The sequence below is a fragment of the Mangrovimonas aestuarii genome, assembly GCF_028767185.1.
Taxonomy (GTDB): Bacteria; Bacteroidota; Bacteroidia; order Flavobacteriales; family Flavobacteriaceae; genus Mangrovimonas_B; species Mangrovimonas_B aestuarii.
On sequence record NZ_JARACK010000002.1, the window covers coordinates 113,356 to 171,026 of the forward strand.

General features: G+C 35.8%; 56 protein-coding genes (2 of these 56 only partly in view). 23 read left to right on the forward strand and 33 right to left on the reverse strand.

The genetic code is table 11. The annotated features are described in order from the left end of the window. Window positions 1–121: the 5' portion of a cold-shock protein gene (locus PWU04_RS03260; RefSeq protein ID WP_274474380.1), read on the reverse strand. It extends 74 nt beyond the left edge of the window; the window shows 121 of its 195 coding nt (coding positions 1–121); the start codon lies at window positions 119–121; its stop codon lies off the left edge, out of view. Window positions 122–527: 406 nt separating this feature from the next. Here PWU04_RS03260 and PWU04_RS03265 point away from each other — a divergent pair, with 406 nt between their 5' ends. The 4 genes from PWU04_RS03265 (at window position 528) to PWU04_RS03280 (ending at window position 2,802) form a co-directional block, all read left to right on the forward strand. Next, window positions 528–1,088, forward strand: a complete 561-nt coding sequence (locus PWU04_RS03265) for a helix-turn-helix domain-containing protein (protein ID WP_274474381.1) — start codon at window positions 528–530, stop codon at window positions 1,086–1,088. Window positions 1,089–1,184: 96 nt separating this feature from the next. After that, window positions 1,185–1,427, forward strand: coding sequence for a hypothetical protein (locus PWU04_RS03270; RefSeq protein WP_274474382.1), 243 nt, complete (start codon window positions 1,185–1,187; stop codon window positions 1,425–1,427). A gap of 179 nt (window positions 1,428–1,606) precedes the next feature. Further along, window positions 1,607–1,948: a cupin domain-containing protein gene (locus PWU04_RS03275; protein ID WP_274474383.1), complete on the forward strand. Its 342-nt coding sequence runs from the start codon at window positions 1,607–1,609 to the stop codon at window positions 1,946–1,948. A gap of 425 nt (window positions 1,949–2,373) precedes the next feature. Further along, the gene (locus PWU04_RS03280; protein ID WP_274474384.1) at window positions 2,374–2,802 is read left to right on the forward strand and encodes an FKBP-type peptidyl-prolyl cis-trans isomerase; all 429 of its coding nucleotides are present in this window, start codon (window positions 2,374–2,376) and stop codon (window positions 2,800–2,802) included. 69 nt (window positions 2,803–2,871) lie between these two features. On the opposite strand, the gene PWU04_RS03285 is transcribed toward PWU04_RS03280, so the two are convergent. Beyond that, window positions 2,872–3,351, reverse strand: coding sequence for a hypothetical protein (locus tag PWU04_RS03285; RefSeq protein ID WP_274474385.1), 480 nt, complete (start codon window positions 3,349–3,351; stop codon window positions 2,872–2,874). 271 nt (window positions 3,352–3,622) lie between these two features. Between PWU04_RS03285 and PWU04_RS03290 the strand changes: the two genes are divergently transcribed. From PWU04_RS03290 to trxB, 4 genes are all read left to right on the forward strand, one after another. Then, window positions 3,623–3,952, forward strand: a complete 330-nt coding sequence (locus PWU04_RS03290) for a YtxH domain-containing protein (protein ID WP_274474386.1) — start codon at window positions 3,623–3,625, stop codon at window positions 3,950–3,952. A 3-nt stretch (window positions 3,953–3,955) separates the two neighbouring features. Next, on the forward strand, window positions 3,956–4,303 hold the full coding sequence (locus PWU04_RS03295; protein ID WP_274474387.1) for a hypothetical protein: 348 nt from the start codon (window positions 3,956–3,958) through the stop codon (window positions 4,301–4,303). A 3-nt stretch (window positions 4,304–4,306) separates the two neighbouring features. Then, window positions 4,307–4,507 carry a hypothetical protein gene (locus tag PWU04_RS03300; RefSeq protein ID WP_274474388.1) on the forward strand — a complete coding sequence of 67 codons (201 nt, stop codon included), beginning with the start codon at window positions 4,307–4,309 and terminating at the stop codon, window positions 4,505–4,507. Window positions 4,508–4,630: 123 nt separating this feature from the next. Next, on the forward strand, window positions 4,631–5,596 hold the full coding sequence (trxB, locus tag PWU04_RS03305) for a thioredoxin-disulfide reductase (RefSeq protein ID WP_274474389.1): 966 nt from the start codon (window positions 4,631–4,633) through the stop codon (window positions 5,594–5,596). Between the two features lie 71 nt (window positions 5,597–5,667). Here trxB and PWU04_RS03310 read toward each other — a convergent pair whose 3' ends face one another. From PWU04_RS03310 to PWU04_RS03325, 4 genes are all read right to left on the reverse strand, one after another. Next, entirely contained in the window at window positions 5,668–6,390 is a 723-nt protein-coding gene (locus PWU04_RS03310; protein WP_274474390.1) for a head GIN domain-containing protein, read from the reverse strand. A gap of 93 nt (window positions 6,391–6,483) precedes the next feature. Next, window positions 6,484–8,262 (reverse strand): PspC domain-containing protein, encoded by a 1,779-nt coding sequence (locus PWU04_RS03315; protein ID WP_274474391.1) that lies wholly within the window; start codon window positions 8,260–8,262, stop codon window positions 6,484–6,486. Beyond that, entirely contained in the window at window positions 8,255–8,599 is a 345-nt protein-coding gene (locus tag PWU04_RS03320; RefSeq protein ID WP_274474392.1) for a PadR family transcriptional regulator, read from the reverse strand. The genes PWU04_RS03315 and PWU04_RS03320 overlap by 8 nt, the downstream gene beginning before the upstream one ends. 92 nt (window positions 8,600–8,691) lie before the next feature. Further along, the gene (locus tag PWU04_RS03325) at window positions 8,692–9,135 is read right to left on the reverse strand and encodes a DUF4870 domain-containing protein (RefSeq protein WP_274474393.1); all 444 of its coding nucleotides are present in this window, start codon (window positions 9,133–9,135) and stop codon (window positions 8,692–8,694) included. Between the two features lie 144 nt (window positions 9,136–9,279). Here PWU04_RS03325 and PWU04_RS03330 point away from each other — a divergent pair, with 144 nt between their 5' ends. Next, window positions 9,280–9,735, forward strand: a complete 456-nt coding sequence (locus PWU04_RS03330) for a DUF4442 domain-containing protein (protein WP_274474394.1) — start codon at window positions 9,280–9,282, stop codon at window positions 9,733–9,735. Window positions 9,736–9,764: 29 nt separating this feature from the next. Here the strand turns inward: PWU04_RS03330 and recQ are convergent, their stop codons facing one another. Continuing rightward, window positions 9,765–11,966, reverse strand: a complete 2,202-nt coding sequence (gene recQ, locus PWU04_RS03335) for a DNA helicase RecQ (protein WP_274474395.1) — start codon at window positions 11,964–11,966, stop codon at window positions 9,765–9,767. A 246-nt stretch (window positions 11,967–12,212) separates the two neighbouring features. Here recQ and PWU04_RS03340 point away from each other — a divergent pair, with 246 nt between their 5' ends. From PWU04_RS03340 to PWU04_RS03360, 5 genes are all read left to right on the forward strand, one after another. After that, entirely contained in the window at window positions 12,213–13,130 is a 918-nt protein-coding gene (locus PWU04_RS03340; RefSeq protein ID WP_406600938.1) for a KpsF/GutQ family sugar-phosphate isomerase, read from the forward strand. Further along, complete coding sequence (gene tatC, locus PWU04_RS03345) at window positions 13,130–13,948, forward strand: twin-arginine translocase subunit TatC (protein WP_274474397.1); 819 nt, start codon at window positions 13,130–13,132, stop codon at window positions 13,946–13,948. The genes PWU04_RS03340 and tatC overlap by 1 nt, the downstream gene beginning before the upstream one ends. Then, on the forward strand, window positions 13,948–14,295 hold the full coding sequence (locus PWU04_RS03350; protein ID WP_274474398.1) for a carboxymuconolactone decarboxylase family protein: 348 nt from the start codon (window positions 13,948–13,950) through the stop codon (window positions 14,293–14,295). The genes tatC and PWU04_RS03350 overlap by 1 nt, the downstream gene beginning before the upstream one ends. 74 nt (window positions 14,296–14,369) lie before the next feature. Next, entirely contained in the window at window positions 14,370–15,110 is a 741-nt protein-coding gene (gene lptB / locus PWU04_RS03355; protein WP_274474399.1) for an LPS export ABC transporter ATP-binding protein, read from the forward strand. 227 nt (window positions 15,111–15,337) lie between these two features. After that, window positions 15,338–16,270: a DUF4421 family protein gene (locus tag PWU04_RS03360; RefSeq protein WP_274474400.1), complete on the forward strand. Its 933-nt coding sequence runs from the start codon at window positions 15,338–15,340 to the stop codon at window positions 16,268–16,270. Window positions 16,271–16,301: 31 nt separating this feature from the next. Here PWU04_RS03360 and PWU04_RS03365 read toward each other — a convergent pair whose 3' ends face one another. Both PWU04_RS03365 and PWU04_RS03370 read right to left on the reverse strand, forming a co-directional pair. Beyond that, window positions 16,302–16,547, reverse strand: coding sequence for a hypothetical protein (locus PWU04_RS03365; RefSeq protein WP_274474401.1), 246 nt, complete (start codon window positions 16,545–16,547; stop codon window positions 16,302–16,304). Further along, entirely contained in the window at window positions 16,534–16,995 is a 462-nt protein-coding gene (locus tag PWU04_RS03370; protein WP_274474402.1) for an SRPBCC family protein, read from the reverse strand. The genes PWU04_RS03365 and PWU04_RS03370 overlap by 14 nt, the downstream gene beginning before the upstream one ends. Before the next feature lie 224 nt (window positions 16,996–17,219). Between PWU04_RS03370 and PWU04_RS03375 the strand changes: the two genes are divergently transcribed. The 8 genes from PWU04_RS03375 (at window position 17,220) to mazG (ending at window position 30,022) form a co-directional block, all read left to right on the forward strand. Next, a complete protein-coding gene (locus PWU04_RS03375; RefSeq protein WP_274474403.1) occupies window positions 17,220–19,151 on the forward strand; it encodes a peptidylprolyl isomerase in 1,932 nt (643 codons plus the stop codon). Then, window positions 19,152–20,003, forward strand: coding sequence for a peptidyl-prolyl cis-trans isomerase (locus PWU04_RS03380; protein ID WP_274474404.1), 852 nt, complete (start codon window positions 19,152–19,154; stop codon window positions 20,001–20,003). Then, complete coding sequence (locus PWU04_RS03385) at window positions 19,966–21,411, forward strand: peptidylprolyl isomerase (RefSeq protein WP_274474405.1); 1,446 nt, start codon at window positions 19,966–19,968, stop codon at window positions 21,409–21,411. The genes PWU04_RS03380 and PWU04_RS03385 overlap by 38 nt, the downstream gene beginning before the upstream one ends. Window positions 21,412–21,414: 3 nt before the next feature. Next, on the forward strand, window positions 21,415–22,368 hold the full coding sequence (locus tag PWU04_RS03390; RefSeq protein ID WP_274474406.1) for an AAA family ATPase: 954 nt from the start codon (window positions 21,415–21,417) through the stop codon (window positions 22,366–22,368). Window positions 22,369–22,443: 75 nt separating this feature from the next. Then, entirely contained in the window at window positions 22,444–23,568 is a 1,125-nt protein-coding gene (locus tag PWU04_RS03395; RefSeq protein ID WP_274474407.1) for an acyltransferase family protein, read from the forward strand. A 353-nt stretch (window positions 23,569–23,921) separates the two neighbouring features. After that, entirely contained in the window at window positions 23,922–26,699 is a 2,778-nt protein-coding gene (locus PWU04_RS03400; RefSeq protein ID WP_274474408.1) for a bifunctional aconitate hydratase 2/2-methylisocitrate dehydratase, read from the forward strand. A gap of 178 nt (window positions 26,700–26,877) precedes the next feature. Then, entirely contained in the window at window positions 26,878–29,142 is a 2,265-nt protein-coding gene (locus PWU04_RS03405; protein WP_274474409.1) for an aconitate hydratase, read from the forward strand. Between the two features lie 106 nt (window positions 29,143–29,248). Continuing rightward, window positions 29,249–30,022 (forward strand): nucleoside triphosphate pyrophosphohydrolase, encoded by a 774-nt coding sequence (gene mazG / locus PWU04_RS03410; RefSeq protein ID WP_274474410.1) that lies wholly within the window; start codon window positions 29,249–29,251, stop codon window positions 30,020–30,022. 222 nt (window positions 30,023–30,244) lie between these two features. Here mazG and PWU04_RS03415 read toward each other — a convergent pair whose 3' ends face one another. From PWU04_RS03415 to PWU04_RS03515, 21 genes are all read right to left on the reverse strand, one after another. Beyond that, window positions 30,245–32,152, reverse strand: a complete 1,908-nt coding sequence (locus PWU04_RS03415) for a DUF349 domain-containing protein (protein WP_274474411.1) — start codon at window positions 32,150–32,152, stop codon at window positions 30,245–30,247. Window positions 32,153–32,253: 101 nt separating this feature from the next. After that, window positions 32,254–32,994 (reverse strand): shikimate dehydrogenase family protein, encoded by a 741-nt coding sequence (locus PWU04_RS03420; protein WP_274474412.1) that lies wholly within the window; start codon window positions 32,992–32,994, stop codon window positions 32,254–32,256. After that, window positions 32,987–34,006 carry a DUF368 domain-containing protein gene (locus tag PWU04_RS03425; RefSeq protein WP_274474413.1) on the reverse strand — a complete coding sequence of 340 codons (1,020 nt, stop codon included), beginning with the start codon at window positions 34,004–34,006 and terminating at the stop codon, window positions 32,987–32,989. Before PWU04_RS03425 ends, PWU04_RS03420 begins: the two co-directional genes overlap by 8 nt. After that, window positions 34,006–35,013 carry a DUF368 domain-containing protein gene (locus PWU04_RS03430; protein WP_274474414.1) on the reverse strand — a complete coding sequence of 336 codons (1,008 nt, stop codon included), beginning with the start codon at window positions 35,011–35,013 and terminating at the stop codon, window positions 34,006–34,008. Before PWU04_RS03430 ends, PWU04_RS03425 begins: the two co-directional genes overlap by 1 nt. A 98-nt stretch (window positions 35,014–35,111) precedes the next feature. Further along, the gene (locus PWU04_RS03435; protein WP_274474415.1) at window positions 35,112–36,506 is read right to left on the reverse strand and encodes a tetratricopeptide repeat protein; all 1,395 of its coding nucleotides are present in this window, start codon (window positions 36,504–36,506) and stop codon (window positions 35,112–35,114) included. A gap of 148 nt (window positions 36,507–36,654) precedes the next feature. Then, window positions 36,655–37,836, reverse strand: coding sequence for an aspartate aminotransferase family protein (locus PWU04_RS03440; protein WP_274474416.1), 1,182 nt, complete (start codon window positions 37,834–37,836; stop codon window positions 36,655–36,657). Beyond that, window positions 37,836–39,641, reverse strand: a complete 1,806-nt coding sequence (locus tag PWU04_RS03445; RefSeq protein WP_406600939.1) for an OstA-like protein — start codon at window positions 39,639–39,641, stop codon at window positions 37,836–37,838. The genes PWU04_RS03440 and PWU04_RS03445 overlap by 1 nt, the downstream gene beginning before the upstream one ends. Before the next feature lie 127 nt (window positions 39,642–39,768). After that, a complete protein-coding gene (locus PWU04_RS03450) occupies window positions 39,769–41,040 on the reverse strand; it encodes an adenylosuccinate synthase (protein ID WP_274474418.1) in 1,272 nt (423 codons plus the stop codon). A 20-nt stretch (window positions 41,041–41,060) separates the two neighbouring features. Beyond that, window positions 41,061–41,513, reverse strand: a complete 453-nt coding sequence (locus PWU04_RS03455; RefSeq protein WP_274474419.1) for a Fur family transcriptional regulator — start codon at window positions 41,511–41,513, stop codon at window positions 41,061–41,063. Between the two features lie 28 nt (window positions 41,514–41,541). Continuing rightward, entirely contained in the window at window positions 41,542–43,758 is a 2,217-nt protein-coding gene (locus PWU04_RS03460) for a RelA/SpoT family protein (RefSeq protein ID WP_274474420.1), read from the reverse strand. 64 nt (window positions 43,759–43,822) lie between these two features. Further along, window positions 43,823–45,055 carry a M48 family metallopeptidase gene (locus PWU04_RS03465; protein WP_274474421.1) on the reverse strand — a complete coding sequence of 411 codons (1,233 nt, stop codon included), beginning with the start codon at window positions 45,053–45,055 and terminating at the stop codon, window positions 43,823–43,825. A 50-nt stretch (window positions 45,056–45,105) separates the two neighbouring features. Continuing rightward, window positions 45,106–45,912 carry a TrmH family RNA methyltransferase gene (locus PWU04_RS03470; RefSeq protein ID WP_274474422.1) on the reverse strand — a complete coding sequence of 269 codons (807 nt, stop codon included), beginning with the start codon at window positions 45,910–45,912 and terminating at the stop codon, window positions 45,106–45,108. 186 nt (window positions 45,913–46,098) lie between these two features. Further along, window positions 46,099–46,584 (reverse strand): STM3941 family protein, encoded by a 486-nt coding sequence (locus PWU04_RS03475; RefSeq protein WP_274474423.1) that lies wholly within the window; start codon window positions 46,582–46,584, stop codon window positions 46,099–46,101. A 1-nt stretch (window position 46,585) separates the two neighbouring features. Beyond that, window positions 46,586–47,395 (reverse strand): TerC family protein, encoded by an 810-nt coding sequence (locus PWU04_RS03480; RefSeq protein ID WP_274474424.1) that lies wholly within the window; start codon window positions 47,393–47,395, stop codon window positions 46,586–46,588. Window positions 47,396–47,461: 66 nt separating this feature from the next. Beyond that, a complete protein-coding gene (gene miaA / locus PWU04_RS03485; RefSeq protein ID WP_274474671.1) occupies window positions 47,462–48,394 on the reverse strand; it encodes a tRNA (adenosine(37)-N6)-dimethylallyltransferase MiaA in 933 nt (310 codons plus the stop codon). A 30-nt stretch (window positions 48,395–48,424) separates the two neighbouring features. Then, window positions 48,425–49,270 carry an ion transporter gene (locus tag PWU04_RS03490; protein WP_274474425.1) on the reverse strand — a complete coding sequence of 282 codons (846 nt, stop codon included), beginning with the start codon at window positions 49,268–49,270 and terminating at the stop codon, window positions 48,425–48,427. A gap of 32 nt (window positions 49,271–49,302) precedes the next feature. Next, on the reverse strand, window positions 49,303–50,670 hold the full coding sequence (locus PWU04_RS03495; protein WP_274474426.1) for an exonuclease domain-containing protein: 1,368 nt from the start codon (window positions 50,668–50,670) through the stop codon (window positions 49,303–49,305). 27 nt (window positions 50,671–50,697) lie between these two features. Continuing rightward, window positions 50,698–51,369 (reverse strand): YggS family pyridoxal phosphate-dependent enzyme, encoded by a 672-nt coding sequence (locus tag PWU04_RS03500; protein ID WP_274474427.1) that lies wholly within the window; start codon window positions 51,367–51,369, stop codon window positions 50,698–50,700. A gap of 3 nt (window positions 51,370–51,372) precedes the next feature. Continuing rightward, window positions 51,373–52,611, reverse strand: a complete 1,239-nt coding sequence (locus PWU04_RS03505; protein ID WP_274474428.1) for a DUF1015 domain-containing protein — start codon at window positions 52,609–52,611, stop codon at window positions 51,373–51,375. Window positions 52,612–52,718: 107 nt separating this feature from the next. Further along, entirely contained in the window at window positions 52,719–53,609 is an 891-nt protein-coding gene (locus tag PWU04_RS03510) for a 3-hydroxyacyl-CoA dehydrogenase family protein (protein WP_274474429.1), read from the reverse strand. 40 nt (window positions 53,610–53,649) lie between these two features. Further along, the gene (locus PWU04_RS03515; RefSeq protein WP_274474430.1) at window positions 53,650–54,609 is read right to left on the reverse strand and encodes a Gfo/Idh/MocA family protein; all 960 of its coding nucleotides are present in this window, start codon (window positions 54,607–54,609) and stop codon (window positions 53,650–53,652) included. 159 nt (window positions 54,610–54,768) lie between these two features. Between PWU04_RS03515 and PWU04_RS03520 the strand changes: the two genes are divergently transcribed. After that, entirely contained in the window at window positions 54,769–55,410 is a 642-nt protein-coding gene (locus PWU04_RS03520; protein ID WP_274474431.1) for a protein-L-isoaspartate(D-aspartate) O-methyltransferase, read from the forward strand. Between the two features lie 3 nt (window positions 55,411–55,413). Here PWU04_RS03520 and PWU04_RS03525 read toward each other — a convergent pair whose 3' ends face one another. The 3 genes in view from PWU04_RS03525 to PWU04_RS03535 are tightly spaced (at most 16 nt apart) and all read right to left on the reverse strand, a layout consistent with a single transcriptional unit that may run on beyond the window. After that, window positions 55,414–55,854 (reverse strand): YybH family protein, encoded by a 441-nt coding sequence (locus PWU04_RS03525; protein WP_274474432.1) that lies wholly within the window; start codon window positions 55,852–55,854, stop codon window positions 55,414–55,416. 6 nt (window positions 55,855–55,860) lie between these two features. Then, the gene (locus PWU04_RS03530) at window positions 55,861–56,388 is read right to left on the reverse strand and encodes a hypothetical protein (protein WP_274474433.1); all 528 of its coding nucleotides are present in this window, start codon (window positions 56,386–56,388) and stop codon (window positions 55,861–55,863) included. Window positions 56,389–56,404: 16 nt separating this feature from the next. Further along, window positions 56,405–57,671, reverse strand: the 3' portion of a protein-coding gene (locus tag PWU04_RS03535; RefSeq protein WP_274474434.1) for a M61 family metallopeptidase. 287 nt of this gene lie beyond the right edge of the window; only the last 1,267 of its 1,554 coding nucleotides appear in the window; its start codon lies off the right edge, out of view — the gene reads right to left on this strand; its stop codon occupies window positions 56,405–56,407.

Genomic DNA, 57,671 nt, shown 5'->3' on the forward strand with positions numbered 1-57,671 from the left:
TTTCGTTAATAGATTCGGTTAGTCCTGATTCATGTACAAAGATATCCTCTTGGTTATCTGATGTCGTAATGAATCCAAATCCTTTTGTTCTGTTGAAGAACTTTACTGTTCCTTCTTTCATAATAATAAAATTTAAGTGTTTAATAATTGTTACTGGAATGCAATCCAAACAAGCAATTATGCGAGGTGAGGGAGGATAGTATATTTTATCCCCATGATGACATTAAAGTAATTGCTAGCGGTAAAAAATGAAATAGGAAGTAATTAAACTGGGAAGGATAAAAATCTTGACTAAATGATAAATTAGCTAACTGAAGCAAAGTAATGCTTTTAAATTGGTTAAATCTAATAATTAACTGTTTAATTCATAAAAGCTTATGTTTTGGAATTAAGTGTCTTACATAGAAGGGAGTAGTTTATGTAGTAACTTAAAAAGTATATATCGATTTTATTGACAGTTTTTAAGAAAGAAAAACTTTCCTTGTATCTTTAAGAAAACCAAATATCATAACGATTTGTATAAAACCATGAAGTTATATATCAAGTATATGGTGAGTTTAAGGTGTAAACTCATGGTTAAAACAGAGTTGGAAAATCTTGGATTGCGTTATGCCAATATTGAACTTGGGATGATTGAAATTGAAGAGGGTTTAGATGAAGAAAAGAAGCAGCAACTTAAAACGAATTTATTAAAATCAGGTTTGGAACTACTGGATGATAGAAAAAGTATCCTTATTGACAAAATAAAGAATCTAATTATAGAAATGATACACTATTCTGAAGAAGTGCCCAGAGTTAATTATTCAGATTATATCAGCGAAAAATTGGGGTATGATTATACGTATTTGTCCAATATTTTCTCGGAAGTTAAAGGGATAACCATTCAGCATTTTATAATAAACCACAAAATAGAAAAAGCAAAAGAACTCATACTCTATGATGAATTAAACATCACAGAAATATCTTATAGGCTAAACTATAGTAGTGTTTCACATCTATCTAACCAATTTAAAAAAGTTACGGGATATACACCTTCATACTTTAAGAAAATAGGGGAAATGAGAAAAACGAATTTGGAAAACCTGTGACTTATGTAACAATGAGGTGAACATATGTAATTTTTTAGCAGTGCTTATTGTCATCTTTGTAAGAGTACAATAAAGTACTTATTAATGCTTAATATTATGGAAAACAAGAGTAGACAAGTTGGCAACTCAAGTGAAATTTTTAAAATCCAAGGGGATTGGAACAAACAGTCCAAGGCTCTTCAAGATAAATATCCAAAGTTAACAAGCTATGATTTAAAGTACGAAACCGGAAAGGAAAAAGACTTATTCATGCGATTGGGAACCAAGTTAGATAAAAATAGAAATGAGGTTATCGCTATTTTGAAAAGCAACCAAGATGACTGTAAGAAGACTTCTTAGTTTTTTAAAAGCATATCTGTAATATATGTAAATACAAATCAGATATGTATAAATGGAAATGACTAGTAGTACTTTAAATTTACTTTAGATAATTGTGCCAAATAGATGCGATAAATCAGGTTTAAGTATAAAAAAGATTGAGCTACTATTTAAGCCACAAGTACTTAAAATAACATCTAATGAAAAACCACGAAATAGAAAGGCTAATAGGTTTTAATATTCAGGATAAGTTGGAATACATTTCCAACGTAATTGTTGTAAAACACATATTAAATGAAAAGGAAGATGATATTGTTGCTATAGCTGTTGACTATGGGGAAGTATACAAACCGAAACCAATATCGTTTCCTACTTATATAAAAGTATTGGAAGGAAGAGCAGAAGTTGTTATTGATAATGTTTCTGATTATTTGGACGGTAATGGCTCAATGATCATTCCTGCAGATAAACCTTTTAAAATCACGGCCAATCAAAGGTTTAAAATGTTATCCATAATTTTAAAAAATTTAAAGGGTCTTTAAAGCATATTTAAGTATGTTAATAATAAAAATGGTCGCTTAGCTTAACTTAAAGTCTAGTAAGTATTTGCAGATCCACTGAGGTTTTTCTATTGATTAATTGAAGATATTATTTAAGTTGATTTATACAGTTTGAAGTCACGTTTTGCAATAACCATTGTAGTAATAGCCCAGAAAAGTTAGTAGTTGTTCAATGATTCATTGGATATATCTTATTGTATATCTCTCTTGCCTATGAGAATTATTTGGAGGCTGTTTCTTTTTTACTAGACTCATTAATACTTGAATTGTAAAGAAGAGTCGATAAGGTTGTTTTAAAACCATTAAAGTTTTCTTAATTCACCAAAGTTTTATGTTTATGGTGCTGTATTCGAGTTTGTAAGTGGTAGTTTTGTGGAAGATTTACGAATAACAAAATCAAAACATTTATGAGTCAAGTAAAAGCAAATGATACCGTTAAGGTTCATTACACTGGAAAATTAACGAACGGACAAGTATTTGACAGTTCGGAAAACAGAGAACCTTTAGAAGCAACCCTCGGACAAGGCATGTTAATTCCTGGGTTTGAAAACGCTATCATTGGCATGGAAGTAAACGAAAAGAAAACTGTAAACATCCCAATGGACCAAGCTTACGGAGACGTTCAAAAAGAAATGTTCCATAAGGTAGAGCGTGCTCAATTGCCACAGGAGATTAAGCCAGAAGTAGGTATGGGGCTTGTATCGCAAAACCCAGATGGTTCTGAGCGTCAGTTTAAAATTGCTGAGGTACACGAAGATCACATTGTGATTGATGGTAACCATCCATTGGCTGGTCAAGATTTGGTTTTCGACTTAGAGTTAGTTGAAATCATTTAATCTATATATAAGTTAAAAAGAAAACCCCGGCCAAAAGCCGGGGTTTTCTTTTTTAAAAGGTAATTCTTCTTAGTCAATACGTTTGTAATTTTCTGAATACAGTCGGTTTCCTGCGCTATCCAATTCTATTTGACTGTATTTGTTTTCGTCGAGAATAAGTTCATAACTAAAGGCTTCTTTACTCTTAATAATCTCATTCATTGAGGCTGATCCATACTCTAAGGTTTCTGTTAAACTGCCGTCGGTTACAGTATAGGCGCCAAAGCCATACCACTCTGTGGAATCTGTTGGAACTTGTTTACTCCACATCACTCGGGTATCGGTATACATTTTAATTTGTCGGTGATGATTATCAATAAGAAAAGTGTCTACTATTTTATTGTCCTGATAGTTATACCAGCTTACTAGTTCCCATGATCCTTTAAGTGAATGATTTTTTATGATGGTTGGCTGTGGGGTATTGTTCTCGGCAAAGGTTTGCGATTTACTGTTGTTCTGACAGCCGGTTATGTATATCAATAATAAAGAAAGAAGTATAGAAGTTTTCATGATGAGGGAGGTTTAATACATTAAATAGCTTTTACAAGTTACAAAAAAATACACCCTAATATGTTAAATGTGAGGTAATTATTGATTAATTAGTGTTAGGCTTTACTTTCTTCCTGTTGGAAAATGGAACGATATGGTTGTTTGTCGATATAAGTTGCTTTAAATCAAATTATTGCGATTGTGTTTATATTGTGATATTAGTTTGGTTAAATTTGTTAAAGGCTCATGTCTAGTGAGTTAAAATCAATTATAACATAAAAATGGATTAATTATGAGTAATAGCACAAACACTTTGTTGGGACTTTTGGCAGGAACTGCAATAGGAGTGACTTTAGGGATTTTGTTTGCACCAGATAAGGGAGTCAATACTAGACAACGTATTGCAGACGAAGCTCATGCAGTAAAAGATAAAATTCATGATACCGCGAAGAATGTAAAGGATAGAGCAGCTTCAACAGTTTCATCTAAAAAGGAGTCATTAGAACATCAATTGGAAGATCTTGTTTCAAATGCCAGTTACAAGGCTGATGACCTGATAACTGCCCTCGAGAAAAAATTAAGCGATCTAAAGGCTAAAAATAAAAGGTATCAAAAAGCATAACCAATGAATGTTTTTGAGTCTATAAAAGATACTTCCAATAAAGCTTTTGAGTATAGCGAAATCTATATCAAGACTACTGAGCGATACTATAAATTAAAAGCATTCCAACAACTCACTATCTCGGTGAGTTTAATCAGTAAAATGCTACTTATAGGAGCGCTAATTTTTATTGGATTTGTCTTTGCAGCAATAGCCCTTGCAATAGCCATAGGATATTATCTAGGTAATATGGCTTTGGGGTGCTTAATTGTTGGGTTTTTGTTTGTTGTTATTGCTTTATTGGTTTACATGCTAAGGCATGTTATAGACCATAAAATTATTTCGATAATGTCCTTAAAGTTTTTTAATTAAAATATGAAACAGTATCGTTCGCAAGAAGAAATAGAACACGACCTTAAACGGTTGAATCTGGAACGAAAAATAGTTTTGGAGGAGCTCAAAGGGTTGAAGATGGAATTCAAGGAAGATCTTAAACCTTTGGGGTGGATAGAAACCGTTTTAGGCTATGCTGGTAAATTTGGTTCACTCATGTTGCTAAAAAAGCTTTTTAAGTAGGAGAAAATCTCTTAACCTAATATGATAAGACGTTGTTATACTGTGATAATAACTTTTGATAAATTGTATGAAAGCTTTTAATCAAAAAAACTACTTTTGTTTTGATTAAAAAAAAGAAATGCTATGTCTGATACAATAGAACGTGTAAAGTGCTTAATTATAGGGTCTGGTCCTGCAGGTTATACTGCAGCAATATATGCAGCTCGTGCTAATATGTCTCCCGTATTATACCAAGGAACTCAGCCTGGAGGACAGTTAACAACAACTAATGATGTTGAAAATTTCCCTGGTTATCCAGATGGTATTACAGGTCCTGAGATGATGATTCAATTACAAAACCAAGCTAAGCGTTTTGGAACTGATATTAGAGATGGATGGGCTACAAAAGTTGACTTTTCTGGAGAGGTTCATAAAGTTTGGATTAACGAAGAAAACGAAATCCATGCCGATACAGTGATTATTGCTACTGGAGCATCTGCAAAATATTTAGGATTGGAATCTGAACAAAAGTACTTGAAATTGGGTGGAGGTGTTTCTGCCTGTGCGGTATGTGACGGATTCTTCTATAGAAATCAAGAAGTGGTGATTGTTGGAGCAGGGGATTCTGCCTGTGAGGAAGCACACTACTTATCTAACTTATGTACAAAAGTAACCATGTTGGTAAGACGTGATGAGTTTAGAGCGTCTAAGATTATGGAAGCTAGAGTGCGCAATACCAAAAACATTGATATCTTGTTTAATACCGAAACGGAAGAGGTTGTAGGAGATGGACAAGTTGTTACTGCTGTAAAGGTTAAGAACAACGTTACTGGTGAGATTACAGAAATTCCAGCAACTGGTTTCTTCGTAGCTATTGGTCACAAACCAAATACAGATATCTTTAAGGATTATTTAAAGCTTGACGAAACCGGATATATTATCAATGTTCCAGGAACATCGAAAACCAATGTTGAAGGTGTGTTTGTAAGTGGAGACGCGGCAGACCACGTATACAGACAGGCAATTACAGCTGCAGGTACTGGGTGTATGGCGGCATTGGATGCTGAACGCTACTTAGCGGCAAAAGAAGCTCCAGTTGAAATTGAATAGTTAAAAGAATTGTTATTTATATAAAAAATCCCTCGTTGTAGCGAGGGATTTTTTGTTGGTTATTTTGTGAATTATCTTTGGTTAATATTTCCAGCCATACCATCGTTTTTATGTACTTTCTCAGGAGAGCCCATATAGGTGATATTACCACCACTAGTAGCTGTAGCCATTAGTTCTTGGGAAACATTAATGGTTATGTCAGCACCGCTAGTTGCTTTTGCCTGACCGTTAATAATACTTAGGTTGGGAGCGTCTATTTCGCTGCCACTGGAAGCTTCGGCATATAGTTTTTCGGCTTTTCCAGAAATTTCTATTTCGCTACCACTAGATGATTTGCAGTTCAAAGTGTTTGCAATAACTTCTAGCTCCATATCGCTACCGCTACTGCTTCGTAGCTCTAAATTGTCTGCATTTATAATATTAGTAACGTAAATATCACTTCCGCTTGTGGAAGTTATTTTGTCAATGGTTTTATAGGTAACCATTACTTTTTTGATTTCGGCACGACCAATATTCTCTTTTGAGTAAATTTTAAGCTCACTGCCCTCAACTTCTACTTTGATGAGGTCGTGCAGGTTTTCGTCTGCCTGAATGGTTACCTTTTCCTCATTGCCTTGGGTAAGATATACAGCCAAGCCATCGCTAGCCTTTATGGAAGAGAAAGGTGTATTTAGGTCGCGGCTTTCGGTGAGGACATTCCCGTTGCCATCTATACCTGTATTGATATTGAAATGACAAGATGCTAAAAGAAGCCCCATCATAGTAGTTACAATAATTTTGGTTAGTGTTGTCATAACTGTTCGATTTTGATTAATTACAAAGTTGATGCTTGTGTAGTTTGTTTAATAATTAAGTTGACCAAACTGTAAAGTCTTATGGATGAAATGTTATTCGTCTTTTTCAGAACTGATATCAATTCCATCTTCATCTATGTTAACCTTTACATTATCGCTTTCCCCTTTAATGCCATTTTCATCAATTGTAAGGTTACCTTCCTCACTTTGGATTTCAATGCCATTATCATTGATTTTTATCCCAGATCCGTTTTCTTTTTTCTTAATGTTAATATTTACATCAAACTCAGTATTGATGCAATCCAAACATTTAACATTATCATCTTTAATAAGTAAATAGTGCTCTTCCATGCCGTTTTCTAAAATGTCATTGTAATGACTAGAGTTTCTGTGGAAGGAATAGGTGTTTTCATCAGCAAAAAGTATCGTGCCTTCAGGTAAATAAAGTATAATATCTACCTTTTGATCTCTAAACTTATCTTTAAACGGTACTGTTACATAACTGTTTAAGTGTAATGTTTTGGTGTTTGAAGTAAACGGAAGGTCCAAATCAAACGTATAATCTATGTTTTGGGCACGTTCTCTAGCCGATTGATAGCTATTGCCTTCAGCCGATTTTTCGATAAGTAAAGAAGCAACAGAGTCTTTTGTAGAGCGAACAATTAGTCGTACATCTGAAGTGTAAATAAGCTTTTCGTCGCTTTCATTAAAAACCACTTTATAATTATCATGACCTCTGTAGATGCTCTTGCTATAATTAGGGTTTCCTTTCATTTGTAGCCTTAAGGTATCCCCAGTATGTACGGGAAGTATTTCTGTTTTGTTTACTGAAGCATCAAAAGCATGTTCGTTAAACTGTTTCACCCCAATGATAAATAATCCTATGATAGATACTAACCAAAGCCCTAATAGGGTAAACTTGGCAATATTACCTATGGACTTTAAGTTGTTTATTAGAATCTTAAGCCCTAAGTAAAGGATAAAGAAAAACGGAATGCCAATAGTAAAAAAGACTAACATAGAAATCAACCAAATAGGAACGTTTGCTGCATTGGCTGCTTCCACAAAATGGAAACCAGGCAAATGCGACATTCCTGCAACTCCAACTGTAATAAAAGAAATTAGTAAAGCTAAAAGAGCTCCGGCTCCAATCAATATTAGGAATAAACCAACTACTTTGGCAAATACCTTAAGTAGGGACATGAAAATATCGCCTACAGTATCAAAAAAAGACTTTGAACCAGTTTTAATTTTTTGTCCGTATTTGTCGTAATCAACGCTTTTTACGGTTTCTGAGACTGAATCAAACCCGTCTTTAATTTTTTTTTCAATGTTACTGATGTTCACGGGCTCACCTCTCATGGTAAGTTTGTCGGCAGTAGTAACTGCTTCGGGAACCAATATCCAGAACAAGATATAAATCAGTATAAATGTTCCTCCAGAACCTAGGGTAAGTAAGATCCAAAGCAAGCGAACCCAGATAGCATCGATACCCAAATAGTGTCCCAGACCAGACGATACTCCACCAATGTATGAGTTGTCGGTGTCACGGAACAGTTTCTTGGTTGGTCTTGATGAGGTTCTTGGTTCATCTTCAAAGATTTCGTCGTCAACAAGGTAATCCTCTGGTTGTCCCATTATGGCAATAACCTCGTCTACTTCCTTGGTGCTAATTACCTGTTTGTCGTGTTTCATGCGCTCAGTAAAAAGCTCAGCGATACGGGCTTCTATATCAGAGATAATTTCCGATTGTCCTTGAGAATCAGTAAATGAACGTTTTATAGCCTCAAGATAGCGCTGTAACTTTAAGTATGCATCTTCATCGATATGGAAAAAGATACCTGCTAAATTTATGTTGACTGTTTTATTCATTTTTTTTGTTTTTTTGACTGGTTACTAAGTTAACTGCATGTTGCAGATCGTTCCAAGTGGTGTTTAATTCGTTAAGAAATAGTTTACCGGTTTCGGTAAGGCCATAGTACTTTCGTGGTGGTCCGGAAGTTGATTCTTCCCAGCGGTAGTTCAGTAGACCTGCATTTTTAAGTCTTGTGAGCAAGGGATAAATTGTTCCTTCAACCACCAGCATTTTTGCGTCTTTTAGGGTGTCGAGAATCTCTGCAACATAGGCATCTTCATCTTTTAAGATGGAGAGGATGCAGTATTCCAAAACTCCCTTACGCATTTGTGCTTTTGTGTTTTCTATTTTCATGTTCTAAATAGATTTAAGTGCGATACACTGTTCATTTTTTGATTGATTGATTGATTGATTGATTGATTGATTGATTGATGATTGTTTATTGTTTATTTGATGAAATTTATTGTCAACGGATAATTGTACGGTTCGCCATCTTTAGCTTTGATGCTCGCCTTTATGATAAAAACCAATTCCAGAATAAATGCTATTATGGCAAAGAACCCCAACAGCCCTCCAAAAACAAGTAGCGGTGAGGCTTCGTGAAAACTAAAGTGCCAGTTATGGGAATGGAAAAAGTCTAAATGAAATCCTTTAAACAGTTTAAAAATGAAAAAAGGTATACTTAGTATCCCAATAACTAATGTGTAAAAAAGGATACTCAATTGGAAGTTTAGAGCTTGTTTTCCATGATTGTCTACAAAATTGGATTTCTCCTTGTTGGTAGCCCATAAAAGCAGCGGTCCCAAAAAGTTTCCCAGTGGTAAGATAAACCTGCTAAATGTAGACAGGTGAATTAGTGTTGCGATGTTTTTGTGTTGTTTGGAAGTCATGGTTTTGATTGATATAGTAATTTCTTATACAAATATATGGTTAAAAAAAGGTATTATGCAAAACATAGTAGTGTAAATTAATAAAATTTTAACATTTTTAAAGTGCTTTATTTTCAATATTTTAGTGTTTGAAATACAATGAATATGATCATTTCTCCAAGAAAACTAAATATGTTTTTAGCCTTTAAGCTGCCATCTGCGTTTTTGTGTGGAATTCGTGTAAAACATATTGATGGTAAACGGTGTGAGGCTGGGGTTAAATACAGATGGATTAATCAGAACCCTTTTAAATCGATGTTTTGGGCTGTACAAGGTATGGCAGCCGAATTAACAACCGGCGCTTTGGTTATGAGTAAAATTAAGAAAAGCGGTGCGCCTATTTCTATGCTAGTGGCCAGTAATCAGGCAGTGTTTGTCAAAAAAGCTGTTGGAAGAATTACTTTTACTTGCAAAGAAGGTGACTTGATAGATGCTGTGATTGATCGTGTTAAGCAAGGAGGGGAAGGCGAATCAATTTGGTTACATTCCGTAGGAGTAAATAGAGATGGAGTGGAGGTGTCACGTTTTGGTTTTGAATGGACTTTGAAGAGAAGGAAATAAAAAAGGAGACCAACTGGTCTCCTTATGCTTTAGTTAGCAACTTCGCTAATGAACTTAATTCTGTATAGGCGTAATTCCTCGTCATCGTAATCACCGTCAAACTCTTCAATGGCATCGGAAATTTTATCGGTTTCCGATTCCATAAAGTAGTCGTGAATTTCTTCTTGTTGATCTTCGTCTAAGATATCGTCTATCCAGTAGTCTATGTTAAGCTTTGTTCCAGAGTATACGATAGCTTCCATTTCTTTGATAAAATCGTTCATTTCCATTCCCTTTGCAGATGCAATATCATCTAAAGGTAGCTTACGATCTATGTTCTGAATAATGTAAAGTTTAAGGGCGGAGTTTGTTCCAGTTGATTTTACTACCATATCGTCTGGCCTTATAATGTCGTTATCTTCAACATACTTCGCTATTAGGTTTACAAAATCCTTACCGTATTTTTTAGCTTTTCCATCACCAACGCCATGAACATTGCTCAATTCATCAATATTTATAGGGTATTTTAGAGCCATATCCTCAAGAGAAGGATCTTGGAAGATTACGAATGGAGGCACACCAAGTTTTTTTGCATTTTTCTTACGCAGTTCCTTGAGCATATTCATAAGTGTAGCATCGGCTACTGCAGTACCACCTTTAGCGGCTGTAATAATTCCATCATCATGGGTTTCATCAAATGCATGATCTTCTGTCATCATAAAGGATTTCGGAGACTTAATATATGTATTTCCTGTCTCACTTAACTTAATGACACCATAGGTTTCAATATCCTTTTTTAAAAGACCAGCAACAAGGGATTGGCGAATTAGTGCCATCCAATATTTGTCGTCCTGATACTTTCCTTTGCCAAAGAAAGGCTGTTCGTCTGTTTTATGGGATTTAATCATGGCATTAGATTTCCCAATAAGTACATTTACCAACTCTTTGGACTTATACTTTTCATTTGTGTCAGAAACCGTTTGAAGCAACAGAACAACATCATCCTTAGCTTCATGTTGTTTTTTAGGGTGACGCATATTATCGTCCATGTCACCGCCTTCTCCAGTTTGGTTGTCGAATTCCTCACCAAAATAATGTAGGATGAATTTACGTCTGGAAATAGAGGTTTCTGCATATGCCACAACTTCTTGTAGCAAAGCATGACCGATTTCTTGCTCCGCTACAGGTTTCCCAGACATGAATTTTTCTAGTTTTTCTATATCTTTATAGGAATAGAATGCCAGGCAATGCCCTTCACCTCCATCACGTCCAGCACGACCTGTTTCCTGATAGTAGCTTTCTATACTTTTTGGAATATCGTGATGAATTACAAAGCGAACATCTGGTTTGTCAATACCCATACCAAATGCAATTGTAGCAACAACTACATCAATGTCTTCCATAAGGAACATATCCTGATGGTTAGCTCTTGATTTGGCATCCAGTCCAGCATGATAAGGAACCGCTTTAATGCCATTCACTTGAAGTACTTGAGCTAACTCTTCTACACGTTTACGGCTCAAGCAATAAATAATTCCCGATTTCCCTGAGTTTTGCTTTACAAACCTAATAATGTCGGCATCTACATTTTTTGTTTTTGGACGTACCTCGTAGTATAGGTTGGGTCTGTTAAATGAGGCCTTAAAGGTTCTGGCATTGGGAATTCCAAGGTTTTTAAGAATGTCTTCTTGTACTTTTGGAGTTGCCGTCGCTGTAAGGGCAATGATTGGAATATCGTCTCCAATACGTTGAATAATCTGCCTTAAATTGCGGTATTCCGGACGGAAATCATGTCCCCATTCACTAATACAGTGAGCTTCATCAATCGCCATAAAAGAAATGGTTACCGAGCGCAAGAATTCCACATTATCTTCTTTAGTAAGAGATTCTGGCGCTACATAAAGTAATTTTGTAATACCGCTTGTTATGTCTTCCTTAACACGTTTTACCTCAGTTTTGGTAAGCGAGGAATTTAAGACATGAGCAATACCATCATTGTCAGATACACTGCGAATGGCATCTACTTGGTTTTTCATCAAAGCAATAAGTGGCGATACCACTATTGCAGTTCCTTCCTGCATAAGCGCCGGGAGTTGGTAACAAAGCGACTTACCACCACCGGTAGGCATGATGACAAAGGTGTCTTCCTTTGACAAAATACTTTGAACAACATCTTCCTGTAAACCTTTGAATTGACTAAACCCAAAGTACTTTTTTAATGCAGCATGTAAATTGATTTCTGCTGTAGACATGAATCCTAGTTAATGTTATTTTATTCCTTAAAAAAGAACGCTATGTGTAATAACCGTTAGGTTAATTATATAGTGTCTTTTTAAGACCCCTCAATGTTTTTTTCGTTAGTTTTGTAGCATCTTTTAGAGATGTCACCTATTGGTTAACTTTAAAGATATAAAAATCTTTAAAAAGCATCAACCCGAAAATTTTAAATTTTGAAGAACAAAAATACCATCTTAAGTACTGCAAAGCAAACCATAGACATGGAAAGTAAAGCAATAGCCAATTTATCTGCTTTATTAAATGATGATTTTGCAAATGCAGTTGAGTTAATCTATAACTCAAAGGGACGTGTGATAATTACAGGGATAGGAAAAAGCGCTATTATTGCCACAAAAATTGTAGCTACTTTGAATAGTACCGGAACACCAGCTGTATTTATGCATGCTGCAGACGCCATTCATGGTGATTTGGGACTTATACTTGAAGATGATGTAGTAATCTGTATCTCTAAGAGTGGAAATACCCCAGAGATTAAAGTGTTGGTTCCGTTGATTAAAAACGGACCGAATAGAATGATTGCAATAACTGGCAACCCTGAATCGTTTTTAGGGATTCATGCTGATTATGTTCTAAATGCTTTTGTAGAAAAAGAAGCGTGCCCAAATAATTTAGCACCAACCACAAGCACTACCGCTCAATTGGTAATAGGAGATGCGCTTTCGGTTTGTTTATTGGAGTTAAGAGGTTTCTCAAGTAAGGATTTTGCAAAATATCATCCAGGTGGGGCCTTAGGTAAAAAGCTTTATCTACGTGTAAGTGATTTGTCGTCTGTTAATCAAAAGCCTCAAGTTACTCCAGATACCAACATTAAGGATGTTATTATAGAAATTTCGGAAAAAATGTTAGGGGTAACAGCTGTGACAGATAACGGAAATATCATAGGAATCATTACAGATGGGGATCTTCGAAGAATGTTAAGTAAATCAGTTGATTTCTCAAGCTTAACAGCTAGAGATATTATGAGTTCTAATCCAAAACGTATTCAACACGATGCCATGGCTGTAGATGCCATGGAAACTATGGAAACTAATGGGATTTCTCAGTTACTTGTTGAAGAAGAAGGTATTTACGCAGGAGTGGTTCACTTACATGATTTAATAAAAGAAGGCATTATATAATGACGAAAAAAAACGTTAACGAGATGTCTTTTTTGGATCATCTCGAAGACTTAAGGTGGCATTTAATACGTGCTACAATAGCAGTTTTAATTTGTGCTATTATAGCGTTTGTAGCTAAGGAGTTCATTTTTGATATTTTGATTTTTGGCCCAACCAAAGCTGATTTTATCACATATAAGTGGCTTTGTAATATGGCGCAATATATTGGGTTGGAAAAGAGTTTTTGCTTTACAGAATTGCCATTTGAGATACAAAGTAGAACCATGGCAGGGCAGTTTTCTGCGCATATGTGGACAGCTATAACTGCTGGTGTAATTATTGCTTTTCCCTATATTCTTTTAGAACTTTGGCGATTTATTAGTCCAGGTATGCATGATAATGAACGTAAACACTCCCGTGGATTTTTAATAGTATCATCTAGTTTGTTTTTTTTAGGGGTACTTTTTGGTTACTATGTAATTTGTCCGTTGTCAATTAACTTTTTGGGAACCTATCAAGTAAGTGATCAAGTGCATAACGATTTTGACTTGAGTAGTTATATAGGGTTGGTAAGGGCTTCGGTTCTGGCTAGTGGATTGATATTTGAGTTGCCGATAATTATTTACTTCTTAACCAAAATAGGGGTTGTAACACCTGAGTTTTTAAGAACTTACCGTAAGTTTGCGTTGGTTATTGTATTGGTTGTTTCTGCAATCATTACACCTCCGGATATTGCTAGCCAGATTATTGTGGCCATACCGGTGTTGATTCTTTATGAAATAAGTATTTTTATTTCAAAGTTTGTTGTTAAAAAAGAACGGGCTAAAGTATATAAATAATGGGGAATAGTATCGAGGAGTTTAATGACTACCGCAGCAAAATGAACGAGAAAATACTTGGAGATAACAATAAGGTTATTAAACGTATTTTCAATTTAGACACCAATGCCTTTAAAGCAGGGGCTTTAGATGTGAAGACTAAAGAGCTTTTGGGGTTGGTGGCCTCAGTAGTATTGCGTTGTGATGATTGTGTGAAATACCATTTGAGTACTTGTTATAAAGAAGGGCTAACCAAAGAAGAGGTGATGGAGGCTTTAAGCATAGGGACTTTAGTTGGAGGAACCATTGTAATTCCACATTTGCGAAGAGCTTACGAATTTTGGGAGGATCTCGAAAACCAAAGTTAAACTTGTTATAATTTAAAGGGTGATAAATTTGATTAATCATCATTTTATTATTTTAGCCCCAATTACACTATCATATGATTTTAAGAGCCGATAATTTAATGAAGTCCTATAATGGACGTAAAGTAGTTAAAGATGTATCCTTACAGGTAAACCAAGGTGAAATTGTAGGGTTGCTTGGTCCAAATGGGGCTGGTAAAACAACTTCTTTTTATATGATTGTGGGATTGATAAAACCCAATGCAGGTTCAATTCATTTAGAAAATACAAATATCACAAAATATCCGATGTACAAACGAGCCCAAAACGGAATTGGTTATTTGGCTCAAGAGGCCTCAGTATTTAGAAAATTAAGCATTGAAGACAATATTTTAAGTGTGTTACAGCTCACCAAATTGAGTAAAAAAGAGCAGCACTTTAAAATGGAAGAGCTTATTGAGGAATTTAGTTTAGGGCATATTCGTAAGAACAGAGGAGATTTATTATCTGGAGGGGAGCGTAGACGTACAGAGATTGCTCGTGCACTGGCCACTGATCCTAATTTCATTCTTCTTGATGAGCCTTTTGCAGGGGTAGATCCTGTAGCAGTAGAGGATATTCAGCGTATTGTTGCACAACTTAAAAATAAGAACATTGGAATATTGATTACCGACCATAACGTACAGGAAACTTTGGCGATTACGGAACGCTCTTATTTGATGTTTGAAGGTAACATACTTAAGGCAGGAGAACCAGAAGAACTAGCCAATGACGAAATGGTACGTAAGGTATATTTGGGTCAAAACTTTGAGCTTCGTAAAAAGAAGCTGGATTTTTAAAAGGTTTAAAGTTAATTTAATTCTAATGGTTAATTTCTTTTTGCCTTTTATTAGGACAGGTAAAGAAAGTCCAGCTCTTTAAATTACTACAGGCAATTTATTTATATTTGGAAACCATTTTTTTGAATATGCTACAAAGGTTTTTTTGGTAAAAACCTTTGTAGCATAGATAAATATTATACACCTCAAGCCTGTTGAAGCAAATTCTATTTATTGCACTTTTTTTGATGACTTCCCTTTCAGTTCTGTCTCAAACTGAAACAGAGGGGAAGGGCAAAAGCTTTTGGACTGTTCTAGATACCCTTTTCATTGATCATGATCTTGAAAAATACTCGGCGAGAGTGTTTACAAATTACAAGGTTAAACAGTTTAGAATTGTAAATCGAGAGGATAAATTCACATACATACCTAACAACAGGTTTGGAGTTGGTTTTGGTGTTGCTAATAGTAAGGCTATTCTTGATATAGCTTTTAATATAAAGAATGGCAATAAAGAAGAAACACATAGGTTTGATGCTCAGGGAACGGTTATTTTTAGAAATCGCCATTATTTTAATGGTTATTTACAGATATATAATGGATTTAATATAAAGAACAATTTTGATAAGCCCGATGTTTTTAGAGGGGATATAAAATCCAGAACCATTGGGCTCAACTATCTTTATACCTTATCAGATGTTGAATTTTCATACTCTTTACTTAAAGCGGGATTTCCAACGAGAAATAAGGACGTGTATATTACTTATGGGTATGGGGGGTTTATAATGTTTGATCAGTTTTCTTCCAGTGGAACCATATATCCAGAAACATATGAAGATCCGATAAATATTAGAAGATATAGCGCTGGGGCCTTCGGAGTTTTGGCAGGGTTACTATCTGCGTTTGTGTTACCCAAAAATTTTATTGCAACTTGTAACGTCTTGCCTGGGATTGCATTGGCTAATGAAAAAGTAACACTTCAAAACGATAGTTATCGTCCCTCTAATCCTTTATTATATAAACTTGATGTTTCTTTAGGTTTGAGTTATAGTATCAAGCGGTATTATGTGAACTTATTGTATGAAACAGGTGTTTATTTTTCTGATATTGATTACGACCATAAGTATCGGTTTAATCTCTCTCTTGCTAAGCTGGCTATTGGTTATAAATTAAAGGTGTAATTGTGTTTGTTTGATAAAATAACAGGTATACTTATATGTTGTTTTTAGTATACACTTGACCACGATGAGGTTTTAAAGAATCACGTAGTTTTTTCATGTCAGTTTCATTAACCACCATAAAGGCAATAGCATGCATTTCGGAAAGTGTTTCAAAACCAGCAAAGGCTTTTTCCACATTTTCTATAGTAATGTATTCTTCTAAATGAATGGCGTGGTGTTCGGCGGTCTTGGTTGAAGCATGCCCACGAAAGTCCCAAATTAATTTAAGCTGTCTCATTGGCTACAGATACCCCGTTTTCTGCAAAGTTTTTAAAATCCTGTAAATATTTCATCGATTGCTTCTTAAAAGCTCCAGCCATAAAGGTAGTCATCATACGCATCATGAAATTGGTTGGAATAAATTCACTTTTAGAGGTCCATTTGGTATGCCCTTCAGAGGTTTTCTCAAAATAGTTTTCTTGAACATTGTGCATGCCTTTTGTGTCGTAATGAGCATGGAATTCAAATGGTAGGTTTCGATGGGTAATGGTCTCCGTAAGCGTCATGTTTCTGTTCCCCATTTTGTAGTTAAGTTCCATTTTGGCTCCTACCTGACCAGGGGTTCCTGAGATTTGCTTATAGCCCGTAAGTCCTCGTTGCCAGTGTTTCATGTTTTCTGGATTATCCAATTTTTCGATGAATTCTTCCAAAGGAACTTCTACAATAATTTTAGAGCTATATTTCATGATAGTTAACTGTTTTATTGATTTTGCTAAAGATAAATATTTTTTAAAGGATAAAACAAAGAGCTCTTAATAACCTTTAGTATGGCTTAAATGGTTAAATCTCTGTGGATTGTAGTTGCATTTAGGCTGTGTTAGCTTTTAAAAGGAATTAAGCCTAGGTTAAAGCCTCTTGTATTGTAGGTTCATTTTGCTATTTTTGCTAGAATGCGTAAAGCTTATTACAAATGAAATTAAAATATTTTATAACCTGTACTTTAATGGGCTTAGGTGTATTAGTCCAAGCTCAAGACAAGATTTTATTTACCGTAAACAACACTCCTGTCTATGCAGAAGAATTTGTAAGAGTGTATAACAAAAATCTAGATTTGGTTCAGGATGAGTCTCAAAAAGATGTTGACACATACTTAGATTTGTACATAAACTACAAGTTAAAACTGGAAGAAGCAAAAGCAGAAGGATTAGATCAACAGCCCAGTTATGTGCGTGAATTGGATACTTATAAAAAACAGCTGGCAAAGAACTATTTGACAGATAAAAAAGTTACCGATGAGCTAATAGATGAAGCTTACGAGCGAAGCTTAACAGAGATTAAAGCTAGTCATATTCTTATCCGTTTGCCTGAAAATGCCAATCCAGCAGATACATTAAAGGTATATAATGAACTACTCAGACTTCGTGACAGAGTAGTCAAAGAAGGTTATAAGCAAGTTCAAAAGGAAGTGCATAATGGATCTACCATTTTTGCTGAGGATCTTGGTTACTTTTCGGCCTTTAAAATGGTTTACGATTTTGAAAATGCAGCCTATGATACTGAGGTTGGTGAAGTTTCTTTGCCTTTTCGTACCCGTTTTGGTTATCATATTGTTTATGTACAAGAGAAACGTCGTGCAAGAGGAGAGGTCTCTGTTGGTCATATTATGATTAGTAACCGTTCTGAAAATCCAGATACGAGAATTAATGAAGTATATTCTAAATTGACGCAAGGTGAAGAATTTGAAGATTTGGCTAAGCAGTTTTCAGAAGACAAAGGGTCTGCTGCTAAAGGTGGGCGATTGGATCCTTTTTCAAGTGGACAGTTAACCTCTCAGGAATTTGAGGATGTTGCTTTTAAACTAAAAGAAAATGGAGATATTTCTGAGCCATTCAGAACACAATTTGGATGGCACATTGTTAAACTTTATGACAAAAAACCTATAAAGTCGTTTGAAGAGTTCAAGCCTGAATTAGAAGTAAAAATCAAGAGAGATTCACGTTCACAGTTAATTAATGAATCTAGATTGAATAAATTAAAAGAAACTTACAGTGTTAAAACCAATCAGGAGGGCTTGAATTATTTCACTTCTATTATGAACGATGATTTTTACAAGCATACTTGGACTTTGCCAAAAGATTTTCCAATTGATAAAACATTAGTAACTATTGGAGATGAAGATATTAATTATAATGAATTTGGTCAATATTTAACCAATAGTCAACGACGTGGTGCAGCAAGAGTGCCTTTAGATAGGCTTGTAAATGAGCAATATATAACCTTTTTGAACGATAGAATACTTAGATATCAGGAAGAAAACCTTGAAAGTGAAAATAAAGAATACGCCAATATTGTAAATGAATATCGTGAAGGATTGCTATTATTCGATGTTATGGAGGAGCATATATGGAATGCTGCAAAAACAGATACCATTGCTATTAAGGAATTTTATAATATAAACAAAGATGATTATCAATGGCACAAGAGAGCTCAGGCGGTTGTTGCATCATGTTCGTCTAAAAAAGAAGCTAAGAAAGTAGCCCAAATGTTTGAAGCAGGAGCTTCAGTGGAAGATATAAAGCAAAGTCTGAATACTGAAAATGAAATTAACGTGATGTTTACAACTGGAATGATGGAGGCTGGACATCAAGCGTTACCTGAGAATTTCGATTTTAAAACTGGTGTGTCAAAGGTTTACAAGTATAATAATGGTTATGTTGTAGCAGATGTGAGTGAGGTTATACCAGTAAGTACAAAAAGTTATGAAGAAGCTAAGGGAAGTGTGGTAAGCGATTATCAAAATGCTAAAGAAGAAGAGTGGCTTCAGCAGTTAAAAGCTAAATATGAGGTAGATGTAAACCAAAAGGTATTAAAAGAGGTGAAAAATCAAATTAAAAACCAATAGTTGAAAAGGAAATTAGCCATATTGGGGGTTTGTATATTGACATCATCCTGTCAGTTTTTTAAATCGGAATCCGAGGGAACTCCTATTGCACGTGTAAATGATAGTTATCTCTATCAAGTCGATATAAAGGGTTTGGTAGCAGAAGGGGCTTCTGCTAAAGATAGTACTATTTTAGTAAACAATTTTATTAACCGATGGGCTACACAACAACTATTGGTAGATGGTGCTTTAAGAAATCTTAGTTTAGATAAGCAAAATGAATTTGAAAAACTTGTTCAGCAGTATAAAACAGATTTATATACTAAAGGATACTTAGAAGCCTTAGTAAATAAAAATCTGAAAACCACGGTAACAGATGAAGAGGCTTTGGCTTATTATGACCAAAACAAGGAGGCTTTTAAACTTAATGAAGAATTGGTTAAGTTGAGATACATTAGTCTTGATATCAATAGAAAGGATGTTGATAAGATTGCTGAGCGACTTAAGCGTTTTGATAATGATGATAAGCGCATTCTTGATTCTATGGCAATTCAGTTTAAGTCCTATTCACTAAAAGACTCGGTCTGGGTGGGTGTAAGTCAAGTTGTAGATAAGGTGCCAGCCATAACTATTGACAATAAAAACGATTTGTTAAAAAAATCTAATTTTATAAGGCACAAAGATTCATTAGGAGTATATTTGATGAATATAAATGACGTGTTAAACCGTAATGAACAGGCCCCTTTAGAGTACGTTAGGCCTACAATAGAGCAAATTGTAATTAACAAACGAAAGCTGGAACTCATTAGGGATTTTGAAAAAGATATAACCAAAGATGCAATTAAGAATAAACAATTTGAAATCTATAAATAAATTAAAACCATTATTTCTTGGAGCAGCAACTTTGCTGTTTTCAAATGTGCTTTCAGCTCAAGAAGTCATAGAAGATACACCACGAGCTGAAAAAAAGATAGATAGTGTAAAGCATTTTCAGGCTAGAAAGATTGATGGTGTTGCAGCTGTTGTTGGTGATTTTATTGTATTGGATTCTGATATAGATAAAGCCTATTTACAATTACAAGCACAAGGCGTATCTACAAAAGAAATTGGTCGATGTCAGTTGTTTGGTAAATTGCTAGAGGATAAGTTATATGCACATCATGCAATTCAGGATAGTGTTGAGGTTTCAGATGCCGAAATCCGTTCGTTTATAGACCAGCAAATCGATCAGTTTGTTGCACAAACTGGGTCTATGGAAGAGCTTTTAAAATTCTATAAAAAAGAGGATGAGAAAAGTTTGAGGGATGAAATGTTCGAAATCAACAAAAACAGCGAATTGGCCAAACGTATGCAGGCTAAGATTGTTGAGGATATTGAAATAACTCCAGAAGAAGTTAGAGAGTTTTTTAATGATATTCCTGAAGATGAACGTCCTTATTTTGGAACAGAGCTTCAAGTAGCAGAGATTGTTATTGAGCCAGAAATAACCCAAGAAGAAAAACAGAAAACTATAAATCGTTTAAAGGAAATTAAGGCTGATGTTATTGAAAACGGAGCCAGTTTTCGCTCAAAGGTTGTACTTTATACAGACGACAAGGCTTCTATATCAAAGGGAGGACTTTATACATTGAATAGAAAGCAACCGCGTATGGTGAAGGAGTTTAGGGAGGTTGCCTTTTCTTTACAAGAGGGAGAGATTTCAGATCCTTTTGAAACAGATTTTGGGTATCATATTATTTACTTAGAAAAAATTAGAGGTCAGGAATACGATGTACGCCATATTCTGTTGATTCCAGAAGTGTCTCGAGAAGCTACTCAAAAAGCAAAAGATGAGTTAAGTACTGTTCGTGAACGAATTGTAGATGGTGATATAACCTTTGCAGACGCTGCTCGTGAATTTAGTGATCAAAAGGAAACCCGTAATGAAGGAGGTCAAATGATTAATCCAGTAACTCAAGACTATAATTTCGAACTTACTAAAATAGATCCTGAATTATACAGTCAAATTCAAAATTTGAAAGATAATGAGGTGAGTTATGTCTTAACTGATACTGATAGAACTGGAAAGGTTCGCTTTAAAATCCTTACAGTTACTGGTCGTGTAGATGAACATGAAGCAAATTATTCTAGAGATTATCTTAAAATTAAGGAGCTAGCCTTAGATGATAAGCGTATTAAAGCTATTGAGAAATGGCAAAATGAAAAGATTATGGATACTTACATTAAAATAAGTGCCGATTATCGAGACTGTGAATTTTCTGGAAACTGGTTAAAACAATAATTTATGTCTGATGTCATTGCCGTAGAACAATTAGTAACGAAGTATGAAGCCCTAAAATCAGAAATAGCTAAAGTTATTGTTGGGCAGGACGATGTTGTAGAACAAATACTTATTTCAATTTTTTCTGGTGGTCATGCCTTACTGATAGGAGTACCAGGACTGGCAAAAACCTTGATGGTAAATACCATTGCACAAGCTTTAGGCCTGGATTTTAAGCGTATTCAGTTTACTCCAGACCTTATGCCGAGTGACATTCTAGGTAGCGAGATCTTAGACGAAAACAGACATTTCAAGTTTATTAAAGGCCCAATCTTCGCAAATATCATTCTAGCCGATGAGATTAATAGAACGCCCCCAAAAACACAGGCAGCTTTATTGGAAGCAATGCAAGAGCGTGCTGTTACTGTTGCAGGGCATCATTATAAGTTGAGTTTGCCTTATTTTGTTTTGGCAACCCAAAACCCAATTGAACAGGAAGGAACTTATCCTTTGCCAGAGGCACAGTTGGATCGTTTTATGTTCGCCATTCACTTAAAATATCCTAGTTTTCAAGAAGAAGTAGAAGTGGTTAAATCAACCACGGCAGGCAATGTAACTACAATTAATCCACTTTTTTCTTCAGAAGAGATTATTGAATACCAACAGCTTATTAGAAGAGTTCCTGTAGCCGATAACGTTATAGAGTATGCCGTAACTATGGTTGGGAAAACTAGACCAGATAGTGATACTGCTCCTGAGTTAGTGAAAAACTATATCGATTGGGGTGCTGGGCCAAGGGCTTCACAAAACTTAATCTTAGCGGCTAAGACACATGCTGTGATTCGTGGTAAGTTTTCACCTGATATTGAAGATGTTCAGGCAGTTGCATTCAGTATCCTAAGACATCGAATTATTAAAAATTATAAGGCAGATGCGGAAGGAATCACAGAAGAACAGGTAATTAAGAGTTTGTTTTAAGTAATAAATCATATGTTTAAAAATTGATCTGATTAAATGCTGAATGCTTATATTTAGCTTTTAATCAGATTTTTTTTGAGTAACTCCAATCGCAATTTTGGTCTTGATTTAATTAGAGCTTTAGCTATTTGTTTGGTAGTTTTTTCTCATGCCACATATTTGGTTTTTCCTAATGCGGAAAATTTGTTTGTTACAGGAGCAAGAACTTTAGGAGCAGTAGGAGTAGACATATTTTTTGTTTTGAGCGGATTTCTAATAGGAGGGATTTTGTTAAAACAAATTGATCAAAATCAAACAAGGTTTAAAGATTTATTTACTTTTTGGAAACGACGTTGGTACAGAACCCTTCCTAATTATTTTTTAATACTTCTAATAAACCTTATACTTTTAATCACTTTAGGTAAAGTAGTCCCTCAAAGTTGGTATTTGTATTTGCCCTTTTTGCAAAATTTTTATCAGCCCCATCCTGATTTTTTTACAGAAGCCTGGAGTCTTTCGATTGAAGAGTATGCTTATCTGTTTTTACCTTTTATACTGTTTTCTGGTTTTTACTTTACCAAAGAAAAGAGTAGTCAAAAGAAGTGGTTTATAGGTGCTAGTATACTTGCTATTTTGTTCGGATTGATATTAAAAAGCATTTATGTGCAAGACGTTGATGTGCTAAATTATAAATATTGGAGCAGTACTTATAGAAAGGTAGTTGTATACAGGATGGATTCCATTTATGTCGGATTTGTCTTGATTTATTTTGTTAATGAGTATTCAAATTTTGTAACAAAATTCAAAAAACCAATGTTTGTAATAGGGACATTTTTGTTTTTTTGGATGCATGCATTTGTTTTTAAATGGGAAATTTTGCCAGAGACAAATACAGCGTTTTATGTGTTTATATATTTACAGAGTGTAAGTTTGAGTATTGCTTTGGTATTTCCATTGATAATTAATTTACCTAAACCAACCGCTTTTTTAGAAAAGACAATCTATTTTCTTAGTACTCGATCGTATTCCATCTATCTAATCAATTACTCCATTGTGCTTTTGAACATTGAAGAAATTGTTAAGAGGTACCATGCTTCTCATTTTGGAAAGGCAATTGCAGTGTCTTCATTTTTAATTTTGACTTTACTTCTGTCAAATATATTGTACTCTTATTACGAAAAACCAATATTAGTTTTTAGGGATAAACGGCTTAAAATGTAGAGCTTATATTTTGTTGTTTTTTTGATTGAAGTCCTTTAATTTATATTTATTCTAAAAAGAGAAAAGCTAATCTTCAAGTAGTGATGATTGTTAATTTATTACTTTTTTAAAGCTATATTTAGTAATTGCAAAAAAAAACACTGTTTAAATTTAGTTTCTTTGAGTTTTATTCATTGATTAACTCTGTTTGTTGAATATTTTTTAATTACTGTTTAAATTCGTATTTTCGCCACGCTTAAAAACTATAATAAATGGCTATGCTTGTATTAAATACACTCTGTAACCAGTCTTCTAGGTATACAGGTGGTATCTTGATTTAGTGTAAGCCTGTAAAATCGAAATTAAGTTCTAATATGAATAGTTACAACGAATACATCAAAGAGATTGAAGCAAGAAAAGGTCAAGGCTTACACCCAAAGCCAATTGAAAGTGCTGAATTGATCTCTGAAATTATTGAGCAGATTAAAGATGCAGGAAATGCTAACCGTGAAGATTCACTTAAGTTTTTTATCTATAACGTAGTACCAGGTACAACAGGGGCTGCTGGTGTAAAGGCTAAATTCTTAAAAGAGATTATTCTTGAAAATGTTGTTGTTGAAGAAATCACTCCAACGTTTGCTTTTGAGTTATTGTCTCACATGAAAGGTGGACCTTCTATCGAAGTTCTTTTAGATATCGCATTAGGTAACGATGCAGAGCTTGCTAAGCAAGCAGCAGAGGTGTTAAAAACTCAAGTATTCTTGTACGATGCAGATACAGCTCGTTTAGAAGAGGCGTTCAAAGCAGGTAACGCTATTGCGAAAGAACTTATTGAAAGTTACGCTAAAGCAGAGTTCTTTACAAACCTTCCAGAAGTAGAAGAAAAAATTGATATAGTAACTTTCATCGCTGGAACCGGTGACATTTCAACCGATTTACTTTCTCCAGGTGCAGATGCGCACTCTCGTTCTGATAGAGAATTACACGGACAGTGTATTTTTGAGCACAACAAGGAGATGCAAAAAGAGCTTACAGAGCTTAAAGCACAACATCCAGACAAGCGTGTAATGCTAATCGCAGAGAAAGGAACAATGGGAGTTGGTTCTTCAAGAATGTCAGGTGTAAATAATGTGGCATTATGGACAGGTATTCAGGCGAGTCCTTACGTACCGTTCATTAACATTGCTCCGATCATTGCTGGTACAAATGGTATTTCTCCAATTTTCTTAACGACTGTTGGAGTAACAGGAGGTATCGGAATCGATCTTAAAAACTGGGTTAAGAAAACAGATGCAGAAGGAAATACAGTTGTTGATGCAGATGGTGAGCCAGTTTTAGAGCAAGCATATTCCGTTGAAACAGGAACTGTTTTAACTATTAATACAAAAACAAAGAAATTATATAACGGTGATAAGGAGTTGAAAGATATTTCAGCTGCACTAACTCCACAAAAAATGGAGTTCATTAAAGCAGGTGGTTCTTACGCGGTTGTATTTGGTAAGAAATTACAAACATTTGCTGCAAGTGTTTTAGGAATTGAAGTTCCTGTTGTTTATGCGCCTTCTAAAGAAATTTCTATTGAAGGACAAGGTCTTACAGCTGTTGAAAAAATATTCAATAAAAATGCAGTAGGAACTACTCCAGGTAAAACGTTACATGCAGGATCTGACGTTCGTGTAGAAGTAAACATCGTAGGCTCTCAGGATACTACAGGTTTAATGACTTCTCAAGAATTAGAAGCAATGGCTGCGACTACCATCTCACCAATTGTTGATGGAGCTTATCAGTCTGGGTGTCATACTGCTTCTGTATGGGATGATAAGTCTAAAGCGAACATTCCTAAGTTGATGAAGTTTATGAATGACTTCGGTTTAATTACAGCGCGTGATCCTAAAGGTGAATACCACGCAATGACTGACGTTATTCATAAAGTACTTAATGATATTACAATCGACGATTGGGCTATCATCATTGGTGGTGACTCGCACACGCGTATGTCAAAAGGGGTTGCTTTTGGAGCAGATTCAGGAACAGTTGCTTTAGCTTTAGCCACTGGAGAGGCTACAATGCCGATTCCAGAGTCTGTTAAAGTAACTTTCAAAGGTGAAATGAGAAGCTTCATGGATTTCCGTGATGTAGTTCACGCTACGCAACAACAAATGTTGAAGCAGTTTGGTGGAGAGAACGTTTTCCAGGGAAGAATCATTGAGGTTCACATTGGAACATTAACTTCTGATCAAGCCTTTACATTTACTGACTGGACAGCAGAAATGAAAGCCAAGGCTTCTATTTGTATTTCAGAAGATGAGACTTTAATTGAATCATTAGAAATTGCTAGAGATCGTATCCAAATCATGATTGATAAGGGAATGGACAACGCTAAGCAAGTTCTTAAAGGTTTAGTAGATAAAGCAAATACAAGAATCCAAGAGATTAAAACTGGTATTAAGCCAGCTATCAGACCTGACGTTAACGCTAAATACTATGCTGAAGTTGTAATCGATTTAGATGAGATAGCAGAGCCAATGATCGCAGATCCAGATGTAAACAACGATGATGTTTCTAAGCGTTATACGCACGATACGATCCGTCCACTTTCTTTTTACGGTGGAACTAAAAAGGTTGATCTTGGTTTCGTGGGTTCTTGTATGGTTCACAAAGGCGATATGAAGATATTAGCTCAAATGTTGAAAAACATCGAGGCGCAAAAAGGTCAAGTTGAATTTAACGCACCATTAGTAGTTGCTCCTCCAACATACAATATCGTTGATGAGTTAAAAGCGGAAGGTGACTGGGAAGTATTGCAGAAGTACTCAGGGTTTGAGTTCGATGATAACGCTCCAAAAGGATTAGCACGTACCAAATATGAAAATATGTTGTACTTAGAGCGTCCAGGCTGTAACCTTTGTATGGGTAACCAAGAAAAGGCTGAGCCTGGTGATACTGTAATGGCAACTTCAACACGATTGTTCCAAGGAAGAGTTGTTAAAGATTCTAATGAGAAAAAAGGTGAATCTTTATTATCATCTACTCCCGTAGTAGTATTATCTACTATCTTAGGTAGAACTCCAACCATGGAAGAGTATGAAGAAGCTGTAGATGGTATTGTTTTAACCAGATTTGCTCCATCTCAAAAGCAGTTGGTAAAATAGTATAAGGATAAAATTCAAATTATCATAGAAGTCTGAGTTTTAAAGCTCGGACTTTTTTTGTGCCTTATATTGAGTTGTGTTTTGGAGTAAACCAAACGGATTTATGTTTTTCAATCGAGTACTTATTTCGTATCTTGTGTAGACTAAAAAGGAATTATAATAAACAATACTAGATTTTATGGCATTTGATATTGATATGATTAAAAAGGTATACAGCCAAATGGCCGAGCGCGTAGATAAGGCTCGCGACATTGTGGGTAAACCATTGACATTGTCTGAAAAGATTTTATATGCCCATCTTTGGGACGGAACACCTAATAAAGCGTTTGAAAGAGGGAAAGACTATGTAGATTTTGCACCAGATCGTATCGCATGTCAAGATGCAACAGCTCAGATGGCTTTGTTGCAGTTCATGCAAGCAGGAAAAAGTAAAGTTGCGGTCCCAACTACAGTTCACTGTGACCACTTAATCCAAGCGAAACAAGGTGCAGCAGCCGATTTAAAAAGAGCTAACGAAACAAGTAATGAGGTATTCGATTTCCTTGCATCAGTTTCGAATAAATACGGTATCGGTTTCTGGAAACCAGGAGCTGGTATTATACATCAAGTAGTATTGGAAAACTATGCCTTCCCTGGAGGCATGATGATTGGTACTGACTCACACACGGTTAACGCTGGTGGTCTTGGTATGGTTGCAGTAGGTGTTGGTGGTGCCGATGCAGTAGATGTAATGGCCGGAATGCCATGGGAGCTTAAGTTTCCAAAATTAATTGGTGTTAAGCTTACAGGTAAATTAAACGGATGGACTTCAGCTAAGGACGTAATTTTAAAAGTAGCAGGTATTCTTACTGTAAAAGGTGGTACTGGTTGTATTGTTGAGTACTTTGGTTCTGGCGCGACTTCTATGTCTTGTACAGGTAAAGGAACCATTTGTAATATGGGAGCTGAAATTGGAGCAACGACATCAACTTTCGGATATGATGAGTCGATGGCACGCTACTTAAGAGCTACAGGAAGAGCAGAAGTGGCTGATGCAGCAAACAATATCAAAGAATACTTAACTGCCGATGCTGAAGTATATGCTAATCCAGAACAATATTTCGATCAATTGATAGAGATTGATTTAGATACATTAAAACCTCACTTGAACGGACCATTTACTCCAGATTTGGCTACTCCAGTAGGTGAATTAGGTAAGAAAGCGGCTGAAAATGATTGGCCAATTAAAGTAGATTGGGGGTTAATTGGATCTTGTACAAATTCATCTTACGAAGATTTAACACGTGCAGCTTCTATTGCTAAACAAGCTGTTGACAAGAAAATAAAGGCAAAATCAGATTTTGGTATCAATCCAGGGTCTGAACAAATCAGGTTTACTGCTGAACGTGATGGGTTATTGAAGATTTTCGAAGATCTTGATGCTACCATTTTTACTAATGCATGTGGACCATGTATAGGACAGTGGGACAGAAGTGATTTAAAAGGGGATGAGAAGAACACCATTGTTCATTCCTTCAACCGAAATTTTTCCAAGCGTGCGGATGGAAACCCTAATACCCATGCTTTCGTAGGATCGCCTGAAATGGTAGCCGCAATTGCAATCTCAGGACGATTGGATTTCGATCCGATGAACGATACTTTAATCAATGAGGATGGGGAGGAAGTGAAATTGGATGAACCAAAAGGAATTGAATTGCCACCAAACGGGTTTGATGTTGAGGATGCTGGATATGTAGAGCCGGTTGCCGATGGTAGTGGTGTAGAAGTTAGTGTAAATCCAACTTCAGAGCGTTTACAGTTATTAACGCCTTTCAAGCCTTGGGATGGTAAAAATCTTATGGGAACCAAGTTGCTTATCAAAGCATACGGAAAATGTACTACGGACCATATCTCCATGGCTGGGCCATGGCTGCGTTTTAGAGGGCATTTAGATAACATCTCCAACAATATGTTGATTGGGGCAGTAAATGCATTCAATATGAAAACAAACTTCGTCAAGAACCAACTAACAGGTGAATACGAAGGTGTGCCAGATGCTCAAAGAGCATACAAAGCAGCAGGAATAGAAACTGTTGTTGTTGGTGATCACAATTATGGTGAAGGATCTTCTCGCGAGCATGCTGCAATGGAACCTCGTCATTTAGGGGTTAAAGTAGTTTTGGTAAAGTCATTTGCACGTATCCATGAAACAAATCTTAAAAAACAGGGAATGTTGGGAATCACTTTCGCTAACGAAAGCGATTACGATTTAATTAAAGAAGACGATACATTCAACTTTGTTGACTTGGCAGATTTTGCACCAGAAAAGGTATTAACTATTGAAGTTGTACATGCGGATGGTTCTAAAGATACCATTATGGCTAACCATACTTACAATGATTCACAAATCCAATGGTTTAGAGAAGGTTCTGCATTGAACCTAATTAAAAAACAAAACGCTTAATAATAGAATATTCCAGTAATTAAAATCCAGCTATACGGCTGGATTTTTGTTTATATCTAAACTTACGGTTTAGACTATTAATTGTATTTTTGAAAAAAACACACCTATGAATAGGAGAGAAGATCAACTCAAAGCTTTTGATAGATTATTGACGATTATGGATGAATTGCGTGAGCAGTGTCCGTGGGATAGAAAGCAAACCATGGAAAGCTTACGTCATCTTACTATAGAGGAAATTTACGAGTTAGGAGATGCCATTCTTGACAATGATTTACAGGAGATTAAAAAAGAGTTGGGAGATGTGCTTTTGCATATCGTTTTTTATGCCAAAATAGGTAGCGAAAGCAACGGTTTTGATATTGCAGATGTATGCAATACGATTTGTGATAAATTAATAGAGCGCCATCCTCATATTTACGGAGATGTAGAAGTTGCAGATGAGGAAGAGGTTAAAAAGAATTGGGAAAACTTAAAACTAAAGGCAGGAAATAAAAGTGTATTACAGGGTGTTCCCAATAGTTTGCCTGCACTGGTTAAAGCTAATCGTATTCAGGACAAGGTAGCTGGAGTAGGATTTGATTGGGAAGAACCAAATCAGGTTTGGGAGAAAGTTCAGGAAGAACTCAACGAGTTTAAACACGAAGTAGATTGCGGCAATACTGATGCAATGGAAAGTGAATTCGGAGACGTATTATTTTCTATGGTAAACTATGCTCGATTTCTTAAGATTAATCCGGAAAATGCTCTTGAAAGAACAAATAAAAAGTTTACCAAAAGATTTCAATATCTGGAAGAAAAAGCAAAGTCCCTTAATAAAACATTAAAAGATATGACTTTATCAGAGATGGATGTTTTTTGGGAAGAGGCTAAAAAAGTTTGACTTTTTTCTATCTATATAATCCAAACCGAAAGCTTAACCGTATATAGGATAAGTAAGTGATACTAATTTTCCTGAATACAGTCGATTAATAGCATATCAGCATGATGTGTCACTTATTAGCTATTTCTTTCTTCAATTTACGAAATAGCGGTTTAGTTAGTTTAGTTAGGGGCCAAAATCCTACTTGTAACTATTTACAAGTAGGATTTGGTTTTTATAGGACTAGTATAAATCTTTGATTTTAGATAATTTGGTTCTCCACAACTTTAGAGACTCCTTATGTCTCCTAATGTTCTTTTTCACATCCTTAACAACCGGATTATCATCTTCAACATTAGTAAAAAACTGAAGGTTATTTTCCAGCTGATTGATTTCTCCTTTAATTTCATCAATTTTTTTACTGATAAAAATACGCTCACTATCAATAGCTCGTTGGTCGTCTGCGGAGTTCAAGTTTTCGAGTGTGTTTTCAAACTTGATCATTTCTGCATCATGCTTGTTAACATTAAGCGTGTTGAATAAACCATCTAAAGATTTATTGAATTTACCCTCTATATAGCGCTTGTTTCTTGGAACTATACCTAGCGATTTCCATTTTTCTATAATAGCTTTAATACGCTCTAAATCGGCTTGGTGATCACCACTTAGTTCAATGTTTTTTATCTCATCCAACAAATCAGATTTTTGCTTAAAGGCTTCCATTTCTTCTTTGTTGGCAGCATTTTTAACAGCATGAAGACGATCAAAATAGTGGTTACAAGCAGCCTTGAATTGATTCCATATTTTATCGCTTTCTTTTCGAGGAACATGTCCAATAGATTTCCAATCCTTTTGGATTTTCTTCATTAAAGGTGTTACGGTCTCAAAATCATCACTGTCCTTATTATCTTCTGCAATGGTGATTAAATCAAGCTTACTTTGAAGATTGTCGTATTGTTCTTTTTTAAGGTTTTTATAGAAGACATTCTTTTTTCTGTTAAAAGCTCTTACAGCTTCTTTAAACTTGGCCCAAGTTTCTTCATTTACATTTAAAGGTACCTTTCCAGCATTGAAAAACTCTTCTCTAAGTGCCTCAACTTCCTTTATCTTATTTTGCCATACGTTATGGGATTTACCGCCATCTCCAGTAATGGCTTTTATTTTTTCTATAATCTCGATCTTTTTTTCAAGATTTTTTTCGTAGTGTTTTTCAATTTCAGCAAAATACGCCTGACGTTTATCGTGAATAGCTTTGGTAGCGGCTTTAAACTGTCCCCAAATTTCTTCACGGTGTTCGCGAGCTACGGGACCCAATTCTTCCTTCCAAATTTTATGTAGCGCTTGAAGTTCACGGAACGAACGATTTATGTTATCGTCTTTAGCTAGTTCTTGAGCTCGATATACAATTTTTTGTTTTTGTTCGAGATTATGTTTGAAATCTAAGTCACGAAGATCTCTGTTAATGTGTAAAAAGTCGTAAAAGCGTTCTACGTGATGGTGATAACTGTTCCAGGCGTTATTATATTTATCTCTTGGAATAGGACCAGCAGTACGCCATTTTTCTTGAAGCTCCTTAAAATGTTTATAGGTAGTATTAATGTTTTCTTCAACATTAAGCAAGCCTTTGATTTCCTCAATTATAGCCAATCTTATTTCTAGATTGTCTTTAAGGTTATTTTCAATTGTCTTGTAATGCGTATGAAGTTTGTTGCGATACTCTTTGTAAGTATTTTTGAAATCCCTATGTACTGGACTAGAGTAATAAAAATCTATTTCATTACCACCTTCGTTAATAAAGTCATCTTTCTTCTCTTCTATAAGTGCATTGTATTTTAAATTGAACTCCTTTTTTATGGCATCTACGTGAGCTCTTATAGCCTGTACTTTTTCGTTTGATACCAAGCGATCCAATTCAATCGATAAAGCATCCATAGACATTTTATCGTATTCTTTGAACTCTATAATATGACGCTCACTGTTACCTTCGTCTTCTGCATCTTCAGCATTAGAGTCGTCAATTTCATTTATTAACGAATCATCCTCGTGATTTTGTGTGTTTAGATCTGAATTTTCGTCTTTAGGGATTACTTGGTTTGTTGATTTTTGTTCTTCTGTTCCTTCTGCATGTTGCAGGTTATCTTGCTCTGACATTGTAAAAATGTTTTTGTTATCGTTTGTTTCGCCTTTAAATATAATAACAACTCTTTTATAAACAAAACACTTCAGCGGTTTTGGCCGAGTACTTTTTTAATTTATAGTATGTTCCAGATTTCCCAGGCTTTTTCGGCTTGAAGTTGTAGCATTTTTAATCCATTTAAGGCAGTAGCTTCTTGGGCTCTTCCTAATTTTAGAAAGGTTGTTTCTTCCGGGTTGTAGATTAGATCAAATAGCAAGTGATTTGAAGTAATGGCTTGATAATGCAATTCTGGTCTGCTAAGGATATTGGGGAATGTACCTAGAGGTGTACAATTAATGATGAGTGGATAATTCGCAATGATGCCATGGGTTAAGGTTCGGTAAGTGTAATCAATACCTTTGTCCATATTCCGGGATACAAATGAATATTGAATACCCAATAACTCTAAGGCATATGCAATAGCTTTGCTGGCTCCACCAGTTCCTAAGATTAGGGCTTTGCTATGGTTTGGTTCCAAGTATGGTTCTAAAGCCATTTTAAAACCATAGAAATCGGTATTATACCCAATAAGCTCTCCTTCTGAAGTTATTTTGATGGTATTGACGGCGCCAATTCGTTTTGCGTCTTCATTTAAGTGGGATAAATACGGAATGATTTTTTCCTTGTATGGAATGGTCACGTTGAAACCACAAATGTCCTTAGTATTTCGAAGAATTTTAGGAAACTCAGTGATATCCTTTATATCAAAATTTTGATAAGATGCATTGGTTATGTTTTCCTTTTCAAACTTATCTGAAAAGTATTTTTGCGAAAAGGAGTAAGCAACATCCCGACCAATTAACCCAAACTTACGCATGTTTTTTTCTAGTTTTTTGTCCATAAAGCTCCAATCCCAAAACTATACCAATTCCTAATAGGATAAAACCAATGGCTATAAAGGTGTCTTGGTTGAAATTGGGTAGATAACGTTCGTAATTTTCAATTACCTTAGAGCCAGTAGAGTCTAGAACAAAATTCCCCTTTACATTGGTTTTGTAAATTGTTTGCTTCCAGGGCCAAACTACACCAAGAGAACCAACAATGAATCCAATAATAGCCGAAATCGTAATGTTTTTGTAATGTTTTAGAATGTAACTCAGTAAGTGTGAAAACGATATCAATCCGGTTATGGATCCAAGCGTAAAAACAGCAAGTACTTTTAGCATTCTCATTCGTTCAGGATTTCTTGTCCATCCAAAATCACCACTTATTATATCGGCAAAGGTGTCATATAGTGCATTTACTGAATCTACTAAAAGTAATACATAGTTACCTAGTAATATCAATATAAACGACCCTGAGAAGCCCGGTAAAGTCATTCCAGATACGCTAATAATACCACAGAAGAAAACAAAGAATAGGTTGTCGTTTTCTTTTGCAGGATCTAAAAAACTAATGCTTAAACCAGCAATAATCCCCAAAGCTAAAGACAGATATGTTTTGGTTTGCCAATCCTTAAAATCTTTACTAATGTAGAAAATGGAGCCTATTATCATTCCAAAGAATACACTCCATACATAGAGCTCGTGGTGTTTAATAAGGTAATCCAAAAGTTTGGAAACGCTAAAATAACTAACCACCATCCCGGAAATAAGTAGGGAAAGGAAGCGACCATTGATGTAGCGGTAAAAACTCTTAAAGCCTCGATTGAAAAGCAACATGAAAGCCTTTCTGTTTACTTTTTGAAGAGAGTAAATAAACTCTTCATAAAATCCAGCCACAAATGCCACAACACCACCAGACACACCGGGAACTTTATTGGCAGCACCCATTCCTAAGCCTTTTAAAAACAAGAATATTTTGTCAGAAAATGTCCTGGTACTTTCCATTAACGCTGTTTTGAACCGATACTTTCCAAAATAAAAATAGTCAAAAATCCAATTACCATCAATCCAACGGCAGGAAGTATTTGAGTTGATATACCATCATTGATTGTAGAATATTCAGAGGTCAAAACACTACGCTCTAAAATAGTTTTATAGGTTTCGAAATCATGGTTTTGTTGCTGGAAAATAGATAGGGTTCCCATAGAAGAAACATCACTAAAAGGAATAACTTTTCCGCTATCACGCTCTAAAACAGAAATGGTAGCTTTCCAAGGCCATACTTTATTTAGCGAACCAAAAATAAAGCCCGTTAGTAATGCTAGAGTACTATTATGGTAATTTTTAAACAACCATTTTAGAACACGGCTAAAACTCAAAAGTCCAACCAAAGCTCCCATTGCAAATAGAGCTATTCTTTTTAGATCGAAATTATGAAAGGCATCACTTAAGGTTTTATATGCTCCTAAAATGACCAAAATAAACGAACCTGAAATTCCTGGCAGAATCATGGCGCAAATAGCTATAGCTCCTGCAAAAAATAGAAAAAACGAATTTGTATTCCCTGCTAAAGAGGGAAGCGTAGTGATGTAATAAGCAATTGCGGCACCAACTAATAGTGCTAAAATGGTGAGTGGTCTCCAACTAGTGATTTGCTTGCCTACATAGTAAATACTTGCTACAATTAATCCGAAGAAAAACGACCAAATTAAGATAGGTTGATTTTCAATTAGGTATTTAGCGAGCCTCATAAAAGATACGAAGCTAACAATGATGCCAGAAAGGAGAGCTAAAATGAAGTTACCGTTTAGCTGTTTCCAAAAGGGTTTGATTCCCTGTTTAAAAAGGGTTTTAAACAAATCGATATTAATATTGCTTATAGTAGCAATAAGCTCTTCGTATATTCCAGATATAAAGGCTATTGTTCCTCCAGATACACCAGGTACAGCATCAGCTGCTCCCATGGCAATTCCTTTTAGACTTATAATTAGGTAATCTTTTAGTCTGCGCATTGTAGGGTTTATGTAAAGAAACCCAAAGGTAAGCAATTATTACAGACCTCCGATGTAATTTCCTTAGTTAGGAATATGTTTGTAAAATGGTATTTAGGTTACTTCTCAGAGGCGTTTAAAGCCTTTTTGATAAGTGGGTGTTCACTAAATTCAGGAAACAATTCATCAATGATAAATACATATTCACCATTGTTCTTTAGTGCATTTTTTAAGTGGTATGTACCTTTATCCGATTCATGTAGCGAAAAGTAAAGTCCGCTTAAGCGATATTCTATTTCTGCATTTTCGGGATAGAACTCTATAGCTTGTAATAGGTTATGAATTGCAGCTTCCTGCTCTCCCAAATTTATAAGTAAATCACAACGCAACAACCAAGTTTCAAGTTCGTAATTACCTAGCTCAATAGCACGCTTTAATCCATATTCTGCTTCTTCAATGTAGTTCAGTCTATGGTTGATTTTAGCGTAAAGTTTCCAGTAATGAACATTTTCACTATCAATGTTTAAGGCCTTATTGATATAGTAAAGTGCCTTTTGGTAATTTTTGCTTCTTATGTAAAACTTAGTGATTGCACTCCAGCCTTTATCCAATAAAGGATCTTCATGGATGGTCTTTTTGTAAAACTTAATGGCAAGCTCTTTTTGTTTTAGCTTTTCATGGCAATATCCTGTTCGAAGTAAAGCAAAAGATGTAGGGTCGTCCAGTTCCAATGTAGTGCTATAGCACTCAATAGCTTCATTGTAACGACCAAGCTTTTCTAAAGTCTTACCTTTTTCTAAATACGCACCAACAAAAGTATCATCAGATATGATGGCAAAATCATAAGCGGCAAGAGCTTTTTTGTAATCCTTTAAGGAATAGTATTGCTTGCCCAATTGATGCCAAGCTACTTCGCAATACGGGTTTTTGTCCAAGAAGATGTTAAGGTACTCAATCGCATCTTCATGTTGTTCCAAAAAGTCGAAACAGTAAATCATATTGTAAAGAGATGAATAGTCAGAATTATCATCTTCCATACATTTCATAAAGCAAAGCTTGGCTTCCTCAAATTGATCCATAAACAAATATTCCATTCCCATTAAAGAGTAAAGATCTGTAGTGTCTTCGGCGATATCAACCGCCTGTTGTAATACAGAAATAGCCTTTAGGTGTTGATCTCGTTTAGAGAAAATGTTAGCTTTTTGAATGTAGATTTCTTCGTTCTGAGGTTCTAAAGTGTAAAGATTATTCAATAACTCGTCTGCCTCATCCAGTTTATTTTCAAATACTAGCACTTCAACTCTAAATAGTTTTAGGTTGATAGAGGTCGGGTGTTGATCCAAGCCCAATTTAATGGCTTTTTTGGCCAACGCTACTTTACCAAGATCCAAGTAGTGGTGGATAATGTTCTCAAACTCTTCGGAATCGAAAAACAACACATGGTTGGTTTTCAGCATGGATTCGAATTTGGTGAGCGGTAAATTGTTGTTGTTCTGGTTAGGATTTAACTCCATAAGCTCTTAAAAATGGTTCTACATTCATAAAATTAGCGTTCTATTGAGTACGCTCAAGTTGATTGTCTAAATGTTTTTAACAAAGTAATCAACAGTGGGTTAGGTTGGTGAGTTGTTGAAAGATAGCTTTTCTTGCTAGAAGGTTAGATTATATATTTATACTGTTTAAAACATCAATAATAATGCCACAACCTTCAATAACTTCCTCATTTGTAATGGTGAGGGGAGGGGTTATTCTAATCGCTTTTGGTTCGAAAAGTAGCCAAAATAGGATTAAACCGTTATCCTGACATTTTAAAATAACTTCGCTGGTAATGTCTGCCGAAGGTGTAAATGCAGCAAGCATAAGGCCTTTACCACGTATTTCGGTAATTAGAGGATGTTTAAGGTGTTCTCTGACCAGCTGTTCTTTTTCTAACGTTTGAGCCATTAAATCGGTTTCGCAAACTTCTTTTAATGTTGCCAAAGCGGCAGCTGCTATGACGGGGTGTCCGCCAAATGTGGTAATGTGTCCTAGTTTGGGTTGATCTTTAAGAAGCGACATTAAATCCTGTGAAGCTGTAAATGCTCCAATAGGAAGTCCTCCTCCGAGACCTTTCCCTGTAACTAAAATATCAGGAATACAGTTAAAGTGTTCAAAACCGAAAAGTTTTCCTGTTCTACCAATACCTGGTTGTATCTCATCTAGGATTAACAATGCTCCAACTTCATCACAACGCTTGCGAACTTTTGTAAGGTAATCTTCTTTAGGCATAATGAATCCTGCACCTCCTTGAATGGTTTCCAGAATAACACAAGCTGTTTTGTTGGTGATTTTTTCTAAATCGACATCGTTATTAAATTCTATAAAATTAATTCCAGGAATTAAAGGCCTAAACGCTTGTTTGCGTTCTTCATAACCCATAACACTCATGGATCCCATAGTATTACCATGATAGGCATGTTTAGCGGAAATTACTTCACTTCTTCCGGTTGCACGTTTTGCTAGCTTAATAGCTCCTTCTATAGCTTCTGTACCTGAATTTGTTAGGTAGGTTGTTTCTAATGATGATGGAAGATGTTCTGCTAAGTATTTGGTTAATTCTACCGCGGGTTTTTGGATGTATTCACCATAAACCATAACATGCAGATACTTGTCCAACTGTTCTTTGATGGCGGTAACCACTTTTGGATGTTTATGTCCTAAACTACAGGCTGACACCCCTGCAACAAAATCTAAATATGCTTTGTTGTTAGAGTCGTATATGTAAGAACCATCGGCATATGATATTTCCATAGCCAAGGGGTGAGGGGAGGTCTGAGCCTGATATTTAAAAAAGTCGTCTCGCATTATTGCTTTTTAAGATTAGGATTAAGGGACTTTAATTGTTGTTGCTTTGGAGCTTTGTTTATTTTTTTTGGTAATGTTCTCGATGCCCTTGAAGGCAATGTATCATTTGTTTGTTGTTTAGATTCCTTATCCGCTTTTTCAATACGTTTTAGCATTTTTTCGTCAACAAACTCTTCTTGAGGCTCATAAGGATCTAATCCTTTAATTACTGGTAACTCCAAAGGAGGGTCACCCTTGAATAAATCTTCGACGCTTGAGGGGCGTTCATCACCACGCCAATCAAAGCCTTTTAGTTTACGAACATTTTCAGGGAATTGTTCTTCAGGGTAAGTTGCACCATCAACTTGTTTTATCTTACGTACTTCATCAATCATATTTTCCGAGAAGAAAAGTTTCATTGACCCTGATCTAGATTTGTCAATTCCTACCAGTTCTTGGTTCTCGTTGCGTAAATAATAAATGGACTCAGCGTTTTTTATAATGTCTACTGTATTCAAATTGTTGTTGTCATCAAATAGTCCAACCAACCGCTTGCCAGTAATTTGGTTGAAGCCATCATCAAGAGTGTCTTTGCTAATTAAAAAGGCGTCGTAGAACACAATGAGGGAATCTAGTTTCTCTGTTTTAGGGTTCGATTTTAGATGTATTGTATCTCCTGTCATTTGGTTGTCAATATTCCATAAAATTGGACGACGTTTTACGGCAAAGGCATCACCACTTGACAATCGCGATAGATTTATCATTTGGGTAAGTCCCGTTTTATGGTCAACATGAACCGAATCTGCTTTTCCACTCATATCCGATTTGTACATTTTCACATTCCTGAAAGCTCTAGTAATACGATGTTCAGGTGTTCCTGTAACCATAAGCGTATCACTGTGCATATAAATAGAGTCGTTATCCTGAACGGTAATAGCCAAAGCGCGTTTGGTTATAAAAACGGAATCTTTATCCTTATAGACTTCAGCATAATGCCCTTTGATAATACTATGATTTAAAGTATCCGTAACTTTAATGTTATTGTTTGCAGATGCAAAACTGCGATTACGGTCAAAAAACAAACTATCTCCTTCAACAATACGATTGTCGTAATCAATACGTGATTTTTTTACAAAATAACCAGTATCGTTTTGTGTGTCGTAAAAACCTCGTTCACAGTAAATTTTGCTTTCTTCACCTGTTATTGTACTTGGCCCATACATAAAAGCATACCCTGTTTCTGTGTAATAATCCAGCTGTTGCGTTTCCATTGTATAATCAGGATTAACCAAAACCACATTGTCAACAAATTTATACTTTTGAGTATCCATATAATAACGTCCAATTCTACTGGTTATGGTTCCAGATGTATCTCGAACTACGGTACCACCACTTTGGTAATAGGTTTGTTGCCTTGTGCGGTCGAAATACAATGTGTCCGTGGTTAACGTTGAGCTGGGGTCTGTTAGCTTAACATTACCACTAGCAAAGGCCAATTGAGTTTTTCCGCTATATTCAACATAGTTCGAAACCATATTAATAGTATCACCTTGAATCATCTTGACATTACCATATGCTTCAATAAAATCGTCATTGGCGTAATGAATGGCTTGATCACACCACATGTTTACACCTTCATGAACAATGTGCACTTGGCTCTGGTCGTTTCTGGTAAGGACTTTGGCTCCAGGGTATTTTTCTTCGTCTACAGTCAGGAAACCTGAGTATTTTATGGTGATTCGCTTTTGTTCCTGAGCTACAGAATTTAAACTGCTCAATACCCCGATAAAGAGGCATAATAAAAGACGATAGGGTACTTTCAAAATTGTAGTGTTTATGAGCAAAAATAATGATTAAAATAGAGTTGAATCAATGTCCTTAAGAAATATTTAATACAAAAAAACCTGCCCGAAAATAGAGGGCAGGTTTTGATATTTGTGATTCAGAATAGGATTATCTGAAAATAGTTTCTTTTCTATCAGGTCCTACCGATACAATAGTGATAGGCGTTTCAAGCTCTTTTTCCAAGAATTCAATATAATCCTTAAGTGCTTGAGGTAAGCTGTCTGCATCGGTCATATTAGTAAGGTCTTCTTTCCAACCTTTCATTTCGGTGTAAACCGGTTCTACATTTTCTGGTTCGATGTTGTATGGTAAATGTGAAATGGTTTCTCCTTTGTATTTGTATTCAGTACATACTTTTAAGGTGTCAAAACCAGAAAGCACATCGGCTTTCATCATCATCAACTGAGTAACTCCATTTACTTGGCAAGCATACTTTAGAGCTACTAAATCCAGCCATCCACAACGACGTGGACGACCAGTGGTTGCTCCAAACTCGTTACCAACCTTAGCCATAGTAGCACCATTTTCATCAAATAGCTCAGTAGGGAATGGTCCAGAACCTACACGGGTAGTGTAAGCCTTGAAGATACCATAAACATCACCAATTTTGTTAGGTGCTACACCCAAACCTGTACAAGCACCAGCTGCAGTAGTGTTACTTGAAGTAACGAATGGGTAAGTACCAAAGTCAATATCCAATAAAGATCCTTGAGCACCTTCTGCCAAAATAGTTTTTTCGTCCTTTTGAGCTTGGAATATGTATTCTTCACTATCAATGAACTGAAGTCCTTTTAAAATGTCAACGGCAGCAAAGAATTCCTGTTCCAATTCATCTAAGTTGTACTGGATATCTACATCGTAGAACTTAATCATAGCCTCATGCTTGTCAGCTAATGCACGGTACCGTTCTTGCCAGTCGCTAAGTTCTAAATCACCTACACGAATTCCGTTACGTCCCGTTTTATCCATATAAGTTGGGCCAATACCTTTAAGGGTAGAGCCAATTTTGGCTTTCCCTTTAGACGCTTCACTAGCAGCATCCAACAAACGGTGAGTAGGTAAAATAATATGAGCCTTACGAGAGATTAAAAGTGATTTTTTGTAGTTCACATTTTGTTCGTCTAGCTTTTCTAGTTCCTTTCTGAAAATAACAGGGTCGATAACCACTCCGTTACCAACAAGGTTAATGGCATCGTCGTGAAAAATTCCCGAAGGAATGGTATGCAATACATGCTTTTTACCGTTAAAAACCAAAGTGTGCCCTGCATTAGGTCCACCTTGAAAGCGTGCAATAATATTATATTTAGAGGTTAGTACATCAACAATCTTTCCCTTGCCTTCGTCTCCCCATTGAAGTCCTAGTAGTAAATCTACTGCCATTTATAAAAAATTAAGAATTCTTATTTAGTTGATTTTCTGTTTCCGTAAAAGTAGAGTGAGTGGTTTTTGATTTCGATATCGAAAACCTCTTCTATAGTTTTTTTGATAGATTGTATTCGAGGATCGCAAAACTCAATCACTTCACCGGTATCTGTCAGGATTACGTGGTCGTGCTGTTTGTCAAAATACGATTTCTCGTAATGCGCCTGACTCTGACCAAATTGGTGTTTACGTACCAAACCGCACTCCAACAGTAACTCTATGGTATTGTATAGTGTAGCACGGCTAACACGGTACTTTTTATTCTTCATGTTAAGATATAACGATTCAATATCGAAATGTTCTTCGCTATTGTATATCTCTTGAAGGATAGCATAACGTTCCGGTGTTTTTCTGTGCCCGTTTTCTTCGAGGAAATTTGTAAAGACATTCTTTACGATTTCCTGATTTTTAGTGTTTGTTTTCGTGCTCATATTTCCAAACGCAAATTTACACTTATTTTTAAACTCTGGACACTTTATCTATACCATTAATTTTTTTGAGGTTGTTTATTAGCTTGTTCAGTAAGTTGTTGTTTGGTACAACAACATTGATTTTACCTGTAAATACCCCACTATCGCTTTCAAAACTGATACTCTTCATGTTAACATGCATATTTGATGAAATAACCTTTGTGATGTCGTTAACAAGTCCGAGGTTATCTATTCCAGAAAGAATAATTTGAGCGGCAAATTCTTGTTGGGTAGAGTCGATCCACTTAGCTTGAATGATTCGGTAAGCGTAGTTAGACTGTAAACTAAGAGCATTAGGACAATTCTTTTTATGAACTTTAATGCCTTCACTTACGGTTATAAATCCAAAAACAAGGTCTCCTGGAATAGGGTTACAACAGCTAGCCAATTTATAATCGAGGTGTTCTTCATCCTTACCAAAAACCAACTGATCGTAGTTAGTGGTTATTTCCTGTTTCTCGATTTCTTCTTTATTGACTTTTGGTTTTCTGATTTTACTCTTGATAAAACTCATTAGCACGTTACTACGTGAAGCTGCATAATTTTTAAGCATGCTATTGTCTATAGTGCCAATACCTACACGATAGAACAAGTCTAAACTAGTCTTAAGAGAAAAGTAGTTTACCATTTCGTTAACAGTCCTTTCGTTAAGTTCTATCTTAAGCTGTTTTAGTTTCCGTCTTAGAATCTCTTTTCCATCCTCGGCAATGCGTTTCTTTTCTTCTTTTAACGAAGATTTTATTTTACTTCTGGCACGGCTTGTAGTGGCATAATCTAACCAGTTTGCTGTTGGTTTAATGTTTTCCGAAGTAAGGATATCTACCTGATCACCACTTTTTAATTCATGGTTAAGTGGGACGAGTTTTCCGTTTACCTTAGCGCCACGAGTTTTCATTCCAACTTCGGTATGGATGCTAAAAGCAAAATCGAGTGGAGTGGCGCCTTTGGGTAAGGATTTTAAGTCTCCTTTAGGTGTAAAAACGAATATTTCTTTGGAATACAGGTTGAGCTTAAACTGCTCTACAAAATCAACAGCATTGGCCTCTGGGTTTTCTAAAGCTTCCTGAAGACGATTTATCCATTCCTCTAGACTATCTTCTTTCTCGTCAGATTGCTTGTATTTGTAGTGGGCGGCATAGCCTTTTTCGGCAATTTCGTTCATGCGTTCACTACGAATCTGTACTTCCACCCAGCGTCCTTCTGGTCCCATTACAGTAATGTGAAGGGCTTCATAACCTGTGGATTTTGGAGAGGATATCCAATCGCGTAATCGGATTGGGTTAGGTCGGAAGTGATCTGTAACTATTGAATATATTTTCCATGCCAAGAATTTTTCGTTTTCGGCATCACTTCTATAAATAATCCTAACGGCAAATTTATCGTATACTTCATCAAAGGAAACCCCTTGTTTAAGCATCTTTCTTCTGATAGAAAAAATAGACTTAGGACGTCCTTTAATACTGTATTCAAGTTTTTCTCTATCTAAGGAGGCTTTAAGAACATCACTAAAAGCTTTAATATATTCGTCTTGTTCTTCCTTACTTTCCTTTATCTTGTTAAGAATGTCATAGTATACGTCGGGTTCAGTATACTTGAGTCCAAGGTCTTCTAATTCGGTTTTAATATTGTAAAGACCAATTCTATGTGCGAGGGGGGCGTAGATGTAGAGTGTTTCCGATGCAATTTTTTCTTGTTTATCGGGGCGCATGCTTGCCATAGTTTGCATATTGTGCAAGCGATCGGCAATTTTAATGATAATTACTCTAACATCGTCGTTGAGTGTAAGCAGCATTTTACGGAAGTTTTCTGCCTGCAGGGAAATATCCATATCCTGATTACCTTCTAAAGAAGATATCTTGGTAAGACCATCTACAATTCTAGCAACGGTTTTTCCAAATTTCTTTTCAATATCCTTTGTGGTATAATCATCGGAATCCTCAACTACGTCGTGCAAAAGTGCGGCGGCAATCGAGGTTGCGTCAAGTCCAATTTCGGAGGCAACTATTTTAGCAACTGCTATAGGGTGAAATATATAAGCTTCGCCAGACTTACGGCGTTGATCTTTATGGGCATCCAATGCAACATCGAAAGCCGAGCGGATCAATTTTTTATCGTCATCACTTAAGGTTCTGTAGCTTACCTTTAAAAGCTCTTTATAGGCCTTTGCAATGGCAGCATTTTCCTTGTCTATATCAATTTCTGTCATAAAACTAAAAATAGGATAAAGTATTATAACATACAATAAAATCTAGTTTTTTTGAGCAGCCTTTTTAAGACTTTAAATTTCTTATTCTCTGTAATAATGTTGGGTGAGAATAGTGCATAAACACATAAGCTGGATGAGGGGTAAGGTTGCTCAAGCTGTTCTTCGAAAGTTTTTTAAGTCCACTAATTAATGGTTCCCAAGCAAAGGTGTTTTTAGCATAGTCGTCTGCTTGGTATTCAAACTTTCTGGACATAAAATTCATTACCAGTCCTGTAATCTCACTAATAGGGCTATAAAGCAACCCAAAAGCAATTAAACCAACATGAAAACTTGGTATGTCAACACCTAGTGCATTCGATAAAAGCGGATTAGAAATAAAAATAGAAAGGATGTATAAAGTTAAACCGGTTAAAAGTATCGATGTGATTAAATTGAAGATAATATGTTTCTTTTTGTAGTGACCTACTTCATGGGCCAATACAGCTACTATTTCGTCTTCTTCAAGGTCGTTTATTAAGGTGTCGTATAAGGTAACACGTTTTTCACTGCCAAAGCCAGAGAAATAAGCATTGGCTTTAGTACTTCGCTTAGAACCGTCGATTACAAATATTTTACTCAACTGAAATCCAACAGACTCAGCGTAAGTTGCAATTTTTTGTCTTAAATCACCATCTTCCAATGGGGTTTGTTTGTTAAATAAAGGCACAATCAGTCTAGAATAGAACATGTTCATAAATACCGTAAATAAAGTAATTATACCCCAAGCATATAACCAGAATTGGTTGCCGGTTAATTGATAGAACCAAATGATCAATGCTAAAATACCGCCACCTAATAAGGCAGTCATCAGCAAGCCTTTAATTTTATCGAGAACAAAGGTCATTTTTGTTGTTTTGTTGAACTTAAAACGTTCTTCAATCACAAAGGTTTTGTAATAGGAGAATGGGGTTGTAATCAAATCACTGCCTATCATAATAATTCCGAAGAATATTAAAGCAATGAGAATAGGTTTGTCAGTAAATCCTCGAGCGATATTGTCAACCTTTTCAAAACCATCGAACAGCAAGAACGCTAGAGTTAAAGCTATCGAAAAAGTAGAGCTCATAACTCCGAACTTATAATTTGCAGCTTTATAGGCTTGCGATTTTTTATATTCCTCCTCTTCATAAACATCACCAAGCTCATTGGGAACAGGATCGTTGAAGTGCTTGGCGTTAAGCGCATCAAGAGCCTTGTCAACTATGAAGTTGAGAATAATGATTCCTATGATTATATAGAATAGCGTTTCTGCGGTCATGTTGTCAATTGAAAAGTTATAATAAAAATTGAAATTATAAGGATTGAATATTATTCAAATCCACGTTGGCGTTTTGCCTCAAAAATAAGGATTCCTGCAGCAACAGAGACGTTCATAGAATCTATTTCTCCCTGCATGGGGATAATAATATTTTGTGTTGATGCCTCAAGCCATTCGTCTGTTAGTCCAGTAGCTTCAGTGCCTACAACAATGGCCGTAGGTTTTGTGTAATCTAGAGTATGGTAATTTACTGAAGCTTGAAGAGCAGCACAGTACATGTTGATGTTATTGTTCTTTAAAAAATCTATAATTTCCACAGTAGTTCCAGTAGCAATGTTGTTGGTAAAAACACAGCCTACACTCGAACGGATGATATTAGGGTTATAAAAATCTGTCTTAGGATTGGCGATTATTACCGCATCAACATTAGCTGCATCGGCGGTACGTAACAAGGCACCTATATTACCCGGTTTTTCTGGGGCTTCTGCGATCAAAATCAATGGACTTATACTGTTAAGTTCTAAATCCTTTAATTTGTGCTTTTTAGGTTTGGCAACAGCAATAAGACCTTCTGTAGAATCTCGGTGTGCTAATTTTTGATAGACTTCTTTTGAGATTTCTATACGGTTTGGATTTTGTTTTTTTTTAAGAAGGGTATTTATTTCTTCTTCATTACAGACCTCTGGAACAAATAAAACCGTATCCAACTCATAATCTCCATTTACAGCCAATTTTACTTCGCGTACCCCTTCAATAAGAAACAAATTAGACTTACGTCGATCACGAGATTTGTCCTTAAGCTGAACTAGCTGCTTAATATATGTGTTTTGAGGGCTTGTTATGGTTTTATTGTGCATGGAAACTGATAACTGCTAATAATTGAGGCAAATTTACATCTTTATTATAGAACATAATGTTATTTGCTAATGGTTAGCTCAATATAACAGGAATGAAATGTATTTCCTACTAATTTAATTGTATTATGTTGAAACAATGAAAAATAAATAAACCAAAAAAGTATGAATAATTTATTCTTTAAGTACTTAGTGGTGTTTTTTATTTACCACATTTAATAATTTACCATAATCAACCATACACATCTCTAAATTGATATTGATTGTTTTGGGAGTAGTTTCCAGTTGGCGTTTTGCGGTTATTTTATAAAAAGTTTTGAAGTTTTTACTGGATACATTGCCATTAAGTGTTAATTGAAGGTGGTTTTGCTTTCCCAACATAACCAATTCCATATTTTCAATTTCACCATGAGGTATTGCCTCTTTCATAATGCGTCTGTCATAAACACCTTTATCGTTAATAGTGATTACAGGTTTAAAACTAAATAGGTTTTTAATCACTATAATGCTGATGGTAGCTGACAATATTAAATTAAGATAGCCGGCAATTTGGATTAATAGATATGGAGCTTTAATAGCTTTGACTCCTAAATACCATATTCCAATAGCTAAAAGGACAAGAAGGAAAAAGTTTTTGTTAGATCGGTGTATATTAATGTTTTTAGGCTCTGTCATTTTATACGTTTTGAGATTTTTTCCTTTCAATTTTCTTTTTAATTCGGAAGTTGAGGAACTCCACGAATAGAGAGAAAGCAATGGCAAAATACAGATAGCCTTTAGGAATAGCTCCTATTTCGTTATTGAAAACCACGGTGTGAGACAGGTGTGCTGCTTCTGTAATTAGCATGAAACCAATTAATATCAGGAATGCTAGACCCAATAATTGCATAGATGGATGCTCATTAATGAAATTGCGTATTGGGTTGGCAAACAGCATCATAATTAGTATGGATATAACTACAGCAATAATCATCAAGACTAGAGCGTGATTTGGATCTGGTGAAAGGCCGTTGGTCATTCCTACTGCAGTTAAAATGGAATCTATAGAAAAGATAAAGTCGATAATTACGATTTGAAAAACGGCTTTACCCAACGTATCTAGCACTTTCTTTTTAATGCCTTCTTCACCATGTTCTGGCATTTCAACTTTTTCATGTATTTCGGAAGTACTTTTGTAGATTAGAAATAATCCACCAGCAAATAAAATTATGCTTTGCCAACTAATGGCCGTTGAAATCCAGCTTGTTTCCAGGTGGTAAAATGGTTCTTTTAACCCCACTAAATAGGAGACAAAGAAAAGAAGGATTACACGTTGTACCATGGCTAGGATTAAACCTATATTGGTAGCTTTACCACGTTGGTGCTCAGGGAGTTTGTTTGCCGCTATGGAAATGAAAACAATATTGTCTATCCCAAGAACGATTTCCAAAAAGGTTAAGGTGAGCAAGGCAACAATAGCATCACCAGAGAGTAAAAAGTCTAACATGGTGTAGTGGTTTAGTGATGTTAAAAATAACTAAAATTTGTAAACATTAAGTGAATAAATGAACTCTTAATTAGGAGGATCAATCAATACCTTATTAAGTGTTTCAATAACAGAATTGGCCGAGGTTTTATAATCAAACCAAATAGTTTCTTGGTTTCTTTTAAACCAAGTTAATTGCCGCTTAGCAAAGCGTCTCGAGTTCTTCTTTATTTCTGAAATGGCAAATTCCAAAGACCACTCATCATTAAAATATTTAAAGAGTTCTTTATAGCCAACAGTATTCAGGGCATTGAGCTGCTGTTTAGGAATAAGGGCTTTAGCCTCTTCCAGTAATCCCTGTTTTACCATTAAATCTACACGAAGATTTATCCTGTCGTAAATGACTTGTCTATCAGCTGTTAGTCCAATATTTATTGTTTTAAAAGGTCTGTCTTCTTTTGCTTTATTCAAAAAAGAAGAGTAAGGTTGATTGCTGCCAATTGAAACCTCAAGAGCTCTTATCACTCGATGGGGATTATCAATAGCAATATTTTCATATGAAACAGGGTCGAGTTCTTTTAACTGCTGTTGTAAAGGCTCTAATCCTTGAGTTTCCAAAATAATGTTTAGGTTTTCTCTAATTTTGGGATCAATATCCGGGAAATCGTCCAGTCCTTTAGTAACTGCATCTACATAGAGTCCTGACCCTCCAACCATGATTACCACATCATATGTTTTATAAAGCTCGTCTAAGATATTTAGAGCATCACGTTCAAAATCTCCTACGCTATAATTTTCCTCAACCGATTTATGATGGATACAATAATGAGGAGCAGCATCAAGCTCTTCCTTTGTTGGTGCTGCTGTCCCAATCTGCATCTCTTTAAAAAACTGACGAGAGTCTGCAGAAACGATAGCTGTATTATAGTGTTGCGCTAGTTTTATACTCAAAGCGGTTTTTCCAATTGCAGTAGGACCAACAATACTTATTAGATATTTATTAGGAAGTTGTGTTTTAATGGGTTCGGATTTAAAAAGTTGTTCTATAGTTTACTCTAATGAATGGCCACATTGATCACAAAACTTGGCATTATCTGTATGATTTGTTGCCGAACAATTAGGACAGGATTGTGTATTTAATGGTAATGCAGATGCTGCAGAACCATCAGGTTTTTTCTGTTGGGAATATTCAGCTGAAACTATTCCCGTTGGAACAGCAATAATGCCGTAACCCAAAATCATAACAAGGGAAGCAATAAATTGTCCCAGGGGAGTTTGTGGGGCTATATCTCCAAAACCTACTGTGGTAAGTGTAACGATGCACCAATAGACACTTCTTGGTATAGAAGTAAATCCAGAAGCATCACCTTCTACCATATACATAATAGTACCCAATATGATCGAAAGAATAAGCACAGCAAACAAAAAAACCGAGATTTTTGCTCGACTAGCTCTTAGTGCTTTTACTAAATTATCTGAAGCTCCTAAAAACCGTGCTAGTTTTAAAATTCTGAATACTCTTAATAATCGTAATGCCCTTAGTGCTACCAAGGCATGAGTTCCAGCAAAAATTAAAGAAAGATATTTAGGGATGGTTGAAAGAAAGTCAATAATACCATAAAAACTCAGCATGTATTTGACGGGTTTTTTTACGGTTATTATTCTTGCAATATATTCTATGGAAAAGAGTATTGTGACAATCCATTCTGCAATATTCAGGTACTTGTGATATTTAGCATCGAAAGGTTTAATACTTTCAAGCATAACAAATACAATACTGGCGACAATAACTATCATGAGAACAAGGTCGAATAGTTTGCCTGCAGGCGTATCGGCCTCATAAATAATTTCATGCAGTTTCCTGCGCCATGGTGTATTTGGTTTGAATCTCCACATCAATTCAAAAATAAGAAAAGTATGGCTTTAATTTAAGCGGATAGTTCTTTTACTTTAATACGTTTGTGTTTTCTTAAATACGCTTGAATAATATGTTGGGTGTCTTTGTTGTGTTCCATTGGTGTAATGATGGATTCCAAGACAGAAGTATTATTGATTTGATAATTAAGGTTGAAAAAACCAAGCCCTCTAAAAAGACCATCTTTAATAAGAATAACGGTTTTTTCGTCTACTTCACGACCTTGGTCAATTATTACAAGGTCTTTGTTTTTAAAGCTGTATTTGTCAATAAACTTTTGTACGCGTAGGTTGTATTCGTCTGCAGGTTCTTCCAGGAGGCAGGCACCATTACAGGATTTAACCGAATAGTTAAAGCAGTTTGTCTTAGTAGGATAAAGTCCCGATAATTTTTGGCATAAATCAAAATCCTCAACAGCTTTAAACATGAAGTTTTTAGCCACTAAGTGACTTGTAAATGTAGTTAAAGGACGTTTACGGCCATCAGCTTTGTCGATTGTAAGGTTAATATAGCCCTCAGCATCAACAGTGCTATATAAAGCATGGGTGTATCGTGTACGCTTCTGTGAGCGATTTAAAACTGGTTTGTTTTTTTTGATTTCTTCACTTTCCTTCAGAAGGGCAACTAATTCACTTCCTGTAGCTTCGTAGGTGACTGTTGCCACCTGCATTTGTATTTTTTTAGCTTTTCGATTTTTACCCGTAAAGTGCTGTGTGATGCGACGTTTTATGTTCTTGCTTTTTCCAATATAGATGATTTCTCCGTTAGACTTATGAATGTAGTACACACCGGTAATTGAAGGCAATTCATTGATAATATCTAAATGCTTGGTTTCAAGCTGATATTTAGGATCTAATCGAATAGCGTTTTGAATAATTTGCTTTTGTGTATCCTTGGTCTGTAATAACTTAAAGAGTTTTACTGTAGCCATGGCATCACCGTTAGCTCTATGACGGTCGCTTACAGGTATACCAAGTGCTCTTGCTAGTTTTCCCAAGCTATAGGACGGTTGGTTGGGAATTAACGTTTGGGCCAATTCTACAGTACACAATGTTTTACGGTTGAAATCGAAGCCCAATCGGCTGAATTCGGTTCTTAGAATACGGTAATCAAAATCGGCATTGTGGGCAACTATGGTACATTCTTCGGTAATCTCAACGATACGTTTGGCGACTTCATAAAATTTTGGTGCTGAGCGCAGCATTTTATTGTTTATCCCAGTTAGGTTAACAACAAAAGGCTGTATTTCCCGTTCCGGATTGATTAGACTTATAAACTGGTCTGTTACCTCATGACCATTATAGCGATAAATAGCGATTTCGGTAATACCTTCTTCATTATACTTTCCTCCGGTAGTTTCTATGTCTAAAATGGCGTACAAAGTTGTTGTTGAGATTTTTATAAATTCCTAAACATTATAGTTTCTGGCCCCAAATATACTACTTCCAACTCTAATCATGGTACTACCGCAATCGATAGCAAGTTGATAATCACCGCTCATACCCATTGAAAGTGTTTCCAAGTTACAATTTTTGGAAGTATGATTACGCAATGAATCGAAAGTGTTCTTTAAAAAAGTGAATTCTCTTTTTATCTGCTCTTGGTCTTCTGTAAAGGTTGCCATTCCCATTAGTCCTGTAATCTTAATATTTTCCAAAGTGCCCAAGTCTTCTGAAGTAATAAGAGATCTTGCGTCCTCTGCAGTCATTCCAAATTTGGAGTCTTCATCGGCAATTTTGATTTGAAGCAAACACGAAATTACTCTATCGTGTTTTTGGGCTTGCTTGTTTATTTCCTTCAAGAGTTTGAAGCTGTCCACACCGTGAATTAAGTGGACAAAGCTTGCCATGTACTTTACTTTATTGGTTTGTACATGACCAATCATATGCCATTGAATGTCTTTAGGAAGTTGTGCTTCTTTATCGGCCATCTCTTGAATCTTGTTTTCACCAAATACGCGTTGGCCAGCATTATACGCCTCTAAAATATCTTCAACTGGTTTGGTTTTCGATACGGCAACTAATTTGACGTGTTCTGGTAAATCAGTTTTTATCTTATTTAAACGCTTTTGTATGCTCATAAATCAGTATTCATAGATGGTTATACCACTTCGTAGTTTAGGTTCTATGTACGTGCTTTTTGGAGGCATTGTAAATCCATCATCTGCAATTTGCTTGAGTTGCTCAATTGTAACAGGACACATGCCAAAGCCAACAGCAAAATTACCCATGTCTATACGGGTTTTTATATTAACCACTTCCTTTTTTCCGTTGCAATATTGTATGCGATGGTCGTTCCTTAAATCGGTGATACCCAAAATAGGCTCTAAAACCGTTTTATAAAGAATTTGAGCATCTAAAGCCTCTAAGGAATTTTCAAATTTATAAATGGTTTTTCTTAGGTAAAGCGAATAGAACTCACCATCCAAATACATGCTAAAATGATGTTGTTGAGAGGGTCTATAAGGAATTTGTCCTCGGTTTTCAATTCGGAACATGGTATCCAGTTGAATAAGGAATTCTTCCTTGGTAAGTCCATTAAGGTCGGTGACCAATCGGTTGAACTCATATACTTTCAATTCCGATTCTGGAATAAAATACCCCATAAAGAAGTTATAGCTCTCATTTCCAGTGTGATTAGGGTTATTGGCTTTTTGCTCTTGATAGAGTAAATGTGCCGATGCCGAGCGATGGTGGCCGTCGGCAATGTAAACCACTGAAACAGATTCGAAAGCTTTGGTGATTTCATTCAATGTAACCTCATCAGAAACAGGCCATAGATAATGTGTGTCTCTATATGTAGTTGTAAACTCGTATTCAGGACGTTGCCTCTGTATTTCCTTAATAATCTGTTTTACTGAATCATTGTCAGGATAAGTAAGTAAAACCGGTTCAGCATTAAAACCAACGGTTTTTATATAGTCTTTAAAAATTAGTTCTCGATATTCTATGGTATCCTCGTGGGTTTTAATTACCTGATTTTCGTAATCTTTAGCACTTGCAGCCGTAATTACACCGCTAAATACCTGATTATCACGATCTACTATTTTGTATATGTAATAAGAAGGCTTTTCATCTTGAACAAAGATTTTGTCTTCTTTGAATTCTAGATATCTGTTACGTACCAATGAGTACCTGGCAGTACCTGAAATTTCTTTGGCGTATTTATATCCAGGATTTACAATATGTAGGAATGAGTAGGGGTTATGGTCGAGACGGGCTTCCCTTTCGGTTTGGGTATAGCTTTGGTATGGCCTAGAGGCCACTAAGCTAACCTTGTCCCTTGTAGGACGAACCGCTTTAAATGGGATTATTTTTGTCATAATTAATGGTGAGTATCCTAAAATATTGAAAAAAGGGATTTCACCTTCTTATGGGATTAAAACCAATTGCACCCGAACGTTAACTGATCGGGTGCGGTTTTGGTTTGTTATTTTTTGAACTGTTTGGCAACCTTTTCAGCTTTTTTGCTTTCTGAGTAATCGTAGAAACCTTCACCAGATTTAATACCCAGTTTTCCAGCTTGAACCATGTTGATCAATAACGGACATGGTGCATATTTAGGGTTTTTAAAGCCTTCGTACATTACGTTAAGAATAGATAAACAAACGTCAAGACCAATGAAATCTGCTAATTGTAATGGTCCCATTGGGTGTGCCATTCCTAATTTCATTACTGTATCGATTTCTTCAACACCAGCTACGCCATTGTAAAGTGTTTCAATAGACTCGTTTAGCATTGGCATTAATATACGGTTTGCAACGAATCCAGGGTAATCGTTAACTTCTACTGGTACTTTTCTAAGCGTTCTGGAAAGTTCCATGATGGTATTCGTTACCTCATCGCTCGTGTTGTATCCACGGATAATTTCTACCAATTTCATGATTGGCACTGGATTCATAAAGTGCATTCCAATTACCAATTCTGGTCTAGAGGTTACCGCTGCAATTTGTGTTATTGAAATAGAAGAAGTGTTTGTTGCCAAAATTGTTCCTTCAGCACAAACTTCATCCAATTGTCTAAAGATATTCAGTTTTAAATCTACATTCTCAGTAGCAGCTTCAACAACCAATTCAGCATCTTTTACACCTTCAGTAAGTTGGTTGAAAGTAGTAATGTTATTTAAAGTTGTGTTTTTATCGTCTTCTGTAATTTTTTCCTTGGCAACCATACGGTCTAGGTTCTTGGTAATAGTAGCCATACCACGCTCCAATGAAGCTTCGCTAATATCGATTAAACGTACGTTAAATCCACATTGGGCAAAAGTGTGTGCAATACCATTACCCATAGTTCCTGCTCCAATTACAGCTATATTTTTCATAGTAATATTTTTATGTTTTATTATTTAGAAGTCTTAATTTTTAAAATTGATCGATAATCATAGTTGCCACACGCAAAGCCTCTGTGCCATCATGTAAGGTTACAATTGGTTTGGTGTTGTTGTTGATAGCATCGGCAAAAGTTTCCAGTTCATCTAAAATGGCGTTGTTGGGAGAGATATCTGGATTATCGAAATAAATCTGCTTTTTAACACCTTCGGCATTTTGAAGAATCATGTCGAAATCTCCAGGGTTTTCTGGTGCGTCCTTCATTTTTACCACTTCACAATTCTTCTCAAGGAAGTCTACAGATATATAGGCGTCTTTTTGGAAGAAACGCGTTTTTCGCATGTTCTTTAGTGATATTCTACTGGCTGTAAGGTTGGCTACACAACCATTAATAAATTCTATGCGAGCATTGGCTATGTCTGGTGTGTCACTAATTACCGAAACACCACTGGCACTAATATGCTTCACTTTCGAATTAACAACACTAAGAATGATATCGATATCGTGAATCATTAAATCCAGTACCACAGGAACATCTGTTCCTCTGGGGTTGAATTCTGCCAAGCGGTGTGTTTCAATAAACATTGGGTTTTCTACCATGTCCTTGATAGCCCTGAATGCTGGGTTGAAACGTTCAACATGTCCTACCTGACCCTTAACACCATATTCGGCCACTAAAGTTCGCAAAGCTTCAGCTTCTTGAACCGTATTGGTGATTGGTTTTTCAATAAAAATATGTTTTCCTTTTGAAATAGCCTGCTTGGCACAATCGTAGTGGGAAAGAGTAGGAGTTACAATGTCTACAACATCTACAGAGTCTATAAGTTTATCGATAGAATTGTAGTAGGTATAACCATATTCTTCACTGACTTTTTTGGCATTTTCTTCATTGGCATCGTAAAAGCCAACAAGCTCATATTTATCGGATTGATTGAGTAAACGTAGATGAATTTTGCCCAGGTGACCCGCACCTAGAACACCAACTTTTAGCATGGATTTCAGGTTTTGAACAAAAATAAGATTTTAAGGCTTAATTCCTGATAAATATTTAATAAATTATAGAGGTTGAACCCTAGTCAAAGGCCTTGCCGGAATTTAATTTTCAGCTTAAAAATCTTTGATTAATTTAGCCCTGCAAATATTCTGTAGACAGTGAAAGATACGTTTAGACATAAGGGGTTAAGACAGCAATTGGTTAATGTAGTGAGAGCCAAAGGTATTCAAGACGAACAAGTGCTTGGGGCTATTGGTAAAATTCCAAGACACTTCTTTATGGATTCTGGTTTTTTAGACCATGCCTATCAGGATAAAGCTTTCCCTATCGCTGCAGATCAGACCATTTCGCAGCCGTATACAGTAGCATTTCAAACTGAATTGTTAGAGATTAAACCAGGTGATAAAATTCTCGAAATTGGTACCGGAAGTGGGTACCAAACTGCTGTATTGTGCGAATTGGGGGCTAGAGTGTTTAGTATTGAGCGTCAACAGGAATTGTTCAAGAAAACCAGCAAGTTTTTGCCTAAGTTGGGGTATCGTCCTAAAAAGCTTGTATTTGGTGATGGTTATAAAGGTATGCCGGAAGAAGCACCTTTTGATGGTGTTATCGTAACCGCAGGAGCTCCTTTTGTTCCTAAACCATTACTGGCTCAATTGGCTATTGGTGGTCGTTTGGTGATACCTGTTGGAACAGATGTCCAAACCATGACTTTGTTTATAAGGAAAGGCCCGAAGGCCTTTGATAAACACGAGTTTGGAGATTTTAGATTTGTTCCCATGTTAGAGGACAAAAACTAGCTTTTAATCCCAAACGAATTTCCATTTTCCGTTATCTTGACGTTTCCATATAGTATGGAAAACTCCTGTACTGGTCACATCATTTCCAAGAGTATCTTTATGAGTATAGCTATAGTGCCCATATGTGTACCCTAGATCACCAGAATCAGCAACATCTACAAAATCAGGTTTCCAAACCAGTCCCTTGGACGTTGCATTCTTAAGATGTTCCTTAATGGCGTTTTTGCCTTTTATCAGTTCATTGTTACGCATCAAGACAGCTTGATTATCTGCAAAAGTTAGAAATGCTTTGTTAATACCTTCTTCCTTGACCATTTTTGCAAATGCGGCTTCTGTTTCCGTAATTTCATTGATCCATTGGGTTTTTATGTCCGTATCGGAATTGTGTTTACAAGATGATAGATATACAAGAACAACCAAGAAAAAAGGTATTAATAGTTTCATGAGTAATTATTGTTTTAAGAACTCTTTTGGTATTTGATTGTCTTCGGTTTCCTGAGTCCAATAAATATTAATTATCCACCAACGCGTACCGTCGAAAAGTAGTTGAATACTGTTTATACCTCTCATAAATGGACTTGTGTCTTTTTTGCTGTAATAGGTTTCGTAAGTGCTGAAAACCTGAGCGATATGTCCAAATCGTTGTTCTTTTCTGTTTATTTCAACTTCAAAAAAACCATTTTTCACCAGCCATTCCCCAGAGGAGTCAATATAGTTCTGAGGGCTTAAGTACTTTACTTGGTATACGCCAATATTATCTGGTCCTGTAGCGATAAGTTTTGCGTCGGGTTTGAATAGATATTTAAATAAATCCCAATTTCTTTCTTCTCCTTTTTCTCCAGAAATAACACTATATAGATTTGAAATTATGCTGTCCACAGATTGGACCTTCTCAATGTATTCGGTTGTATCTACTTGTGCTTTAATGCTAAAATTTAAAAGGAAGCAAAGAAAACTTAGAACAATAGATTTTTTCATATAATGCTATATCTGGTTATATTTCAATTTTCTGTTTCCATTTGTTACGTAGTTTTAGCTGTTGATCACTAGGTGCAGAATTAACGCTAAAGCTATTTGTTTCCGGATTGTACTCAATGCCAATCTTTTCGTAATATTCTTTTAAAGGTAATGGTTGAGAGGCTTTGATATAATTATCAATAAATTGACGAATCTCTGGATAGGTTTCTTCAACAAACACATTAAAGAAAGTGTCTTCTTTAAACGGTTTGTGTGGTCCATATTGTTTAGCCAATTTGTTGATTACATCGACTAAACCTGTCTGACCATCTGAAAGTTCTATTAGTTTGATGTCTAATAAACCAGCTACTAAAGCGCCTTTCATATAGATGTTACCGTATTGTTTGTGTCCTTCTGGGGTGTAAGATTTTAATGCTAAGTCAACTAAGCTAATGCTGGAGTCATAATAACGAGTGCTAATCATTACCTTTTTCTCTAAAGTATTAAGGTAATCATCTAATGATTTTTGTCTAGAACGTAACAACATCATGTGAGCCGCCCATTCCGTTGTGCCTTCATAAAGCCATAAATGTTCTGAAGGAACAGGTGTGATAAAGTTGAACTTTTCGATGATTTCACTGTGAATATTCAATGGTGTTACAACATGGAAAAACTCATGTGCAGCAACTTCTAGAACGCCTTGTTCTAAATTGTTCCAGCTGTCTTCTTTGTAAACGTATTCAGAGCTATAAGAATGTTCCCAGGCACCATTGGTGTAATCTTCGAAATGAAATAGGAAGGTGTATCGGTCTACTGGCAATCCATTTAAAAAACCACTTGCAGACAGTAGCATATTCTTCATGGAGCCTAGGATTTGCTCAGAATTAACCTTTCCAGTTTTTGAATATGTGTAAATATCAACAGTGGTTCCTTGTACGTCCATTGAAGCCTTGGTAAGGTTACCAACAAGAATAGGTGAATCTACTGCATGGTCGTAATTATCAGCAAAAAAGTACCCTTCTGGGTTTTGGGTAAGTGCAGTGCCATAGTTCCATCCTTCAGGAAGATCCAGTTTAATTTTTATAGGGCTTTGCTGTTTTCCTTTAAAATAGCCAAAAACTGCCTGGCCATTTATTAAACTATGGTCATCTTCAATAGAAGTTCCACACATCATATAGATCTGGTCTCTATCAACAGGAGTGTCCCAGGTTTCAGAAATTTCGTATGTGATTTTGGTAATGCTTTCAGGAGTACTCAGTTCATACTGGTTAGTCGAAATTTTTGAGGTAGGTACAACTTCTCCT

Excerpts from the sequence above, each read along its gene's own strand:
- PWU04_RS03265 (WP_274474381.1), top strand. The coding sequence starts at position 528 with ATGAAGTTATATATCAAGTATATGGTGAGTTTAAGGTGTAAACTCATG.
- PWU04_RS03270 (WP_274474382.1), top strand. The coding sequence starts at position 1,185 with ATGGAAAACAAGAGTAGACAAGTTGGCAACTCAAGTGAAATTTTTAAA.
- PWU04_RS03275 (WP_274474383.1), top strand. The coding sequence starts at position 1,607 with ATGAAAAACCACGAAATAGAAAGGCTAATAGGTTTTAATATTCAGGAT.
- PWU04_RS03280 (WP_274474384.1), top strand. The coding sequence starts at position 2,374 with ATGAGTCAAGTAAAAGCAAATGATACCGTTAAGGTTCATTACACTGGA.
- PWU04_RS03285 (WP_274474385.1), bottom strand. The coding sequence starts at position 3,351 with ATGAAAACTTCTATACTTCTTTCTTTATTATTGATATACATAACCGGC.
- PWU04_RS03290 (WP_274474386.1), top strand. The coding sequence starts at position 3,623 with ATGAGTAATAGCACAAACACTTTGTTGGGACTTTTGGCAGGAACTGCA.
- PWU04_RS03295 (WP_274474387.1), top strand. The coding sequence starts at position 3,956 with ATGAATGTTTTTGAGTCTATAAAAGATACTTCCAATAAAGCTTTTGAG.
- PWU04_RS03300 (WP_274474388.1), top strand. The coding sequence starts at position 4,307 with ATGAAACAGTATCGTTCGCAAGAAGAAATAGAACACGACCTTAAACGG.
- trxB (WP_274474389.1), top strand. The coding sequence starts at position 4,631 with ATGTCTGATACAATAGAACGTGTAAAGTGCTTAATTATAGGGTCTGGT.
- PWU04_RS03310 (WP_274474390.1), bottom strand. The coding sequence starts at position 6,390 with ATGACAACACTAACCAAAATTATTGTAACTACTATGATGGGGCTTCTT.
- PWU04_RS03315 (WP_274474391.1), bottom strand. The coding sequence starts at position 8,262 with ATGAATAAAACAGTCAACATAAATTTAGCAGGTATCTTTTTCCATATC.
- PWU04_RS03320 (WP_274474392.1), bottom strand. The coding sequence starts at position 8,599 with ATGAAAATAGAAAACACAAAAGCACAAATGCGTAAGGGAGTTTTGGAA.
- PWU04_RS03325 (WP_274474393.1), bottom strand. The coding sequence starts at position 9,135 with ATGACTTCCAAACAACACAAAAACATCGCAACACTAATTCACCTGTCT.
- PWU04_RS03330 (WP_274474394.1), top strand. The coding sequence starts at position 9,280 with ATGATCATTTCTCCAAGAAAACTAAATATGTTTTTAGCCTTTAAGCTG.
- recQ (WP_274474395.1), bottom strand. The coding sequence starts at position 11,966 with ATGTCTACAGCAGAAATCAATTTACATGCTGCATTAAAAAAGTACTTT.
- PWU04_RS03340 (WP_406600938.1), top strand. The coding sequence starts at position 12,213 with ATGGAAAGTAAAGCAATAGCCAATTTATCTGCTTTATTAAATGATGAT.
- tatC (WP_274474397.1), top strand. The coding sequence starts at position 13,130 with ATGACGAAAAAAAACGTTAACGAGATGTCTTTTTTGGATCATCTCGAA.
- PWU04_RS03350 (WP_274474398.1), top strand. The coding sequence starts at position 13,948 with ATGGGGAATAGTATCGAGGAGTTTAATGACTACCGCAGCAAAATGAAC.
- lptB (WP_274474399.1), top strand. The coding sequence starts at position 14,370 with ATGATTTTAAGAGCCGATAATTTAATGAAGTCCTATAATGGACGTAAA.
- PWU04_RS03360 (WP_274474400.1), top strand. The coding sequence starts at position 15,338 with ATGACTTCCCTTTCAGTTCTGTCTCAAACTGAAACAGAGGGGAAGGGC.
- PWU04_RS03365 (WP_274474401.1), bottom strand. The coding sequence starts at position 16,547 with ATGAGACAGCTTAAATTAATTTGGGACTTTCGTGGGCATGCTTCAACC.
- PWU04_RS03370 (WP_274474402.1), bottom strand. The coding sequence starts at position 16,995 with ATGAAATATAGCTCTAAAATTATTGTAGAAGTTCCTTTGGAAGAATTC.
- PWU04_RS03375 (WP_274474403.1), top strand. The coding sequence starts at position 17,220 with ATGAAATTAAAATATTTTATAACCTGTACTTTAATGGGCTTAGGTGTA.
- PWU04_RS03385 (WP_274474405.1), top strand. The coding sequence starts at position 19,966 with ATGCAATTAAGAATAAACAATTTGAAATCTATAAATAAATTAAAACCA.
- PWU04_RS03390 (WP_274474406.1), top strand. The coding sequence starts at position 21,415 with ATGTCTGATGTCATTGCCGTAGAACAATTAGTAACGAAGTATGAAGCC.
- PWU04_RS03400 (WP_274474408.1), top strand. The coding sequence starts at position 23,922 with ATGAATAGTTACAACGAATACATCAAAGAGATTGAAGCAAGAAAAGGT.
- PWU04_RS03405 (WP_274474409.1), top strand. The coding sequence starts at position 26,878 with ATGGCATTTGATATTGATATGATTAAAAAGGTATACAGCCAAATGGCC.
- mazG (WP_274474410.1), top strand. The coding sequence starts at position 29,249 with ATGAATAGGAGAGAAGATCAACTCAAAGCTTTTGATAGATTATTGACG.
- PWU04_RS03415 (WP_274474411.1), bottom strand. The coding sequence starts at position 32,152 with ATGTCAGAGCAAGATAACCTGCAACATGCAGAAGGAACAGAAGAACAA.
- PWU04_RS03420 (WP_274474412.1), bottom strand. The coding sequence starts at position 32,994 with ATGCGTAAGTTTGGGTTAATTGGTCGGGATGTTGCTTACTCCTTTTCG.
- PWU04_RS03425 (WP_274474413.1), bottom strand. The coding sequence starts at position 34,006 with ATGGAAAGTACCAGGACATTTTCTGACAAAATATTCTTGTTTTTAAAA.
- PWU04_RS03430 (WP_274474414.1), bottom strand. The coding sequence starts at position 35,013 with ATGCGCAGACTAAAAGATTACCTAATTATAAGTCTAAAAGGAATTGCC.
- PWU04_RS03435 (WP_274474415.1), bottom strand. The coding sequence starts at position 36,506 with ATGGAGTTAAATCCTAACCAGAACAACAACAATTTACCGCTCACCAAA.
- PWU04_RS03440 (WP_274474416.1), bottom strand. The coding sequence starts at position 37,836 with ATGCGAGACGACTTTTTTAAATATCAGGCTCAGACCTCCCCTCACCCC.
- PWU04_RS03450 (WP_274474418.1), bottom strand. The coding sequence starts at position 41,040 with ATGGCAGTAGATTTACTACTAGGACTTCAATGGGGAGACGAAGGCAAG.
- PWU04_RS03455 (WP_274474419.1), bottom strand. The coding sequence starts at position 41,513 with ATGAGCACGAAAACAAACACTAAAAATCAGGAAATCGTAAAGAATGTC.
- PWU04_RS03460 (WP_274474420.1), bottom strand. The coding sequence starts at position 43,758 with ATGACAGAAATTGATATAGACAAGGAAAATGCTGCCATTGCAAAGGCC.
- PWU04_RS03465 (WP_274474421.1), bottom strand. The coding sequence starts at position 45,055 with ATGACCGCAGAAACGCTATTCTATATAATCATAGGAATCATTATTCTC.
- PWU04_RS03470 (WP_274474422.1), bottom strand. The coding sequence starts at position 45,912 with ATGCACAATAAAACCATAACAAGCCCTCAAAACACATATATTAAGCAG.
- PWU04_RS03475 (WP_274474423.1), bottom strand. The coding sequence starts at position 46,584 with ATGACAGAGCCTAAAAACATTAATATACACCGATCTAACAAAAACTTT.
- PWU04_RS03480 (WP_274474424.1), bottom strand. The coding sequence starts at position 47,395 with ATGTTAGACTTTTTACTCTCTGGTGATGCTATTGTTGCCTTGCTCACC.
- PWU04_RS03490 (WP_274474425.1), bottom strand. The coding sequence starts at position 49,270 with ATGTGGAGATTCAAACCAAATACACCATGGCGCAGGAAACTGCATGAA.
- PWU04_RS03500 (WP_274474427.1), bottom strand. The coding sequence starts at position 51,369 with ATGAGCATACAAAAGCGTTTAAATAAGATAAAAACTGATTTACCAGAA.
- PWU04_RS03505 (WP_274474428.1), bottom strand. The coding sequence starts at position 52,611 with ATGACAAAAATAATCCCATTTAAAGCGGTTCGTCCTACAAGGGACAAG.
- PWU04_RS03510 (WP_274474429.1), bottom strand. The coding sequence starts at position 53,609 with ATGAAAAATATAGCTGTAATTGGAGCAGGAACTATGGGTAATGGTATT.
- PWU04_RS03515 (WP_274474430.1), bottom strand. The coding sequence starts at position 54,609 with ATGCTAAAAGTTGGTGTTCTAGGTGCGGGTCACCTGGGCAAAATTCAT.
- PWU04_RS03525 (WP_274474432.1), bottom strand. The coding sequence starts at position 55,854 with ATGAAACTATTAATACCTTTTTTCTTGGTTGTTCTTGTATATCTATCA.
- PWU04_RS03530 (WP_274474433.1), bottom strand. The coding sequence starts at position 56,388 with ATGAAAAAATCTATTGTTCTAAGTTTTCTTTGCTTCCTTTTAAATTTT.